This is a genomic window from Streptomyces sp. NPDC051662 (assembly GCF_040681655.1).
Lineage (GTDB): Bacteria > Actinomycetota > Actinomycetes > Streptomycetales > Streptomycetaceae > Streptomyces.
On the sequence record NZ_JBFAZD010000013.1, the window covers coordinates 115,343 to 172,389 of the forward strand.

General features: G+C 71.2%; 51 protein-coding genes and 1 pseudogene (2 of these 52 running past the window's edge). 22 read left to right on the top strand and 30 right to left on the bottom strand.

Annotated features, from left to right (window positions below; all coding sequences use genetic code 11):
- The 4 genes from mutA to AB0M67_RS22680 all read left to right on the top strand — a co-directional run.
- Window positions 1–861, top strand: partial view of a methylmalonyl-CoA mutase small subunit gene (gene mutA / locus AB0M67_RS22665; protein ID WP_365748043.1) — the end only. It extends 1,032 nt beyond the left edge of the window; only the last 861 of its 1,893 coding nucleotides appear in the window; the start codon falls outside the window, past its left edge; it ends in the stop codon at window positions 859–861.
- On the top strand, window positions 861–3,125 hold the full coding sequence (gene scpA, locus AB0M67_RS22670; protein ID WP_365748045.1) for a methylmalonyl-CoA mutase: 2,265 nt from the start codon (window positions 861–863) through the stop codon (window positions 3,123–3,125). The genes mutA and scpA overlap by 1 nt, the downstream gene beginning before the upstream one ends.
- A 4-nt stretch (window positions 3,126–3,129) precedes the next feature.
- Window positions 3,130–4,125 carry a methylmalonyl Co-A mutase-associated GTPase MeaB gene (gene meaB / locus AB0M67_RS22675; protein ID WP_365748047.1) on the top strand — a complete coding sequence of 332 codons (996 nt, stop codon included), beginning with the start codon at window positions 3,130–3,132 and terminating at the stop codon, window positions 4,123–4,125.
- Window positions 4,126–4,227: 102 nt separating this feature from the next.
- Entirely contained in the window at window positions 4,228–5,292 is a 1,065-nt protein-coding gene (locus tag AB0M67_RS22680; protein WP_365748049.1) for an enoyl-CoA hydratase/isomerase family protein, read from the top strand.
- A 57-nt stretch (window positions 5,293–5,349) separates the two neighbouring features.
- Here AB0M67_RS22680 and AB0M67_RS22685 read toward each other — a convergent pair whose 3' ends face one another.
- Window positions 5,350–6,078 (bottom strand): TVP38/TMEM64 family protein, encoded by a 729-nt coding sequence (locus AB0M67_RS22685; protein WP_365748051.1) that lies wholly within the window; start codon window positions 6,076–6,078, stop codon window positions 5,350–5,352.
- Window positions 6,079–6,166: 88 nt separating this feature from the next.
- Here AB0M67_RS22685 and AB0M67_RS22690 point away from each other — a divergent pair, with 88 nt between their 5' ends.
- The 3 genes from AB0M67_RS22690 (at window position 6,167) to AB0M67_RS22700 (ending at window position 8,555) form a co-directional block, all read left to right on the top strand.
- Window positions 6,167–6,352: a hypothetical protein gene (locus tag AB0M67_RS22690; protein WP_365748053.1), complete on the top strand. Its 186-nt coding sequence runs from the start codon at window positions 6,167–6,169 to the stop codon at window positions 6,350–6,352.
- 97 nt (window positions 6,353–6,449) lie between these two features.
- The gene (tuf, locus tag AB0M67_RS22695; protein ID WP_365748055.1) at window positions 6,450–7,619 is read left to right on the top strand and encodes an elongation factor Tu; all 1,170 of its coding nucleotides are present in this window, start codon (window positions 6,450–6,452) and stop codon (window positions 7,617–7,619) included.
- A 90-nt stretch (window positions 7,620–7,709) separates the two neighbouring features.
- Window positions 7,710–8,555, top strand: coding sequence for a fused MFS/spermidine synthase (locus tag AB0M67_RS22700; RefSeq protein ID WP_365748057.1), 846 nt, complete (start codon window positions 7,710–7,712; stop codon window positions 8,553–8,555).
- Here AB0M67_RS22700 and AB0M67_RS22705 read toward each other — a convergent pair.
- Together AB0M67_RS22705 and AB0M67_RS22710 are read right to left on the bottom strand one after the other, a co-directional pair.
- Window positions 8,517–9,890, bottom strand: a complete 1,374-nt coding sequence (locus tag AB0M67_RS22705) for an MFS transporter (protein WP_365748059.1) — start codon at window positions 9,888–9,890, stop codon at window positions 8,517–8,519. The two genes, AB0M67_RS22700 and AB0M67_RS22705, sit on opposite strands and share 39 nt — an antisense overlap.
- Window positions 9,891–9,946: 56 nt before the next feature.
- Window positions 9,947–11,101, bottom strand: a complete 1,155-nt coding sequence (locus AB0M67_RS22710; RefSeq protein WP_365748061.1) for a hypothetical protein — start codon at window positions 11,099–11,101, stop codon at window positions 9,947–9,949.
- 95 nt (window positions 11,102–11,196) lie between these two features.
- Between AB0M67_RS22710 and AB0M67_RS22715 the strand changes: the two genes are divergently transcribed.
- A complete protein-coding gene (locus tag AB0M67_RS22715; protein ID WP_365748063.1) occupies window positions 11,197–11,649 on the top strand; it encodes a DUF4442 domain-containing protein in 453 nt (150 codons plus the stop codon).
- 146 nt (window positions 11,650–11,795) lie between these two features.
- A complete protein-coding gene (locus tag AB0M67_RS22720; protein ID WP_365748065.1) occupies window positions 11,796–12,449 on the top strand; it encodes a DedA family protein in 654 nt (217 codons plus the stop codon).
- Window positions 12,450–12,513: 64 nt separating this feature from the next.
- Here the strand turns inward: AB0M67_RS22720 and AB0M67_RS22725 are convergent, their stop codons facing one another.
- Entirely contained in the window at window positions 12,514–13,047 is a 534-nt protein-coding gene (locus AB0M67_RS22725; RefSeq protein WP_365748066.1) for a gamma carbonic anhydrase family protein, read from the bottom strand.
- A gap of 160 nt (window positions 13,048–13,207) precedes the next feature.
- Here AB0M67_RS22725 and AB0M67_RS22730 point away from each other — a divergent pair, with 160 nt between their 5' ends.
- Window positions 13,208–14,434: a cytochrome P450 gene (locus AB0M67_RS22730; RefSeq protein WP_365748068.1), complete on the top strand. Its 1,227-nt coding sequence runs from the start codon at window positions 13,208–13,210 to the stop codon at window positions 14,432–14,434.
- A gap of 72 nt (window positions 14,435–14,506) precedes the next feature.
- On the opposite strand, the gene AB0M67_RS22735 is transcribed toward AB0M67_RS22730, so the two are convergent.
- From AB0M67_RS22735 to AB0M67_RS22755, 5 genes are all read right to left on the bottom strand, one after another.
- Window positions 14,507–15,787, bottom strand: coding sequence for a cytochrome P450 (locus AB0M67_RS22735; protein WP_365748070.1), 1,281 nt, complete (start codon window positions 15,785–15,787; stop codon window positions 14,507–14,509).
- Window positions 15,784–16,398, bottom strand: a complete 615-nt coding sequence (locus AB0M67_RS22740; protein WP_365748071.1) for an ATP/GTP-binding protein — start codon at window positions 16,396–16,398, stop codon at window positions 15,784–15,786. The genes AB0M67_RS22735 and AB0M67_RS22740 overlap by 4 nt, the downstream gene beginning before the upstream one ends.
- On the bottom strand, window positions 16,379–16,738 hold the full coding sequence (locus tag AB0M67_RS22745; RefSeq protein ID WP_365748073.1) for a DUF742 domain-containing protein: 360 nt from the start codon (window positions 16,736–16,738) through the stop codon (window positions 16,379–16,381). Before AB0M67_RS22745 ends, AB0M67_RS22740 begins: the two co-directional genes overlap by 20 nt.
- Window positions 16,735–17,154, bottom strand: a complete 420-nt coding sequence (locus AB0M67_RS22750) for a roadblock/LC7 domain-containing protein (protein WP_351401052.1) — start codon at window positions 17,152–17,154, stop codon at window positions 16,735–16,737. Before AB0M67_RS22750 ends, AB0M67_RS22745 begins: the two co-directional genes overlap by 4 nt.
- Window positions 17,155–17,272: 118 nt before the next feature.
- Window positions 17,273–19,108: an ATP-binding protein gene (locus tag AB0M67_RS22755; protein WP_365748075.1), complete on the bottom strand. Its 1,836-nt coding sequence runs from the start codon at window positions 19,106–19,108 to the stop codon at window positions 17,273–17,275.
- Window positions 19,109–19,715: 607 nt separating this feature from the next.
- Here AB0M67_RS22755 and AB0M67_RS22760 point away from each other — a divergent pair.
- From AB0M67_RS22760 to AB0M67_RS22770, 3 genes are all read left to right on the top strand, one after another.
- Complete coding sequence (locus AB0M67_RS22760; RefSeq protein ID WP_365748077.1) at window positions 19,716–20,288, top strand: XRE family transcriptional regulator; 573 nt, start codon at window positions 19,716–19,718, stop codon at window positions 20,286–20,288.
- A gap of 45 nt (window positions 20,289–20,333) precedes the next feature.
- Window positions 20,334–20,888 (top strand): YbaK/EbsC family protein, encoded by a 555-nt coding sequence (locus tag AB0M67_RS22765; RefSeq protein WP_365748079.1) that lies wholly within the window; start codon window positions 20,334–20,336, stop codon window positions 20,886–20,888.
- Between the two features lie 138 nt (window positions 20,889–21,026).
- Window positions 21,027–22,238: a helix-turn-helix transcriptional regulator gene (locus AB0M67_RS22770; protein ID WP_365748080.1), complete on the top strand. Its 1,212-nt coding sequence runs from the start codon at window positions 21,027–21,029 to the stop codon at window positions 22,236–22,238.
- Window positions 22,239–23,039: 801 nt separating this feature from the next.
- Here AB0M67_RS22770 and AB0M67_RS22775 read toward each other — a convergent pair.
- From AB0M67_RS22775 to AB0M67_RS22800, 6 genes are all read right to left on the bottom strand, one after another.
- The gene (locus AB0M67_RS22775) at window positions 23,040–23,447 is read right to left on the bottom strand and encodes a CoA-binding protein (RefSeq protein WP_365748082.1); all 408 of its coding nucleotides are present in this window, start codon (window positions 23,445–23,447) and stop codon (window positions 23,040–23,042) included.
- A gap of 51 nt (window positions 23,448–23,498) precedes the next feature.
- A complete protein-coding gene (locus AB0M67_RS22780; RefSeq protein ID WP_365748084.1) occupies window positions 23,499–24,110 on the bottom strand; it encodes a response regulator transcription factor in 612 nt (203 codons plus the stop codon).
- Window positions 24,111–24,157: 47 nt separating this feature from the next.
- On the bottom strand, window positions 24,158–25,396 hold the full coding sequence (locus AB0M67_RS22785) for a histidine kinase (protein WP_365748085.1): 1,239 nt from the start codon (window positions 25,394–25,396) through the stop codon (window positions 24,158–24,160).
- A 148-nt stretch (window positions 25,397–25,544) separates the two neighbouring features.
- The gene (locus AB0M67_RS22790; protein ID WP_365748086.1) at window positions 25,545–27,911 is read right to left on the bottom strand and encodes a TOMM precursor leader peptide-binding protein; all 2,367 of its coding nucleotides are present in this window, start codon (window positions 27,909–27,911) and stop codon (window positions 25,545–25,547) included.
- Window positions 27,908–28,084: a hypothetical protein gene (locus AB0M67_RS22795; protein WP_365748087.1), complete on the bottom strand. Its 177-nt coding sequence runs from the start codon at window positions 28,082–28,084 to the stop codon at window positions 27,908–27,910. The genes AB0M67_RS22790 and AB0M67_RS22795 overlap by 4 nt, the downstream gene beginning before the upstream one ends.
- A gap of 228 nt (window positions 28,085–28,312) precedes the next feature.
- On the bottom strand, window positions 28,313–29,296 hold the full coding sequence (locus tag AB0M67_RS22800; RefSeq protein WP_365748089.1) for a winged helix-turn-helix domain-containing protein: 984 nt from the start codon (window positions 29,294–29,296) through the stop codon (window positions 28,313–28,315).
- Between the two features lie 289 nt (window positions 29,297–29,585).
- On the opposite strand from AB0M67_RS22800, the gene AB0M67_RS22805 reads away from it, so the two are divergent.
- Window positions 29,586–29,987 carry a cold shock domain-containing protein gene (locus AB0M67_RS22805; RefSeq protein ID WP_365748091.1) on the top strand — a complete coding sequence of 134 codons (402 nt, stop codon included), beginning with the start codon at window positions 29,586–29,588 and terminating at the stop codon, window positions 29,985–29,987.
- Window positions 29,988–30,139: 152 nt separating this feature from the next.
- On the opposite strand, the gene AB0M67_RS22810 is transcribed toward AB0M67_RS22805, so the two are convergent.
- Together AB0M67_RS22810 and AB0M67_RS22815 are read right to left on the bottom strand one after the other, a co-directional pair.
- Window positions 30,140–30,937, bottom strand: coding sequence for an ABC transporter permease (locus AB0M67_RS22810; protein ID WP_365748093.1), 798 nt, complete (start codon window positions 30,935–30,937; stop codon window positions 30,140–30,142).
- Window positions 30,934–31,902 (bottom strand): ABC transporter ATP-binding protein, encoded by a 969-nt coding sequence (locus tag AB0M67_RS22815; RefSeq protein WP_365748095.1) that lies wholly within the window; start codon window positions 31,900–31,902, stop codon window positions 30,934–30,936. The genes AB0M67_RS22810 and AB0M67_RS22815 overlap by 4 nt, the downstream gene beginning before the upstream one ends.
- Window positions 31,903–31,989: 87 nt before the next feature.
- On the opposite strand from AB0M67_RS22815, the gene AB0M67_RS22820 reads away from it, so the two are divergent.
- The 5 genes from AB0M67_RS22820 to AB0M67_RS22840 all read left to right on the top strand — a co-directional run bounded on the left by AB0M67_RS22820 (window position 31,990) and on the right by AB0M67_RS22840 (window position 38,675).
- Complete coding sequence (locus AB0M67_RS22820) at window positions 31,990–32,400, top strand: GntR family transcriptional regulator (RefSeq protein ID WP_365748097.1); 411 nt, start codon at window positions 31,990–31,992, stop codon at window positions 32,398–32,400.
- Window positions 32,401–32,557: 157 nt separating this feature from the next.
- Entirely contained in the window at window positions 32,558–33,661 is a 1,104-nt protein-coding gene (locus AB0M67_RS22825; RefSeq protein ID WP_365748098.1) for a DUF5808 domain-containing protein, read from the top strand.
- A 32-nt stretch (window positions 33,662–33,693) separates the two neighbouring features.
- Window positions 33,694–34,314 carry a YigZ family protein gene (locus AB0M67_RS22830; RefSeq protein WP_365748100.1) on the top strand — a complete coding sequence of 207 codons (621 nt, stop codon included), beginning with the start codon at window positions 33,694–33,696 and terminating at the stop codon, window positions 34,312–34,314.
- A gap of 144 nt (window positions 34,315–34,458) precedes the next feature.
- The gene (locus AB0M67_RS22835; RefSeq protein ID WP_365748102.1) at window positions 34,459–35,625 is read left to right on the top strand and encodes an exonuclease SbcCD subunit D; all 1,167 of its coding nucleotides are present in this window, start codon (window positions 34,459–34,461) and stop codon (window positions 35,623–35,625) included.
- Window positions 35,622–38,675, top strand: coding sequence for an SMC family ATPase (locus AB0M67_RS22840; RefSeq protein WP_365748104.1), 3,054 nt, complete (start codon window positions 35,622–35,624; stop codon window positions 38,673–38,675). Before AB0M67_RS22835 ends, AB0M67_RS22840 begins: the two co-directional genes overlap by 4 nt.
- A gap of 128 nt (window positions 38,676–38,803) precedes the next feature.
- Here the strand turns inward: AB0M67_RS22840 and AB0M67_RS22845 are convergent, their stop codons facing one another.
- From AB0M67_RS22845 to AB0M67_RS22860, 4 genes are all read right to left on the bottom strand, one after another.
- Window positions 38,804–40,486 (bottom strand): DUF885 domain-containing protein, encoded by a 1,683-nt coding sequence (locus AB0M67_RS22845; protein ID WP_365748105.1) that lies wholly within the window; start codon window positions 40,484–40,486, stop codon window positions 38,804–38,806.
- Window positions 40,487–40,902: 416 nt separating this feature from the next.
- On the bottom strand, window positions 40,903–42,312 hold the full coding sequence (locus tag AB0M67_RS22850) for a GNAT family N-acetyltransferase (RefSeq protein WP_365748107.1): 1,410 nt from the start codon (window positions 42,310–42,312) through the stop codon (window positions 40,903–40,905).
- Window positions 42,313–42,543: 231 nt separating this feature from the next.
- A complete protein-coding gene (locus tag AB0M67_RS22855; RefSeq protein WP_365748108.1) occupies window positions 42,544–44,169 on the bottom strand; it encodes an alkaline phosphatase D family protein in 1,626 nt (541 codons plus the stop codon).
- A 100-nt stretch (window positions 44,170–44,269) separates the two neighbouring features.
- Window positions 44,270–45,799: a PLP-dependent aminotransferase family protein gene (locus tag AB0M67_RS22860; protein WP_365748110.1), complete on the bottom strand. Its 1,530-nt coding sequence runs from the start codon at window positions 45,797–45,799 to the stop codon at window positions 44,270–44,272.
- A gap of 47 nt (window positions 45,800–45,846) precedes the next feature.
- Between AB0M67_RS22860 and AB0M67_RS22865 the strand changes: the two genes are divergently transcribed.
- The 3 genes from AB0M67_RS22865 (at window position 45,847) to AB0M67_RS22875 (ending at window position 48,754) form a co-directional block, all read left to right on the top strand.
- Complete coding sequence (locus AB0M67_RS22865) at window positions 45,847–46,782, top strand: DMT family transporter (RefSeq protein ID WP_365748112.1); 936 nt, start codon at window positions 45,847–45,849, stop codon at window positions 46,780–46,782.
- A 54-nt stretch (window positions 46,783–46,836) separates the two neighbouring features.
- Complete coding sequence (gene sigJ / locus AB0M67_RS22870; protein ID WP_365748114.1) at window positions 46,837–47,733, top strand: RNA polymerase sigma factor SigJ; 897 nt, start codon at window positions 46,837–46,839, stop codon at window positions 47,731–47,733.
- A gap of 256 nt (window positions 47,734–47,989) precedes the next feature.
- On the top strand, window positions 47,990–48,754 hold the full coding sequence (locus tag AB0M67_RS22875) for a GntR family transcriptional regulator (protein WP_365748116.1): 765 nt from the start codon (window positions 47,990–47,992) through the stop codon (window positions 48,752–48,754).
- Between the two features lie 36 nt (window positions 48,755–48,790).
- Here AB0M67_RS22875 and AB0M67_RS22880 read toward each other — a convergent pair whose 3' ends face one another.
- The 9 genes and pseudogenes from AB0M67_RS22880 to bioD all read right to left on the bottom strand — a co-directional run.
- Window positions 48,791–49,948, bottom strand: coding sequence for an ROK family transcriptional regulator (locus AB0M67_RS22880; protein WP_365748118.1), 1,158 nt, complete (start codon window positions 49,946–49,948; stop codon window positions 48,791–48,793).
- Between the two features lie 104 nt (window positions 49,949–50,052).
- Complete coding sequence (locus AB0M67_RS22885; RefSeq protein WP_365748119.1) at window positions 50,053–50,544, bottom strand: DUF6328 family protein; 492 nt, start codon at window positions 50,542–50,544, stop codon at window positions 50,053–50,055.
- Window positions 50,545–50,894: 350 nt separating this feature from the next.
- Window positions 50,895–51,377: pseudogene (gene mug / locus AB0M67_RS22890) on the bottom strand (G/U mismatch-specific DNA glycosylase); the annotation flags it as partial.
- Window positions 51,378–51,384: 7 nt separating this feature from the next.
- Window positions 51,385–52,818 carry an adenylosuccinate lyase gene (purB, locus tag AB0M67_RS22895; protein WP_365748121.1) on the bottom strand — a complete coding sequence of 478 codons (1,434 nt, stop codon included), beginning with the start codon at window positions 52,816–52,818 and terminating at the stop codon, window positions 51,385–51,387.
- A gap of 59 nt (window positions 52,819–52,877) precedes the next feature.
- Complete coding sequence (locus tag AB0M67_RS22900) at window positions 52,878–53,759, bottom strand: SGNH/GDSL hydrolase family protein (RefSeq protein ID WP_365748123.1); 882 nt, start codon at window positions 53,757–53,759, stop codon at window positions 52,878–52,880.
- A 131-nt stretch (window positions 53,760–53,890) separates the two neighbouring features.
- Window positions 53,891–54,904 (bottom strand): hemolysin family protein, encoded by a 1,014-nt coding sequence (locus AB0M67_RS22905; RefSeq protein WP_365748258.1) that lies wholly within the window; start codon window positions 54,902–54,904, stop codon window positions 53,891–53,893.
- Window positions 54,904–56,238 (bottom strand): hemolysin family protein, encoded by a 1,335-nt coding sequence (locus AB0M67_RS22910; RefSeq protein WP_365748125.1) that lies wholly within the window; start codon window positions 56,236–56,238, stop codon window positions 54,904–54,906. Before AB0M67_RS22910 ends, AB0M67_RS22905 begins: the two co-directional genes overlap by 1 nt.
- A gap of 116 nt (window positions 56,239–56,354) precedes the next feature.
- On the bottom strand, window positions 56,355–56,789 hold the full coding sequence (locus AB0M67_RS22915) for a GNAT family N-acetyltransferase (RefSeq protein ID WP_365748127.1): 435 nt from the start codon (window positions 56,787–56,789) through the stop codon (window positions 56,355–56,357).
- Between the two features lie 93 nt (window positions 56,790–56,882).
- A protein-coding gene (gene bioD / locus AB0M67_RS22920; protein WP_365748129.1) for a dethiobiotin synthase crosses the window boundary here: on the bottom strand, window positions 56,883–57,047 show its end. It continues 594 nt past the right edge of the window; the window shows 165 of its 759 coding nt (coding positions 595–759); its start codon lies beyond the right edge, outside the window — the gene reads right to left on this strand; its stop codon occupies window positions 56,883–56,885.

Here is a 57,047-nt window from a genome sequence, read left to right on the forward strand (position 1 = left end):
GGCGGCGCCGACGCCGTGACCGTACTGCCCTTCGACCACGCACTCGGACTGCCCGACGCCTTCGCCCGCAGGATCGCCCGTAACACCTCCACGATCCTGCTGGAGGAATCCCACCTGGGACGGGTCATCGACCCCGCGGGCGGCTCCTGGTACGTGGAGCGGCTCACCGACGATCTCGCCCACGCCGCCTGGGCGTGGTTCCAGGAGATCGAACGCGCCGGCGGTCAGCGCGCCGCGCTCCACGACGGACTGATCGCCGAGCGGCTCGCGGCCACCTGGCGGGAGCGCTCGGGCAGGCTGGCCAAGCGGCGCGAACCCATCACCGGCGTCAGTGAGTTCCCCCAGCTCTCCCAGCCCCCGGTGGAACGCGCCCCGGCGCCCGCGCCGCCGGGAGGCGGACTGCCGGTGGTACGCCGCGACGAGGCGTACGAGACGCTTCGCGCCCGCTCCGACGCGCATCTCGCCGCCACCGGCGCCCGGCCCCGTGTCTTTCTGGCCGCCCTCGGACCGGCCGCCGCGCACACCGCGCGCGCCACCTTCGCCACCAGCCTCTTCCAGGCGGGCGGAATCGAGCCGGTCCACGACCCGGTGACGGTCGACGCGGAAACCGCCGCCGACGCCTTCACCCGCAGCGGGGCCGCCGTCGCCTGTATCTGCTCCAGCGACGCGCTCTATGCCGAGGGTGCCGCGCCCGTCGCGGCGGCGCTCAAGGCGGCCGGCGCGCTCCAGGTGTTCCTCGCCGGCCGCCCCGGCGAACAACGTGAGACCTATGTACGGGCCGGAGTCGACGAGTTCGTCGTCGCGGGCGGCGACGCGATCGCCGTCCTGACCTCCGTCCTCGACCGGATGGGAGTGGCGTGATGGGGATCCCGGACTTCTCCGAGATTCAGCTCGGCCCCGGCGACAGCGCCGGGACCACCGAGGACCAGTGGCGTACGGCCGTCAAGGAGCACACCGGCAGGACCGACCACGAACTGTTCTGGGACACCCCCGAGGGCATCGCCGTCAAACCGCTGTACACCGCGCGGGATCTGGCGGGGCTCGACTTCCTCGGCACCTACCCCGGCATCGCGCCGTATCTGCGCGGCCCGTATCCGACGATGTATGTCAACCAGCCCTGGACCATTCGGCAGTACGCCGGGTTCTCCACCGCCGAGGAGTCCAACGCCTTCTACCGGCGCAACCTCGCCGCCGGGCAGAAGGGCCTCTCGGTCGCCTTCGATCTGCCGACCCACCGCGGCTACGACAGCGATCACCCCCGGGTGACCGGCGATGTCGGCATGGCGGGTGTGGCCATCGACTCGATCTACGACATGCGCCAGTTGTTCGACGGCATCCCGCTCGACAGGATGAGCGTGTCGATGACGATGAACGGCGCGGTCCTGCCCGTACTCGCGCTCTACATCGTGGCCGCCGAGGAGCAGGGCGTACCGCCCGAGAAGCTGGCCGGGACCATCCAGAACGACATCCTCAAAGAGTTCATGGTCCGCAACACCTATATCTACCCGCCGAAACCGTCGATGCGGATCATCTCCGACATCTTCGCGTACACCTCGCAGAAGATGCCGCGCTACAACTCCATCTCCATCTCCGGCTACCACATCCAGGAAGCGGGGGCGACGGCCGATCTGGAGCTGGCGTACACCCTTGCCGACGGCGTGGAGTATCTGCGCGCCGGGCTCGGCGCCGGACTCGACGTGGACGCGTTCGCGCCACGGCTCTCCTTCTTCTGGGCCATCGGCATGAACTTCTTCATGGAGATCGCCAAACTGCGCGCGGCCCGGCTCCTCTGGGCCAGGCTGGTCAAGAAGTTCGATCCCCAGAACGCCAAGTCGCTCTCCCTGCGCACCCATTCACAGACCTCCGGCTGGTCGCTCACCGCGCAGGACGTCTTCAACAACGTCACCCGCACCTGTGTCGAGGCGATGGCCGCCACACAGGGCCACACCCAGTCGCTGCACACCAACGCGCTGGACGAGGCCCTCGCCCTGCCCACCGACTTCTCGGCCCGGATCGCCCGCAACACCCAGCTGCTGCTTCAGCAGGAGTCCGGGACCTGCCGGGTGACCGACCCGTGGGGCGGCAGCGCGTATGTCGAGAAGCTGACCTACGACCTCGCCAGGCGCGCCTGGCAGCACATCGAGGAGGTCGAGGCGGCCGGCGGGATGGCGCAGGCCATTGACGCCGGAATCCCCAAGCTCCGGGTCGAGGAGGCCGCGGCCCGTACCCAGGCGCGGATCGACTCGGGCCGTCAGCCCGTCATCGGCGTCAACAAGTACCGGGTGGAGACCGACGAGCAGATCGATGTGCTCAAGGTCGACAACTCCTCCGTACGCACCCAGCAGATCGAGAAGCTCCGGCGGCTGCGCGCCGAACGCGACGAGTCCGTCTGCCAGGACGCGCTGCGCGCGCTCACCGCCGCCGCCGAGGCCGGCTCGCGCCCCGGACTCGACGGCAATCTGCTCGGCCTCGCGGTGAACGCGGCCCGCGCCAAGGCCACCGTCGGTGAGATCTCCGACGCCCTGGAGAAGGTGTACGGGCGTCACTCCGGCCAGATCCGTACCATCGCCGGTGTGTACCGGAACGAGGCAGGTACCTCCCCGGCGGTCGAGCGCACCCGCGCCGCCGTCGAGGACTTCGAACGGGCCGAAGGACGCAGGCCGCGCATCCTGGTCGCCAAGATGGGCCAGGACGGCCATGACCGCGGCCAGAAGGTGATCGCCACGGCCTTCGCCGACCTGGGCTTCGATGTCGATGTCGGCCCGCTGTTCCAGACCCCCGCCGAGGTGGCGCGGCAGGCCGTCGAGGCCGACGCGCATATCGTCGGCGTCTCGTCGCTCGCCGCCGGGCACCTCACGCTCGTACCGGCGCTGCGCGAACAGCTCGCCGAGGAGGGCCGCGAGGACATCATGATCGTGGTGGGCGGGGTGATCCCGCCCCAGGACATCGAGGAGCTGCACCGGGCCGGGGCCGCCGCGGTCTTCCCGCCCGGCACGGTGATCCCGGACGCCGCGCGCGATCTGCTGACCGCGCTCGCGGCCTCGCTGGGGCACGAGGCCCCTGCCGGGAACGCTCCTGCCGACAAGGCTGCTTCCGGCGACGCCGCTTCCGGCGCAGAGCGGTGAGCGCGTGCCCCCACGGATCGACATCGACAGCTACGTCAAGGGCGTTCTGGACGGCTCCCGTTCGTATATCGCCCGTGCCGTCACCCTCGTGGAGTCCACCAGGCCCGACCACCGCAGGCTCGCCCAGCAGCTGCTGACCGAGCTGCTGCCGCACTCCGGGAGGGCCCGCAGGATCGGTATCAGCGGGGTCCCCGGCGTCGGCAAGTCCACCTTCATCGACGCGATGGGGACCCTGCTCACGGGCCTCGGCCACCGGGTCGCGGTGCTCGCCGTCGACCCGTCCTCCAGCAGGACGGGCGGCTCCATCCTGGGCGACAAGACCCGGATGGAACGGCTCGCCGTGGACCCCGCCGCGTTCGTACGGCCCTCGCCGACCGCGGGCACGCTGGGCGGGGTGGCCAAGGCGACCCGCGAGACCATCATCGTCATGGAGGCCGCCGGCTACGACGTGGTGCTCGTCGAGACGGTGGGGGTCGGCCAGTCCGAGACCACCGTCGCCAACATGGTCGACTCCTTCCTGCTGCTCAGCCTGGCGCGCACCGGGGACCAGCTCCAGGGCATCAAGAAGGGCGTCCTCGAACTGGCCGACGTCATCGCGGTCAACAAGGCCGACGGCCCCCACGAACGCGACGCGCGCTCCGCCGCCCGGGAACTCGCGGGCGCGCTACGGCTGATGCACCCGGCGGACGCCGCCTGGACGCCACCGGTGCTCAGTTGCAGCGCGCGGGAGGGCAGCGGCCTCGACACCGTATGGGAACGGCTCGAACAGCACCGCGCGGTGCTCGGCGCCGACGGCCGGCTGGACCGCAAGCGCCGGGACCAGCAGGTCGACTGGACGTGGGCGATGGTCCGCGACCACCTCCTGGACCGGCTGCGTGAACACCCGGGCGTACGGGAACTGGCGCCCGCGCTGGAGCGGGAGGTACGGGACGGGACACTGACCGCGACGCTCGCCGCGGACCGGATCATCGAGGCGCTGGCGGCTCCCACCCGTAGCTGATCCCTCCCGACGGACCGGTGGAGAGCCCCCGGAACAGCGTGTCCATACTGGACGGGCGCGGTCCCACGGACGTGTCCGCCCAGGGAAGGAATCAGCGAGAGCATGGCCCACGACGAACCCGTACTGACCGCCCGCGCGGGCCGTACGGCCCATCTCATCCTCAACCGGCCCCGCGCGCTCAACGCTCTCACCCACCCCATGGTGCGGACGATCGACGAGGCGCTGGCCGTGTGGGAGGGCGACGACGACGTCACGGCCGTGGTCATCTCCGGCGCCGGTGACCGAGGGCTCTGCGCCGGTGGCGACATCCGTGTGATCCACGAGGACACCCGCACCGGCGCGGGCGTCTCGCCCGCCTTCTGGCGCGACGAGTACCGGCTCAACGTCCGGATCGCCCGCTACCCCAAGCCGTATGTCGCGCTGATGGACGGCATCGTGATGGGCGGCGGTGTCGGCGTCTCCGCGCACGGCAGCGTACGGATCGTCACCGAACGGTCGGCCGTCGCCATGCCCGAGACCGCGATCGGGCTGGTCCCCGATGTCGGCGGCACCTATCTGCTCTCCCGGGCGCCCGGTGAGCTGGGCACCCATCTCGCCCTCACCGGGCAGACGTTCGGCGCGGCCGACGCCCTGCTGTGCGGGCTCGCGGATCACTTCGTACCCTCCGACCGGCTGGGTGCTCTGCGCGCCGCGCTCGCGGGGCCCGAGGTGCGGGAGGCGGCGGACGTACGGGAGACCGTGCGCCGGTATGCGACGACCGCGCCGGAGGGGCGGCTCGACACGGACCGCGAGTGGATCGACGACTGCTACCCGGCCGGCTCGGTGGAGGAGATCATCGACCGTCTGCGCGGCAACGGGGCACCGGCGGCGAAGGACGCCGCGGAGACGCTCCTCACCCGGTCGCCCACCGCTCTGAAGGCCACCCTCGTCGCGGTACGCCGGGCCCGCCGGACCGCCACGCTTGAGCAGGTGATCGACCAGGAGTACCGCGCCTCGTGCGCGGCGCTGACCTTCCCCGATCTCCAGGAGGGCATCCGGGCCCGGGTCATCGACAAGGACCGCAGACCACGCTGGTCGCCGAAGGAGCTGGCGGAGGTCACGGACGCCGACGTGGCGCGGTTCTCCGCACCGCCGCCCGGTGGCGACCTGGGGCTCGGCGCGCCGTGATGGTCCGCGTTCCGATGGTCCGTGACCCGGCGGTCCGCGTCCCGGCGTGAGCTGAGATCAGCGGCGGCCGAGGCGGTGGCGCTGACGCCAGGCGACGATCGCCGCGGCCACCCCGGTGACCACGATGAAGCCGGTCGCGATCAGGAACATCGGCGAGGTCGGAGACGATGCCTCGCTGCCCGCGATCACATACGCCGCCGTGTTGGGGATCGTTCCGATCCCGGTCGCCAGCAGGAACGACGACCATCGCATACGTGAGACGGCGGCGCAGTAGGTGCCCAGGGCGAACGGCACCCCGGGAAAGAGCCGGAGCGCCATCATCGACCGGAAGCCGTGCTCGCTCAGCTGTCCGTCGGCCGCCACCAGCCAGCGGCCCCGCAGCAGTGGCCGCAGCGCCCCCTGACCGAGGATACGGACCAGCCCGAAGGAGACCGCGCCGGCCAGTACCGACCCCACGATCGCGGCGAGCAGCCCCCACGCCGAGCCGAAGAGCGCGCCGGCGGCGAGGCTGAGCAGGGGACGGGGTACGAACGCGACGGCGCACAGCCCGTATGACACGGCGAACAGCACCACCGCCGTCGCGCCGCTGAACTGCGGCGGCCAGCCGTCGGCGAGGAACTTCTGCGGCTCGTACAGCAGCACCGCCACACCCGCCGCGGCGAGTACGACGACGAGCAGGGCGAACCGCGACCAGGGCGAGAGCAGCAGCCGGAGACAGCGGACGGCGAGGCCCGGCGAAGGCTCGGGGGCCGGCTTCGGGACCGGCCTGGGGGCGGTGTCGAGCATATTCGGGGATGCTAGCCGACCCACATGAACTCCCGTGGCGGGGAAAACCATTCGACGTGAACAGTGGGTATGAGCCAGGATCGGCGACATGTTCCGGCACGCCTTCCCCGCAGCGCCGTCCGCAGTCGCGGACGCGCCGAAGGCTGCCGGTTTCCCCGCCGGTCTCTCCCTCGCGTACGCGGCCGACGCGGCGGTGCTCACCGCGACCGCGCCCCCCGCGGCGGCGGCCGCGGCAGCGGCACCCGCGGCGCCCCTCGGCGGCGCCCGAAGCTGACCCTTCCCGGATCGTCCGGCGGACCCCGCAGGGGGAGGGTCGGCAAGGCCCGGGGGTCCCTCTCAGCTTCGAGTTCCTGGAAGGAACCACGCGAACCATGCCCAAGACGGCATACGTGCGCACCAAGCCGCATCTGAACATCGGCACCATGGGCCACGTCGACCACGGAAAGACCACCCTGACCGCCGCCATCACCAAAGTCCTCAGCGACCGGGGGACCGGCACATTCGTGCCGTTCGACCGGATCGACCGGGCCCCGGAGGAGGCCGCCCGGGGGATCACCATCAACATCTCGCACGTCGAGTACGAGACCGACACCCGGCACTACGCGCATGTCGACATGCCGGGCCACGCCGACTACATCAAGAACATGGTGACCGGTGCCGCCCAGCTCGACGGGGCGATCCTCGTCGTCTCCGCACTCGACGGGATCATGCCGCAGACCGCCGAGCATGTGCTGCTCGCCCGCCAGGTCGGCGTCAACCACATCGTCGTCGCCCTCAACAAGGCCGACGCGGGCGACGACGAGCTGACCGACCTGGTCGAGCTGGAGGTGCGTGAGCTGCTCACCGAGCACGGCTACGGAGGCGACGCGGCGCCCGTCGTCCGGGTCTCCGGGCTGCGCGCGCTGGAGGGCGACCCGCGCTGGGTGGCGGCCGTGGAGGCGCTGCTCGACGCGGTCGACACCTATGTGCCGATGCCCATCAGGTACACGGACGCGCCGTTCCTGCTCCCGGTGGAGAACGTCCTCACCATCACCGGGCGCGGCACGGTCGTCACCGGTGCCATCGAGCGCGGCACGGTGCGTGTCGGCGACCGGGTGGAAGTGCTCGGCGCCGGAATCGAGACGGTCGTCACCGGGCTGGAGACCTTCGGCAAGCCGATGGAGTCCGCCGAGGCCGGGGACAATGTCGCGCTGCTTCTGCGCGGTACGCAGCGCGACGCGGTCCGCCGCGGCCATGTGGTGGCGGCGCCGGGCAGTGTCGTGCCGAGCAGGCGCTTCACCGCGCGGGTGTATGTCCTCTCCGCCCGCGAGGGCGGGCGGACGACCCCGGTCACCAGTGGCTACCGGCCGCAGTTCTATATCCGTACGGCGGATGTGGTCGGTGACATCGACCTGGGCGAGGCGGCCGTCGCGCGCCCCGGGGACACGGTCAGCCTGACCGTGGAGCTGGGCCGTGACGTCCCGCTGGAGGCGGGGCTCGGCTTCGCGATCCGTGAGGGCGGCCGTACGGTCGGCGCCGGCACGGTCACGTCCCTGCTCTGACCCCGTCCGCGAGGCCGCACCCGGCCGGTGCTCTCATGGTCCGCGCCCGCCGCCCCGTACCCCGGGGCGGCGGGCGCGCACAATGGAACCGTGAACGAAGCGATCCCCGTCATGCGCGCCGTGGACAGCGGCACCGCCAAGCTGCTGCCCGACATGGACCGGGAGCGTGCCTGGCTGCTGACGGTCGACGGCGCGCCCCAGTCCTATGTCGATCTCGACGAGCCGACCCATCTGGAGTTCGAGTACGTACGGCGCCTGGCCCATGTCGTCGACCGGGCGGGCGACGAGGGCGCTCCGCTCACCGTGCTCCACCTCGGCGGCGGGGCCTGCACCCTGCCCCGCTATGTGGCCGCCACCCGGCCCGGCTCCACGCAGTGTGTGGTGGAGGCGGACGAGGCTCTGCTGGCGCTGGTCGCGGAGACGCTGCCGATACCGGACGGCACCGGCATCACCGTGCACGGCGCGGACGCGCGCCACTGGCTCGAAGCCGCGCGGGACCGCTCCGTGGACGTGCTCGTCGGTGATGTCTTCGGCGGCTCGCGGGTGCCCGCCCATCTCACCTCCGTCGAGTACGCGCGCGAGGCCGCGCGGGTGCTGCGTGCGGACGGGGTCTACGCCGCGAACCTCGCCGACGGGGCGCCCTTCGGCTTCCTCCGCTCCCAACTGGCCACCTTCGCCACGGTTTTCGAGGAACTGGCGCTGATCGCGGAGCCCGCCGTGCTCCGCGGCCGTCGCTTCGGCAACGCCGTGCTGGTCGCCTCGCACTCGGAGATCGACATGGCCGCCCTGGCCCGCCGTACCGCGGCCGACGCCTTCCCCGCCCGGGTCGAACACGGCGCGTCGCTGCGGAAGTTCATCGGGGACGCGGCGCCGGTACGGGACAGCGGCGCCGTGCCGTCACCCCGCCCGCCCGACGGTGCCTTCAGCATCGGCTGACACGGCGGCGTTCTCCGCGTTCTCCGTGGTCTCGGTGGTCTCGGTGGATTCCGTGGTCTTCCGTGTCCCCGCCTCCGGGGTGGGGGCGCGGCGCGTCAGCCGGCGTACGTCCGGCACGGTCAGGACCGCGGCCGTCAGCACGACGACCAGCGCCGAGCAGCCCCACAGCGCGTTGGTGCGCCCGAAGGCGCTCTCCACCGGTCCCGCGAGCGCGGTGGCCACCGGAATCATCCCGACCGAGCCGAGCATGTCGTACGCGGAGACCCGGGAGAGCTTCTCCTCGGCGATCTCCTGATGCAGCGCGGTCATCCACGACACCCCGAAGACCTCGACCGCGAGCCCCGTCAGGAACATCACCAGCGCCAGCCCCGCGCCCGGCAGCGGTATCGCGAGCCCGGCGGACGGCAGGGCGAGGGGAAAGACGCAGAGCGTGCCCGCGAGCAGCAGCCGGCGCGGCTTCCAGCGCATCATCACCAGCGCGCCGCCCACGGTGCCCGCGCCGAAGGCGGCGAGCGCCAGACCCCAGGGACCCGCCCCGCCGAGTTCGTCGCGGGCGACCAGCGGCCCGTACACCGACTCGGCCGCCACGACGACCGCGTTGACCACCGCGAACTGGACGACGATCGTCCAGAGCCAGGGGCGGCCGATGAACTCCCGCCAGCCGTCGCGCAGATCGGCGACCATCCCGTCGCCCGGCTCGCGCGGTGGCACATGGCTGACATCGAGGAAGGCGCGCAGCGCCCCGGCCACCAGGAAGGCGGCGGCGTCGACGGCCAGCACCCAGCCGGGGCCGATCACCGCGATGAGCGCCCCGCCCAGCGCGGCGCCGCCGATCCCGGCGCCATGCATCGACATCCGGTAGAGCGCGAAGGCCCGGCCCGCTTGTTCGCCGCTGACACTGGACATCAGCATGCCCTCGGAGGCCGGGCTGAAGAAGGCGTGGCCCGTACCGCCGAGCGCGGCCAGCGCCATCATCTGCCACAGCCGCGCGTCGCCCGTCAGTACCAGGGCGGCGAAGGTGGCCTGGGAGACGCAGTTGACGGCGTTGGCGGCGACCATCACCCGGTGCCGTGGCAGCCGGTCCGCCAGGGCGCCGCCGACCAGCAGGAAGAGAACGAGCGGAATCGTACGGGCCGCGGCCACCAGCCCCACGTCGCCCGCGTCGCCGCCCAATTCGAGCACCGCGAACGCCGAGGCGATCAGCGCGCCCTGGCTGCCCAGATTGGTGGCGATCGCCGCGGCGGTCAGCAGCGTGTAGTTACGACCGGCCCACGGGGGACGGTGAGGGCGACGGGGCCGTCGCGGGCCGGTGCCGGTGTCGGCGGGAGAGGTCACCCGGGGACTATCCCCGTGGTCGGTACCCCGTGCCAACCGATTTTGTCACGTTCCGGTCAGGAGGCCCCGGCCAGCCGGACAGTGCTCATGATCTTCTTGATCGTCGCGTCCGGGATCTCGTCCGGCACGCCCTTGTTGGCGTAGAGGACCCAGGTCGAGAAGTCGCCCTTGGCGTTGGCGAAGGTGAAGGCGACCGACTTGCCGTCGGTGTCGCACTTGTTCTTCTTGGCGAGTCCCGTGACCGTCGCCGTCGCGAAGTGCCCCTTGAGCCCGGACGCGGTGGTGAACGCCTCGGCCTCGCTGACCTTCATCTTCTCCTTGAGCGACGCCTCGGACTCCTCCTGGGCGTACGGGGCCCAGACCCAGGTGCCCGCCTCGGTCCGCGCGGCCGACGCCGTGTCCTCGGCGCCCCTGCCGCCCTTGGTACCGGTGCCCCCGAGGCTGCTGTCCTCCGTCCTGCCGTCCTTGTCGGAGTCCTGGGAGCACCACTTGGACTTGTAGAAGGCGGGAGCCGAGAACGTGACGAGGGGGGAGCCGTCGCCCTTCTTCGCGTCCTCGAAGCCGGATATCACACCCGGCTTCTGGACCTCCCAGTCGGCCGGAACGTCGAACCGCGTCCCGTGCTTCGGGTTGGTCACGACCTTCCAGCCGGGGATGGTCGGCTCGGCGGCGGAGCCGTCCCGGGGGTTGTCGACGGACGGGGCGGCGGACGGCTCACCGGACGTGGACGCGGAGGAGGACGCCTTGGCGTCGTCCGCGGCGTTGTCGCTCTTCTTGTCGTCCCCGCCCAGCACGAAGAACGCGGTGCCCGCGGCGGCGATCACGACCACCGCGGCGGCGACGACGGCGACGACCGTCGTGTTCTTCCTCTTGCCCGGTCCGGGACCTGGCGGACCGGACTGACCCGCTGCGGCGTACTGCTGCGGCACGGTCGGCTGCTGGTACGGGTTGGGCTGCTGGTATCCCTGCTGCGGATAGCCGGGCTGCTGCGGGTAACCGGGCTGCGGCGGATACCCCGGCTGCTCCTGTCCGGGCTGCTGCGGCGGATACCCCGGCTGCTCCTGTCCGGGCTGCTGCGGCGGGTGGCCCGGCTGCTGGTACCCCGGCTGCTGATAGGGGTTCGGCTGCTGGTACCCCGGCTGCTGGTACGGATTGGGATTCTGGTCCTGCGGGTTCTGCTCGCCCCCGGGCGGCTGCTGTCCTGGCCACATGGCGGCTAACGATAGAGGGGTGCCCCGGACGGCTGCCACGTCCGTCCCGTCAGGGGATGGTGAAGCTCTGCTACTCGCAGGTAACATCGCATGCCATGACCACAGATCAGCTGTCCGTCGGTGAGATGCTCGCCGCCACCGTTCCCATGGTCAGGACCCTGGGACTGGAGTTTTCGGAGACCACGGCGGAGCGGGCCGTCCTGCGGCTGCCCGACCAGCCCGACTACCACAACCACCTCGGCGGACCGCACGCCGGAGCGATGTTCACCCTCGCCGAGTCGGCCAGCGGCGCCGTCGTGCTCGCCGCCTTCGGCGACCAGCTCCCGCGCGCGGTCCCGCTCGCCGTCACGGCGGAGATCGGCTACCGGAAGCTCGCCAAGGGGATCGTCACGGCCACCGCCACGCTGGGCCGCCCCGTGGCGGACGTCGTCGCGGAGCTGGACGCCGGAGAGCGGCCGGAATTCCCGGTGACCGTCACCCTCACCCGCGAGGACGGAGCGGTCACCGGAGAGATGACCGTCGTCTGGACCCTCCGGCCCAATTCCTGACCTCCGCGTTGCCGGCCTCCGGGGCCCGGCCTCCGGGTCCTGGCCTCCGTCCGCGTTCCTGACCTCACCCGCCCACCAGGTAGGCTGCCCGGCGTGCGCCTGGCCAGGCGCACGCCGGGCAGCGGAACCAACGAGAGGAACCGGCGGTGCACGTCCAGGAGTGGCTGGAGACCGTCCCCGCGGTCAGCGTCTATCTCCTGGTGGGGGTGGTCATCGGGCTCGAAAGCCTGGGTATCCCGCTGCCGGGTGAGATCGTCCTCGTCAGCTCGGCGCTGCTCGCCTCCCAGCACGGCGACATCAATCCGTACATCCTCGGCGCCTGCGCCACCGCCGGGGCGATCATCGGTGACTCGATCGGCTACGCCATCGGCCGCAAGGGCGGCAGACCGCTGCTCGCCCGGCTCGGCGGGAAGTTCCCCAAGCACTTCGGCGAGGCCCAGATCGCCATGGCGGAGCGGTCGTTCCAGAAGTGGGGCATGTGGGCGGTCTTCTTCGGCCGTTTCGTCGCCCTGCTGCGGATCTTCGCCGGGCCGCTCGCGGGCGTGCTGCGCATGCCGTACTGGAAGTTCCTGATCGCCAATGTGCTGGGCGGCATCCTCTGGGCGGGCGGTACGACCGCCGTCATCTACTCGGTGGGTGTGGTCGCCGAGGCGTGGCTCAAGCGCTTCTCCTGGCTCGGTCTGCTGCTCGCGGTGCTGATCGGGATCGCGTCCATGCTCGTCCTCAGGAACCGCGCCAAGAAGGCCGGTGAGCCGAAGCCGTCGGCGGGCGATCCGGAACCCGTACCCGCCGCGGAGTAGGGACTGTGCGTGCCCGGGAGCGGACCGCCCGGCAGCGGTCCGCCCGGGAGCGGACCCCCGGGCGTCATCCGTTCTCGTGCGTCTCGCGGTGGGCCTTCGCCAGCTCCAGATAGCCCGCCGCGTTCAGCCTGATCCCCGCCCGCTCCTCCTCGGTCAGCTCGCGCTTGACCTTGGCGGGCACCCCCGCGACCAGCGAGCCCGGCGGCACCCGCATGCCCTGCGGTACGAGCGACTGCGCCGCGACCAGTGACCCCGCGCCGATACGCGCGCCATTGAGGATCGTCGCGCCCATGCCGATCAGCACATCGTCCTCGACCGTGCAGCCGTGCAGCACCGCGTTGTGACCGACCGAGACGCGCTCGCCGACCGTGAGCGGGAAACCGGGATCGCAGTGCAGGGTGCAGTTGTCCTGGATATTGCTGTCGGCGCCCACCACGATCGGCCCGCAGTCGGCCCTGAGCACGGTGTGGTACCAGATGCTCGCACCCGCCGCCACGGTGACATCGCCGACCACCACGGACGTCGGCGCGGTGAACGCGGCGGCGTCGACGCCGGGGAACTTCCCGCCCACGCCGGTGATCAGTGCCCGTTCCGTCATGACGTCTCCTCCGTGTCGACCGGAGATACACGGTAAGCGATCACTCCTGACACAGGGACCTCAGGTCGGGTGAGGAGATGACTGTTTCTGGTGACGGTTGATCAATAACCTTTGTTGAGACGCCCGTTATCGATCGGGCTGGTATCGAACGAGGAGCTCCATGGCCACCGCACATCAGGTCCCCGACATCCTGTCGCCCGAGTTCGCCGAGAATCCGTATCCGGCCTACAGCGTGATGCGGGAGAGCGCGCCGCTCATCTGGCACGAGGCCACGAAGAGCTACATCATCTCGCGCTACGAGGACGTCGAGCGCGTCTTCAAGGACAAGGAGTCGGAGTTCACCACCGACAACTACGACTGGCAGATCGAGCCCGTGCACGGCAAAACGATCCTCCAGCTGAGCGGCCGGGAGCACGCGGTACGCCGGGCGCTGGTCGCCCCGGCCTTCCGCGGCAGCGATCTGCGGGACAAGTTCCTGCCGGTCATCGACCGCAACTCCCGTGAACTGATCGATGCCTTCCGGCACACCGGATCCGCCGATCTGGTCACGGACTACGCCACCCGCTTCCCCGTCAATGTCATCGCCGACATGCTGGGCCTCGACAAGGCCGACCACGCCCGGTTCCACGGCTGGTACACCGCGGTCATCGCCTTCTTGGGCAATCTCTCCGGCGACCCGGAGGTCGCGGCGGCCGGTGAGCGTACCCGCGCCGAGTTCGCCGCGTACATGCTGCCGATCATCCAACACCGGCGCGACAACCTCGGGGACGATCTCCTCTCCACGCTCTGCGCCGCCGAGGTCGACGGCGTACGGATGAGCGACGAGGACATCAAGGCGTTCTGCAGCCTGCTGCTCGCGGCCGGCGGCGAGACCACCGACAAGGCGATCGCCAGCGTCTTCGCGAATCTGCTGCTCCACCCCGACCAGCTGGCGGCCGTACAGCAGGACCGGACGCTGATCGACCGGGCCTTCGCGGAGACGCTCCGGTTCACCCCGCCGGTGCATATGATCATGCGGCAGGCCGCCAAGGACGTCGAGGTCAGTGGCGGGACCATCCCGACGGGAGCCACGGTCACCTGTCTGATCGGCGCCGCCAACCGTGATGGCTCGCGCTACCAGGAGCCGGACCGCTTCACCATCTTCCGGGACGATCTGACCACGACGACCGCGTTCTCCGCGGCGGCCGACCATCTGGCCTTCGCGCTCGGCCGGCACTTCTGCGTCGGCGCCCTGCTGGCGAAGGCGGAGGTGGAGACAGGCATCAACCAACTGCTCGACGCCATGCCGGACATCCGTCTCGCCGACGGGTTCGACCCGGTCGAGCAGGGCGTGTTCACGCGCGGACCGCAGACACTGCCCGTGCGTTTCACCCCGGTGAAGGGCTGACGGCATCCGCCGGGCCCGGGTTTCCGGGCCCGGCGGCCGTACGCCGGCGGCTGACCGGCGGGTACGGCGCCGCTACTGCACGACCGGGGTGAAGCTCACCGGCAGCGCGGCCAGCCCCCGCATCCAGATGGACGGCCGCCACTTCAGCTCGTACGGCTCGACCGCGAGCACCACGTCCGGCAGCCGTTCGAGCAGCGTCTCGACCGCGGTGCGCGCGATGACATCGGCCAGCAGCGGGGCCGGATAGGGGCAGCGGTGCTCACCGTTGCTGAACGACAGATGCGCGGAGTTCTCCGGGCCGATATGGCCCTCCGGCCAGATCTGCGGATCGGTGTTGGCCGCGGCGAGCCCCAGGACCAGACAGTCGCCCGCCTTGATGTGCCGGCCGCCGAGCTGGGTGTCGCGCACCGCCCACCGGCCGATGAAGTTCTGCGTCGGCGTGTCCAGCCACAGCACCTCGTTCAGCGCCTGCCCGACACTGAGCCGGCCGCCCGACACGTTCAGCGCGAACCGGTCGTCGGTCAGCAGCAGTCGCAGCGTGTTGCAGATCCAGTTGGCGGTCGGCTGCTGCGCGGCGGCGATGACGGTGATCAGGTCGACGACCATCTCCTCGTCCGACAGCCCGGCCGGGTGGCTCAGCATCCGGGAGGTGATGTCGGACCCCGGGTTGTCCCGCTTGTCCTTGACCAGCCGCTGCATCCGCTCCATCACCCGCACATAGGCGGCGACCGGGTCGTCACCCTCGGCGGCGTCCAGCGAGATCCGCAGATCGCGGACCAGATCATCGGTGTCGACGCCATCGGCCGGCATTCCGCAGAGCCGGACCACGGCCCGCATCGGCAGCGCGTGCGCGAACGCGCTCATCAGCTCGGCCTGCCCGCTGCCGGCGAAGGCGTCGATGAGCCCCTCGGCGATCTCCCGGCAGGTATGGGCCAGTTCGAACTGGTCGACGGCCTCCAGCGCCTCGGTGATCACACCGGCCCTGCGCTGGTGCTCCGGTCCCTCGGCGAACATCACCGACGGCTGATAGCCGACGAAGGGCATCAGCGGCCAGTCGGGCGGGATCGACGGCCACTGGTTCCAGCGCCGTGAGTCCCGGGCGAACAGCTCGTCATGGTTGGTGACATACGAGACCTCGGTATAGCCGAGCACCAGCCAGGCGGGGATGCCCCCGTCGAGCACGACGGGCGCGATCGCGCCGTGCTCCCTGCGCAGGGTGCGGTACAGCTGCGACGGGGTCTGCTGGTACTCCAGGCCGCTCAGCGCGACAGCTCCCTCCTGCGCGCCGGCGTGCGCGGGGCACCCGGGTGGCGGGACGGCGTGGTCGAGGGAGGGGTCTGCGGGGTCGGTCATGGGGTCATCTCCCGGGCCATCGCCAGTTCGTAGAGGTGGTCCACGAGGGTGATCAGTACGTTCTTGCCGGACGAACGCACCCGCGCGTCGCAGTCGATCAGCGGGACATGATCGGGCAGCGAGAGCGCCTGCCGGATCTCCGCCAGTGAGAACGCCGAGACATCGTCGTCGAACCGGTTGACCGCGACCACGAACGGTGTCCTGTGGTGCTCCAGCCGGTCGATCGCGTACCAGGACTCGCTCATCCGCCGGGTGTCGACCAGCACGACCGCGCCCAGTGTGCCCGAGAAGAGCCGGTCCCAGAGGAACCAGAATCTCTCCTGTCCCGGCGCCCCGAACAGATAGAGCACCATACGGTCGTTGAGGCTGATCCGGCCGAAGTCGAAGGCCACGGTCGTGGTGGTCTTGGTGGTCAGCCCGGCCGTCTCGTCGACACCGACCCCGGCCTGTGTCATGACCTCTTCGGTGTTGAGCGGCCGGATCTCGCTCACCGAGCGTACGAGCGTGGTCTTGCCGACCCCGAATCCGCCCACGATGACGATCTTGAGACCGGTCTCGGCGGCGTCGGCCAGCGGGGTACGGGCCGGCAGCTCAGAGGTTACGGAGTCCATGGAGCACCTCCTTGAGAAGGGCGGAGTCGGGCAGCTCCGCGGAGCGTGCCGCACGGGGATGCCGGGCGGTGATCCGGCCCGTCGCGAGGAGATCACCGAGGAGGATCCGTACCACCGTCACCGGTAGCCGCAGCTCCGCAGAGATCTCGACGACCGCTGTGGGATGACGGCACAGTTCCAGGATCCGGACATGCTCCGACTGCATCCCCGGCGTCGGTTCGCACTCGCTGACGATCAGGGTGACCAGATCGAACGAGTCGTCGTCGACCCGGCTGCGGCCACCGGTGACGGTGTACAGCCGGTCGGGATCCCCGGTGTCGACGGGCCGGCGGGGGGTCATGACGGAGAACTCTCCTGGACCGACGCACGCGGCTCGGCCCGCAGATGCTCACCGATCTGCTCGACCAGCTCGGTCATCTGATGGCCCACCACGCCCGGATCGGCGCCGTCCTCGGCCACGACCGCGAGATGCGCTCCGTCACCGGCCTCGACGATGAACAGCAGCCCGCCGTGGAATTCCGTCATCGAGTGCCGTACGCCGCCGGTGCCGTTGCCGAACTCCACCGAGGCACCCTGGGCGAGCGCCTGGATACCGGAACAGATGGCCGCCAGCTGATCGGCCTGGTCGAGGGTGAGGTGACGGCTCCAGCAGAGCTTCAGCCCGTCACGGGAGAGCACCAGCGCGTGCCGGGTGCCGGGGGTGCGTTCCAACAGGCTCTCAAGGAGCCAGGTCAGGCTGTTGTCAGTGGTCTGCATGGTGTGCGTGGGGCGGGTGATACCGGGCTGACCGGTCACCCGCCCGTGTCTCCAATCTCGCGTTCCGGTGGGGGAAGGGCGCCAAGACCCCGGGCGCCGTACGGGGAGAGGGCGGCTCTTATTCGGCCGGGGTCCCGGACGTACCGTCAGGTTCCCTCGTACCGCCGGTTCCGGACGCGCCCTGGGTGCCGTTGGCACCAGACGGGCCCTTCGACGGGCGGCGCGCACGGTGGAAGGCGCCGAACTGCGAGCCCGCGTCGCGGCCCGGCCGGGCGCCGTCGCTCTCCGACTCCGACTCCGGCTGCGGCCGGCCTCGGTCGGCGGCGGCCATGGTGCGGCCGGGCGGGCGGACCGGCAGACCGTTGGGCGTCGCCACGCGGGGGCCGTCCCCCGGCGAGGACGGGGAGGGCGGGACGGAAGGGTCCGACGGGTTCGACGGGTTCGACGGCTTCGACGCGGAGGGCGGTACGGGGGAGACCGAAGGGGCGGACGAGTGGGACGGGGCCGACTGGGCCGCCGTGCCTCGTGGGGCCGGGGTGACCGGCGGGTCGGCGAGAACCGTCGCCTCCGGGGCCGGGCGTCGCAGGGAGTGCTCCGGTGCCATACCGCGCTGCTGGGCCATGAGCTGCGGCGGGAAGAGCACCACGACGCCCGTACCGCCACGGGACGAGGGCCGGTAGTTGACACTGATGTGGTACTTCGCGGCCAGCCTGCCGACCACGGCGAGCCCGAGCCGGGTGCCCTGGAGCATCGCCAGGTCGGTGACCCGTCCCGAGACGGACTCCTCGGCGCGCCGCATCGCGGCGGCGGCCATCTTCAGACCGCTGTCCTCGATGGTCACCACGATTCCCGCGGTGCGCTCCTCGACATAGACATGGACCTCGTCGATCGGCGGGGAGAAGTTCGCCGCGTTGTCCATGAGTTCGGCGAGGAGATGCATCACGGGCTCGGCGGCGAACCCGGCGATCGCCGCGCTGCTCGAACAGTGCAGCCTGACCCGCTGGTACGCGGCGATCCGGCCCACCGCGCCGCGCAGGATGCTCTCCATGGCGATCGGCTTGTTCCAGGCGCGGCTCGGGCGCCCGCCCATCAGCAGGGCCAGCCGGTCGGTGAGCAGTCCGAGCTGTGAGGTGTTGTGGTCGAGCTTGAGGAGGTCCCCGAAGACCTCTTCTCCGTAACGGTCCTGCATCTCGCGCAGATCCGCGAGCATGCTCACGGCCTTCGCCTGCACCCGGCTCAGCGCCTTGGCGCTGGCCGCCTGCGCCGCCGCGGCCCGTCGCTCGCTGGTGGCGAAGTTCCTGACCACGGTGTCCAGCAGGATCCGCAGCCGTGGATCGGTGGGCGGCTCGATGGTGCCGAGTACGGTGTCCGCGGAGCCGCCGGAGCGCAGCCCGCCCAGCGCGTCGGGAAGCGTCTTGGCGGTGAGCAGATCCAACTCGTCGGCGGCCCGCGTCAGCTGGGCGACGGCCCGCTCGCTTTCGGCGGTCGCGTCGGCGGCGCGCCGTGCGGAGTCGGCGATCTCGTTCGTGAACATCTCAAGCAGGCGCCGGAGTTGGGGATCGGACGGCGCCGGGGTGGACTCCAGGGTCTCGTCGGCGCCCGCGCCGTCCCGGACTCTCTTGACCACCGCGGGCAGCGCGACATTCAGCAAATGCGCCGAGTCCGCGCCGAGTTGGGTCAGTCGCGACTGCGCCGCCCGTGTCTCGTTCTCGGCGGTGGCCGTGGTGCGTCGACGGCCGCGCAGCAGCAGCGCGGCGGTGACGGTCGTGGCCGCCAGGCACGCCCAGGCGACGGCGACGGTGGCGGCCACCCAGCCACGGGCCGCCGACGGCGCCGTCGCGGCCACGGCGCCTCCCGCCGCGGCGGACACCACCAGCAGGGCCAGGGGTACGGCGAGCGGCAGAGTCCGTGCCCTGCGTATGCGGCGCGGGCGGGGGGCGACAGGCACTGACATTCCGCGGTCCCTCGGGTGCTTGAGTGCGGGGGATAAAGACCGGCCGACCAGCGCGCTTCGGCCGCACGGGCGGGATCTGACACCGATGGGGACGGTGATCTTCCGCACCACATGTGGCGCTCATGCTAACCACGCGGCGCGCTTGTGGAACACACAGAACGCCCGGAGCCCACTCAACGGAGGAGTTCGTCCCGAAGTCACCCACCGGCCAGGGTGGGCATGGTAAATAGAACGAATCGCTGAAGCCTCTGTCATATGCGCCAACATCGCGTCCGCTGTGCCCGAAGTGGGTATGCCGATGTCCGTTCGGCGCTCCGGACGGCTGTCGACGGCCCGTTGAGGCCCGGTGTGGTCAACTGTTTTCAGCCAACCGTACGGTCACATTGGCCACGTTGAGCCCCACGGGAAGTCCTCGGGATACCACACCTTAGGGGTGAGCCTCACCGTACGTCGCGCCCGACCTACTCGATGTCCCGCAGAACCGTTTCCACCAGCGCGAGCGATACGCGATCGTAGGGGACCTCGCAGTACAGTGCGATGAACGATGGGGTGCATCACGCCATAGTGCAGTCCGTTGAACTATCTCATTGAATATATTGGATGGAACGTGTCGGACCTCGATCAGCTCACCCAGTCGCTCGCCCGCAATCTCAGACGCTGGCGTGGTGAACGGGGCTTCACCCTCGACGCCCTGGCGGCCAGGGCGGGGGTCAGCCGTGGAATGATCATCCAGATCGAGCAGGCCCGTACCAATCCCAGCGTCGGCACCACCGTCAAGCTGGCCGACGCGCTCGGTGTCTCGATCACCACCCTCCTCGACTACGAGCAGGGCCCACAGGTCAGGATCGTGCCGGCGGACCAGGCCGTACGGATGTGGTCCACACCCGCGGGCAGCCACACCACGCTGCTCGTCGGTACCGAGGCCCGCGGACCACTCGAACTGTGGCGATGGGTCCTGCTGCCGGGGGAGGCCAGCTCCTCCGACCCGCATCCGCCGGGCACCACCGAACTGCTCCATGTGACCGCCGGGGAACTGACGCTGGTCGTCGACGGCGAACCGCACACCGTACCCGAGGGCGCGTCGGCGGCCTTCGAGGCGAATGTGCCGCACGTCTATCGCAACGAAGGTGCCGGGACCGTCGAGATGATCATGTCCGTGTCGATCCCGCCCGTACGCTGAGACGCCCGGTCCGTGGTGACGGGGCGGCTTGTTAGCGTGGCGTCCATGCGCGCTCCCCTGGGAAACTTCGACAATGCCAGACCCGCCCCTGACTGCCTCGAAGAACTGACACCGCCCGTCGCCGACGCCGTACGCGCCTGGCGCGGCGACGTCCCCGCCGAACAGCTGGTGTACGTCGACACCGACCCGGCGATCGCGGACACGGCGGTCTTCGCCGAGCACCACGGCCCCGGACTGCTGGACCGGTCCGCGAACTGCGTGGTCGTGGCGGGCAAACGGGGCGGCGAGTCGACGCTCGCGGCGTGTGTCGTGCTCTCCCGCACCCGCGTCGACGTCAATGGCGTGGTCCGCCGGCAACTGGGCGCGCGCAAAGCCTCGTTCGCCGCGATGGACACCGCTGTGGGCGAGACCGGCATGGAGTACGGAGGCATCACCCCGATCGGCCTGCCCGCGTCCTGGCCGCTGCTGGTGGACTCCGCGGTGCTCGACACCGAATGGGTCCTGATCGGCAGCGGCCGGCGCCGCGGCAAGCTGATCGTGCCGGGCAAGGTCTTCGGCGGCCTGCCGGGCGCGGTGGTGCTGGAGGGTTTGGGCGTCTGACCGCGTCGGGGGACTGTACGGGCCGACCGTACGGGCCCTCACGGGGGGTACGACGAGGCCCTGGCAACTCATCCGTGAGACGCCGGGGCCCTTTTGTGCTGCTGGCACGGGGCCCCCGCGTCGGCGTACCGTCGAGGGGTGAATGAGCACCTTGGGGTCAAGCTTCGGCGGGCGCGGAAACTGGCCGGGTTGACGCAGGAAGGTCTGTCCGAGCGTGCGGATGTGTCAGTCGACGTCATCCGTCAGCTGGAACAGAGGCGGAAGGGATCCGCGAGGCTTCCCACCCTGCACGCCCTGTCGAAGGGGCTCGGTGTAGAGCTGACGTCGCTGTTGGGCGATCCGCCGGGCGTGCCGTCCAACGGAGAAGGTGACCCACCGCAGATGGTGGCCCTCAGACGCGCCATCATGCCCCCGCTGTACGCCCCCGCCCCGGAACCCTCGGGTGTGGAGACACTGACCGTGGAACTCTTGCGTGCTGAGATCGCCGACGCGTGGACGCTCTACCACGACGCGGAGTTCGGCCGGCTGATGGAGATCCTGCCCGGGGTGATCGCGGACGCACGGCAGACGGCGAGCGCCGGCACCGGCGAAGAGCGCGCTGGAGGTCAAGCGGCGCTGGGGAAGGCGCTGCAACTAGGTGGCCACCTGTCGATCCGTATGGGAAAGACCGACCTGGCGCTGTCGAGCCTGGAACGCGCCATAGCCGCTGCGGACGCGTCCTCCGACCCTCTGTTGGGGCCGATGATCGCAAACAGTGTGGCATGGGCGTATCAGCGACAGAACAGGCTGGATGACGCTATTGCCGTGGCTCTCCACGCGGCTGATCGGGTCAAGAGCACCCGCTTCGACGATGCCGAGGGCGTGAAGGTGTGGGGAGGACTGACGATGTCGGCCGCCACGAGTTACGCCCGGAGCCGCGACTACGAACGCGCCGACGCGATGATGCGCGCTGCTGAGAAGGAAGCGGTGCGGGTCGGCAGGATGCCGACGTCGGAGGACAGCCGGATGGTGAGCGTCTTCAGTAAATCGTCGGTGCGAATTGAGCGTGTACGTCTGGCAGTGCAGTTCGGGCACCCCGAGGAAGCGCTGAAGCTGGCCAAGGGGATGCGCCTGTCGAAGGACACGCCTCCTTCGTGGCGTACGTGGCTCCTTCTTGACGTCGCACGCGCGCACACCGACGTCGGTAACGCGGAAGGCGCGGTGAAGGCGCTGGAGTCGCTGCGTCGCTTCGCGCCTACATGGATGCGGCACCACACCCTTGCTGTATCAATCGTCGAAGAGCTGTGGGAGTTGCCGAACCGCCCGACAGGTCTCCGTCCCATCGCCGAGTTCCTGGGTGTCGCTGCCTAGCGTGGCAAAACTAGGCCGTTGCGTCCCTGTGTCGCAGCCACAGGTAGGGCAATGCTCGTCGCAGCCGACCGTTTTGACGGCGGGTCGACGCACGTGTCCCGGCGCCGTGTGCCACACGGTCCGGGACTTGGCAGACGCTGCGAGGAGCGAGACGTGGATCACGTCAGCCACCAAAAGGTGGGCGCGGAACTTGAGTTGACGGGACCTGTTCTGACGCACGCGCTACTCATAGAGGGCAGTGTCCAGCGGGCGTACAACGCCTTCCTCCAGCACGCACAGGCGTGCGCCCCGTGCAGGGCCCTCGGTGTGGACTGTGACGAGGCCGCAGGGCTCCGGACGTCCTGGCGAAGCGCCAAGGATCGGGCGACCCCATGATGTGGATGCGCGTGTACCGAGCGAACGTCGTCACCGGGGAACGGACCGTGGTCAAGGCGCTCCGCACGGTGAAGCCGACGGAGACGCCTGATCCGACGTCGACCTTTCCCCGGTGCGGGTGCCCCCTCCACCGGAAGGACGGAGGGGCGTCCCATGGCACCTGAGACGATCATCCGGCCCGTTCTGTGGACACAGTGAAGCAGCCGGACAAGGCGGCGTACATGACGCTCGTCAGGTGCTGCGCGGGCGTGTGGCTGCTGATCGTGGCACTCGTCGCGATGGTCCTGGCCACCGCCGCGTGGCTGGTCAGGGACTGACACACAGGACTCCGCACTTCCCGCCCCCGGGGGCAGGGCCGGCGCGTGTCACGCCCGTCCGCTCTGCCCCGCGCGAGCCCCCGCGCGGGACGCGACTCGTCCCGTGGGGTCAGTCGAGCAGCGGGATCTCGATCGCGGGGCAGCGGTCCATGACCATGTCGAGGCCCGCCGCGCGGGTGCGGTCGTAGGCCTGTTCGTCGATCACGCCGAGCTGGAACCAGACGGCCTTCGCCCCGATCGCCGTCGCCTCGTCCGCGACCGCGCCCGCCAGCTCGCTGTTGACGAAGACGTCCACGACATCGACAGGGAAGGGGATGTCGGCCAGCGAGGCGTAGCCCTGCTCACCGTGGACCGGCTCGGCCTTGGGATGGACCGGCACGACGCGCTTGCCGTAGCGCTGGAGCACCGCCGCGACGCCGTAGGCCGCGCGGGACTGGTTGTTGGACAGTCCGACCACGGCCCAGGTGTCGCCGCTCTGCGTCAGGATCTTACGGATGCTCTCCGTGTCTGCGTACATGTCCTGAACAACGGCCCACCGCGCCTGGTCATTCCGCCGGACAGACAGGGCCTAGAGCAGCCAGTCCGCTTCCTGCGCGATCCTGATGGCGTCCACCCGGTTCCGTGCGTTGAGCTTGGCCACGATCGTCGTCAGATAGTTGCGTACGGTGCCCGGGGACAGATGCAGCTCCCGGGCGATCTCCTGGGCCTCCGACCCCTCCGCCGCCCTCCGCAGCACCTCTGTCTCCCGCTCGGTCAGCGGCGACTCGGCGCCGTCCCAGGCCGAGAGCGCCAGCTGCGCGTCGATCACCCGGTGGCCGGCGACCACTCGCCGGACCGCCGTGGCCAGTTCCTGGGGCGGCGCGTCCTTGAGCAGATAGCCGGAGACCTGTGCCGACAGCGCGCGCCGGAGCGTTCCCGGCCTGCCCAGGCTGGTGAGGATCAGCGTCCGGCACTCGGGCAGCGACTCCCGCAGCCGGGCAGCCGCCGTCAGTCCGTCGATCCCCGGCAGATCGATATCGATGATCGCGATATCGGGGCGGTGCTCCAGCGCGGCCGGCAGGATATGGTCACCGCGCTCCAGCTCACAGACGACCTTGAGGTCGCTCTCCAGGTTCAGCAGAGCCACCAGCGCTCCACGGACCATGTTCATGTCTTCGGCCAGCAGAATGCGGATGGCCATGAGTGGGGTCCCCTCCTCGGATCCAACCGGGCACGTGGCGCCCATGCCTAGGCCGCGGAGTCCTGAGCGTAGATGTCGTCGTCCACATCGGGCACTCCTCTGATCAGATGGGCGGGCGCCTCGGCCATCAGCCGGAAGGTCCCGTCCGCGCCCCGTGCGATGGAGAGCCGGCCCGACACGGCACGCAGCCGTGTCTCCAGGTTCCCCAGGCCACTGCCGCTGTGCGGCGAGGAGTCGCGGTACGCCGGATCGACACCGTCGTTGGACACGGACAGCCGCACCAGCCCGCCTTCCTGAATGGCCTCGATGTCGCAGACACAGGCGCGTGAGTGCCGCAGCAGATTGGTGATCGCCTCGCGCAGCACCGCGGCGAGTACGGTGTCGACCGGCTGAGTGATCTTCCCGAGCCGGATGGTGGCCCGTACCTTCACATCCGCGGCGGAGAGCAGCGACTGCGCCGAGCCCAGCTCCTGTTCCAGCGAGAGCCCGCGCAGCCCGCTGGCGACCGTACGCACATCGGCGAGCGACTGCCGTGAGATCGCCAGGACTTCGCTGATCTCGTCCATCGCGCGCCGTGGATGCGTCGGGACCAGCCGGTGGATCAGCTCGCTCTTCAGGGTGATCGCGGAGAGGCTGTAGCCCAGCAGATCGTGCAAGTCCCGTGCGAACCGCAGCCGTTCCTGCGTGACCGCCATACGGGTCAGCTCGACCCGGGTGTCGTGCAGCGCGCGGACCAGCTCGGCCATCCGGGAGAGCCCGTACACCACCAGTCCGGTCAGCAGGGTCGACTGGCACAGATAGAAGGCCTCGCGCAGGGGGAGACGTTCCATGATCGGGGGGATGAGCATGCTGATCCCCACCGCTCCATAGGCGAACCAGGCCCGCCTGCCGGGCAGGAGCAGCAGCAGGGACCCCGCGAGAAAACCGGCCATCGCCCCCCACTGGGAGTGAAAGGCCGCGATCGGCAGATAGGTGAGGAGCGCCTGCGTGCCGAGCGTCACCCACTTCTGCCAGGTGGGGGCCCGGCGGGCCGTGGCGCTTGAGTGTCTCAGCTGGAGCAGGAAGATGAGCACCATCCCGACGAGGGACGAGGTCAGGGCGAAGGTGCTGTGATCCACTCCTACGAGATTGACGACGGTGACGCTCAGATAGCCGAGAAGAGCGATCGTCAGGATGACGCGGGCCAGCTGAGGAGCCGGCAGGTCCGGTGGGGTGGTGGGGCCGCGCGTCGCCCCGTTTTTCTCCCCCGGCCGGACATTCTCGGTGCATCCGTCGCGACTTCGCATGATCGTGTGTCTTCGCAGCCTTCCCTGTCGAACCTCCTTGCTACGTGAAGAGCGTAAGTGATCGACGTGAAGGATGTGCCGAGATCAGGCGGTGCCGGGACGAAATCGCCGCTCCGTTACGCGGACTTTACGCGTCCGCTCATGGGAGTCAGACGAAAAGTGGTATGGGGTTCAGCCGATCGTAAGGGGTGGGTTCGGCGCATCTCCCCAGCTCCACCGGTGTGTTGTACAGCCGGCCGGGCGCGAAGCGCGGCCAGAAGGGCCGAAGTCCCGGCACGATCACCTTCACCACGGGGAGACCCAGATCGGGTCGGGTCTGGTCGAGTACGAGCAGCTCCATTCCGTGCGAGCGCGTCAACTCCGTGATGGCGCCGATGTCTTCCAGCAGATCATCGGTCGGGGTGTAGGGCCAGTCGCGCGGTCCGCGGGCCGGAGCGTCCCGATCCGCCCGCAGATAGGGGCGGTTGGCCACCGTGGAGTGGAGCCACCAGTCCAGCGGTTCGGGATCGCTGACGCGGTAGCCACCGCCTTCGGGTGTCACCTCGCCGACGAGGGGGAGCAGTTGACCCATTTCCGTCAGGGCCCTGCGCAGCGCGAGCCGAGGGTCGAAGTGCGCGCCGAAGCCGAAGACGATGTCCTCGGCGGGCTTGTCCGTACGCCGGGACAGGGCCGCGATCACCGGGATGCCCAAGTCCGAGGTGAGGTCCAGGGCCCACACCTCGCGGCGCACCGTACGGTAGCCCTCGCGCAGCCGCTCGATGTACGGCTCCCCGAAGGCGTCGAGATCGACACCCGGCTGCCGGGTCCGGTTGTACCACCACAGCGCCACCGCGTCCCGCTCCACCAGCTCAAGGAACCCCTGGACCAGGGCGTCTTCGGGGCTGCCGCCGGCCGCGTTGCCGTTGGAGTCGGCCGACAGACCGTCCGGCGCCTCCTCCTCGCCGAAGTACAGCATGGAGGTGGGCAGCAGCCGTTGGGTCCGCCCGGTCAGCGACCACACCGGGGTCCAGTCCGTGGGGCGGCGCGCGTCGAACGGCGGTGGTACGTAGTGCAGCCGGGAGCCGCCCGCGTTCCACCGCTCCCTGTCCCTGAGCTGCCGATCGGCGAACAGCTGGCAGGAGTTGGGGTGGATCGCCGCCTCGCCCAGGGCGTGGAGGGAGTCATGGATCACCGGTTCGTCCCCCTGCCGGGTCCCGCTGTAGCGCTCCACCGCCTCACCCAACGCGCTCGTACGGGCCTCCTCGTCCGTGAGCCCCTTTCCGCCGCTGAGGGAGCGCAGCCCGGCCCGCAGCCCCGCCAGGGTCCCGCTGCGCATGGCCAGATTCCGGCCGGAGAGAAAGGCGCTGACGAACTCCGGACTCCCCGGGGCGCGCCGGATCTCCCTGATGATTCCGGTGACGGGATCCACCAGAGATCCGTAGCGCTCCCACATCCGCGTGGGTGTCAGCGCCCGGTGGCCATTGAGGTCCTGTACGGCCTTGGGCCGCGACACCGGCGCGAACGGACCGCCCACCCGCCGGGCGACCAGGCCGGGATCCCCGCAGACCGCGCACTGCGGCAGCCGGGCCACGGGATGGGCCGTGGTGCGCAGCCCCAGAGTGTCCAGTGTGTTCACGGAGCCGTGGGAGGAGGACCGTACCCCCGCCAGCCACTTGGCGGCCTCCAGCACGGCGAGTTGCACGGCGATGGCCCTGCCCGCCGCCAGTGTGGCGTGCGGTCGTCGCGGCGGGCCGTCCAGGCCCAGCGCGCGCTGGAGGGGGCGCTCGGAGTGGCGGTGACCGCGCAGCCGGGTCGCCAGACAGTGCCAGCACGGACCCTCACCGGGGCGGAAGACCGGTCCGATCCAGGGCGTGGCGGAGCCCAGGGCCACCAGCAGCCAGGGCGTCCCCGCCGCGCGGTGCCCGGCGTCGACCTCGCGCAGCGCAGGGGAGAGATAGTCGTCGCACAGGACGAGCGAGAGATCCGCCTCGGTGTCCGGCGGCGCGAGCGTCAGCCCCGAAGCGCGGCACGCGGCGCCGACCTCGTCCAGGTCGACATCGGTCAGGGCCACCGGGCGTACCGACGTCCGGGCGAGCGTGTCCAGCGTATGTGCGCCGTCCAGCCCGGCCAGATCCCAGTAGGCCTCGGCGGCCGGGTCGGGGCAGGGGGGTGCGGTCGGGCTCGCCGCCGCCGTGGAGCTCTCCACCGCCGTGGCACTCTCCGTCCTGGCCGGGCTGTCCGGTGCGGCCGGGCGCAGCCGCAGCAGTCCCGCCGCGTCGAGGGCCCGCAGCGAGGCGGCGGCCTCCTCGGCGGTCAGCGCGGGGGCCGCGTCACGCAGCACCCCGTCAGGACTGCGGGTGCCGTCGAGCAGGGGTACCAGCACCTCGCTGTGGTCCCCGTACAGCGCGGTGACCCCGCGCTCGGACACCAGATAGGCAGCCTCTCCCGGGACGACCGTCGCGCGCAGATGGCTCTTGAAGCCGAGTCGCGCCCCGTCGCCGGTGGACCGCCGGCCGTTCCCCCCTGCCTCGGTCATGCCTGGTGCGGCTCGTGCCCGTTGAACGCGGGGGCGACGGGAGAGGCGTTGATGCAGATGCTCAGCAGCGCGACGCCGTCCTCGGGCATCGAGTCGAGGTCCTCGATGACGAGATGACGCCCGCCGGCCGCCGGTCCGTCCGACCCGAGGAGGGAGGTGATGGCGTTGCTCATAACGATCGTTCCCCTTTCATACTGTCATTTGTCGTGCTGTCAGGTGGCGCGCGGTCAGTCGGCGCGTTGCCATGTGCGTGACCGGTGGCGATTCTCGCGGAATCGATTCTGCGCACAGCGATATGACGGGTAGACAGTTCACGATTCACTGCCGGGGCATGAAGTTTTCACGTCCGGCCCGGCCGTCCGACGACCGCCGGGGCATGTGGAGATGACATGCGGATCGATCTACTGTCGTGCCGTTCTGGGACGCGGTGGTTCCTTCACGGCGGCCGGACGCGTATCGGGACGGGCCGTGGCAGGGGTCTTGCGCAGCCGGCCGCCCAGCAGCGCCATTCCGAGCGGTGTGACCGAATGGAGCGCGCTGTTCCGCACTCGCCGGGTGGTGATCAGCCCGGACTCCCGCAGTACGGAGGCGTGTTGGCTCGCGCTGCCGGGGGAGACGCCGAGCCGCGCGGCGAGCTGGCTGGTGGTGCAGGTGTTGGTCAGCGCGCGCAGGGCGGCGGCGCGAGTCTGCCCGACGAGCGCGCTGAGCGCCTGTCCACCGGTGACCTCCGGGGCATCCGGGACCGCGAACAGACCGGAGACATCCGGCGGTACGGAGAAGACCAACGCGGACTGATCGCTGTCCCGTTCGGCGGCGATGACCCGGCCGACCAGCCCCGGCAGGAACGCCGACGGGTTGAGCAGCAGGCCCTGGCCCCTGAGATGGACGTCACGGTCCGGGCCGTTGTGTATCTCAAGTACCGGTGGGTTCCAGATGATCCGGGGGTGCAGTGTGCCGAGCAACTGCTCGACCCCGCCCGTCATGGCGATGCGTCCATGGGTGTCGCACTCGCTGTCGAGCCGTTCCAGAACGCGGTCCCAGTACGGGGCGACACCGGCCCGCCACATGTCCACGGCCAGCCGGGTCGCGTCCGTACGGGTCAGGGAGAGCGCGGCGAGCGCCGAGGTGTCCGCGTCCGGCGAGGAGTCGAGCAGGAACAGCAGATCGTCCGGTGCCTTGAGGGCCCGGAGCAGTGGGACGAGCGGCCGGTTGAGGGAGGAGGTCTCGCGCAGTCGGCCGAGTGTGTCGGCTCGCCATCGCGCGTAGTCGGGGTTGCGGCAGTGCGTGAGCACACCGAGCGCGAAGACCCCCTCGGCGACGGGGCCGAGTGTGCTCTGCAGCCGGGTTCGAGCGAGATCTGCCGCGGTGAAGTGGATCCTCTGCATGTAACGCCCCCGTAAGCAAGTGGTGAATCCGTGGCGCCGGCAGTGCGGCCGACCGTATGCTCGCCGATGCGCGCCAGGCCCGGCGTGTGTCCAGGGCCTGGGGCGAACCGGGACCCGCAATCGACGTTGCCATGGGGTGAGCTGCGCAGACAGTGTCGGCGTCCTCGAACCGCCATGGCCGATTCATTGCCCGGATCATGAATTCTTCAGGGGTGGCGCCGCGGCGCCAGACGTACGATCCTGGTCGAGCTAGATCAGGGCAGGTTGTGGTGGTCGTGGAGGTGTGGTTGTGCTGAAAACGGGGAAGATCCAGCGGTTCGACGAGACGCGTGGGTACGGATTCATCAACCCGGACGAGGGGGGTGAGGACGTGTTCATGCACGCGAACGATCTGCTGGACGAGAAGTACCTCTACCAGGCGGGCAGGGACGTCGAGTTCTTCGTCGAAATGGGAGAGAAGGGCCCGAAGGCCTCGGAGATCCGTCTGATCCACCAGCCTTCGCGACGTCGGCTCGAACATCTGGGAGGGGACGGCGGGGAGACCGAGGACGAGCCGGGCGCCGATGGGTTCCGGAGCGAACTGACCGACGTACTCCTCGACGCCGACGGATCTCTGACGGCTGATCAGATCAAGCGGATCCGTACCCGGATCGTCGAGCTGGCCCGTGCGCACGGCTGGATCAGCGACTGACCGGTGTGCGGAGCTCCGCGCGGGGAAACGGGCAGCTGGAGCTTGAGCAACGCGGGTGCCCCGGCATGCGGTCCGGGGCACCCGCCCATTGCGTGTACGGGCGATCGCCGGGGAAGGGTGTCCGGCATCGCTCCGTACCCGCGGTCCGGCGGTCAGACCACGTCCCGTCGCATGGGTACCAGTACGGCGACGGCCGCCGCGACGAGAGCGTAACCCGCCAGCAGCAGTCCGCCGCCCACCGGGGACAGCAATGACACCGGACTCGTGGCCAGTTCGTCCGCCAGGACATCAGCGAGATAGGTGAAACCGGTGAGCGAGGCCGTCGCGCCACCAGGCAGCAGCGGGTAGAGCAGATTGACCCCGGGGATCATCATCAGGATCAGTTCGCCCAGATAGAGATAGCCGATCACCACCGCGAGAGCGACGAGCTGATTGCGGATCAGCGCGCCCATCGCCACCCCGAGCAGGGTGTGGACGGCCATCGTCAGCGCCATCCTGAGCAGGAGCTCGATCACCGTGCCGGTGGCCAGCCCGGGGCTGACCCCGCGGACGGCGAGCGCCGCGAAGAACCCCGCGCCCGCGCTGCCGGTCTGCACCAGCCCGTACACCAGACCGGCCGCTCCGAAGGTGACCAGCTTGGCGGTGAGCACCTGCCGGCGCCGCGGGGCGAAGAGGAAGGTGAAGGTGACCGTACGGTGCCGGTACTCCGACGTCATGGCCGCCGTGCCCAGCGCCGCCGGGACGAAGACCGTGAAGCCCAGCATCCCGAAGACCGACAGGACACCCTCCTCCGTCTCCAGGCCCGGCATGGGCGGCGAGAAATTCTCCGGTCCGACGGCGGTCAGCAGCCCGACCATGCCACCGCCCAGGACGACGGCGGTCAGCAGCGCCCACAGCCACCCGCGCGTGGCGAGCAGCCGGTGGAACTCCGCCTCGATCAACGCGCTCATCGGGCATCCCCCTCGGTGTGCGAGGTCAGTTCGAGGAACAACCGCTCCAGGCTCGTGTCCTCCGTGAGCAGTTCATGCACCCGCAGCCCCGCGGCCGACGCCAGATCGGCGATCTGCGCGGTCGCGAGTCCATGCACCCGCAGCGCGCCGTCACGCCCCGTCTCGACGTTCCGAGCCGCCGCCAACCCATGCGGCGTGCCCCGAAGCAGCACCTTCTTGAGCGCCTCGGCGTCGGGGGAGCGGACCAGTACGGTCGAGGGGCTGAGCCGCTCCAGCTCCCGCAGCGGCCCCGCCGCGACCAGCCTGCCGCGCCGGATCATCACGATGTCGTCCACGATCTGCTGGACCTCGCTGAGCACATGGCTCGACACCAGTACGGTGCGCCCCTCGTCGGCGAGTTCGCGCAGGAAGCGGCGCAGCCACGCGATGCCCTCGGGGTCGAGGCCATTGCTCGGCTCGTCGAGCAGCAGCACCCGAGGATCGCCCAGCAGCGCGGTCGCGAGACCGAGCCGCTGCTTCATCCCGGTGGAGAAGGTACGGGTCTTGCGGTGCGCGGCGTGCGCGAGGCCGAGCCGGTCGAGCAACTCCTCGACGCGGCCGGCCGGATGGCGGCCCATGGTGCGGTAGATCCGCAGATGGTCCCGCGCCGAGTGATGGGGGTGGAAGGCCGAGGCGTCGAGCACCGCCCCGACGACCTCGGAGGGCCGGCGCAGCTCCCCGTACCGCTTGCCGCCGACCGTGGCGGTGCCCGCGGTCGGGCGGACCAGTCCGAGGATCATGCGCATGGTCGTGGTCTTGCCGGCTCCGTTGGGCCCGAGGAAGCCGGTGATGGCGCCGGGCTCCACGGAGAAGCTGAGCCCGTCCACCGCGGCGACCGGCCCGAACCGCTTGGTCAGGCCGGTCACTTCGATCCGGTGGCTCGGGTGGTCGACCGGCTCCGCGCCGGAATTCCGCGTTGACGCCATGGGATCCATCCCTCCCTCTTGGGACCCGGTGCCAGGTCCTTCCATGGAAATCTGTTCTAGTAGTTGTACATCAGATAGAGTGAGCTTGTGCGACTAGTGCTCGATCTCGACAGCGAGGCCCCGATCTATCAGCAGATCCGGGACCGGGTGGTGGAGGCCATCGCGGATGGCGTTCTGGCGCCCGGTGCGTCCCTGCCCTCCACCAGACAGCTCGCCGTCGACCTGGCGATCAACTTCCACACCGTGAACAAGGCGTACGACCTGCTGCGGCGCGAGGGCATCATCCGCGTCAACCGCAGGAGCGGAGCGGTGGTCCACCCGGATGTGCGGAGGGCGACGGCGGAACTGCGGGTGGGGGCCGACTGGGAGCGGCGGCTGCGCACGCTCCTGGCTGAGGCGGTGGTACGAGGCAGTACCGACGAGGAGGTCATGGCGTATGTACGGGCGGCCCTGGAGGGGTTCGCCCAACGGAACGAGGAGGGCGGTGGGGAGCGGTGAAGAAGTCCTGGCGGCTTCGGCCGCGCTCCGGCGTGCCCCGGCGTGGAGCGGCGTGCCCCGGCGTGAACCCGTGGTCCGGCGTGGTCCGGCGTCGTCCGGCGCCTCGGGGCCGTACCTCGCCCGGCCGCGCCCCGTCGCTCACGAGAGATTGGATCGGGTGAACACCGTGCTTGTCAGCCTGCTCGTCAACTCCGGCATCCCGCTGGTCCTGGGGGCCACCCTCTACGCCGCGCCGAGCCCGGCGCTCAACGCCCACGCGGTTCCCTTCGGCGTACGGGTGCCGCCCGACAAGGCGGACGCCCCCGAAGTGAGCGAACAACGCCGGCGCTACCGCGCTCTGTTGCTGCCGGCCACCCTCGTTGTCACCGTGGCCGCCCTCGTCATCGGCGCCGTGCTGGACACCGTCGCGGTCGGCGGCGTCGCGGCGCTCGTGCTCTGTGTGATCGCCGCCGCGCTGTGGCTGAGCGCGCACCGCGCCCTCGCCCGCGCGAAGGAGCGGGGCGACTGGTACAAGCACGTACGACAGGGCGTGGTGACGGACACCTCCCTGCGCACCGATCCCGTACGGCTCCCCTGGGTATGGACGATCCCCTCGCTCATGGTGATCCTCGTGACCGCCGTCGCCGGTGCGATCGTCCATCCGCGGCTGCCCGAGACGATGGCGCTGCCGGAGCGCACGTCGAGCGGGACCGTGTACCGGGAGATCACCACCACCTTCTGGACCGTGTTCAGCCCGGTCTTCGCGCAGATCCTGCTGACCGCCGTGGTCATCGGGACCCTCGCCGCCGTCCTGCGCGCCCGCGCCGACCTGGATGTCTCGCGGCCCCGGAGCAGCGCCGCCCGGCACCGCCGCTACCTCGGTCTCACGGCACGCTGTCTGCTGGGTATCGCCGCGCTGCTGAACCTCATGCTGCTCGGGCTGTCCGGGATGATGTGGAGCGACAACCGCACCGGCGCCGTGCTGTCCCTGGTCATCGGCGGGCCGCTGCTCGCGTCCGTCGCCGCGACCGTGCCGCTCATCCGCAACGGCCCGGGTGGCTTCGACGGCTCGGACGAGGGCACCGGTCTGGTGCCGCGAGACGACGACCGCCACTGGTACGGCGTCGGCACCGTCTACGTCAACGCCGACGATCCCGCCGTCCTCGTGCCCCGGCGCGTGGGGATCGGCTGGACCGTCAATCTGGGCAATCTCCGGTTCCTGATCATCTCCGCGGCGGTGCTCGCGATCGCCGCGGGGGCGACCGTCGTGTGCGCGGTGTGATCACCCCCTAGAGGGCCGCATAGGGTGGGGGGATGCAGGAGCAGTACCGGACCGTCGCCCGCGCGGGCGTCCACGAGACCGAGATCAACCGGTCGCGCTTCATCTGCGCGCTGGCGCCCGTGGCGACGGAGGAGGAGGCGCGGGAGTTCGTCGCGCGGATCCGCGAGGAGCACCCGACGGCCACGCACAACTGCTTCGCGTATGTGATCGGCGCCGACGCCTCCGTACAGAAGGCCAGTGACGACGGTGAGCCGGGCGGTACGGCGGGGGCGCCGATGCTCCAGATGCTGACGCGACGCGAGGTGCGCTACACCGCCGCGGTCGTGACCCGCTACTACGGCGGGGTCAAACTCGGCGCGGGCGGTCTGATCAGGGCCTACGGGGGAGTGGTCGGCGAGGCCCTGGACGCCGTCGGGACCCTCACCCGGCAGCGCTTCCGACTGGCGACCGTCACCGTCGACCACCAGCGCGCGGGCCGGCTGGAGAACGATCTGCGAGCGACCGGGCGTGCGGTGCGTGATGTGAGGTACGCCGAGGCGGTGACGATCGAGATCGGCCTGCCGGACTCGGAGATACCGGCGTTCCGGGCGTGGTTGGCCGATACGACGGCAGGGACCGCCGTGCTGGAGCTGGGCGGGGAGACCTTTGCCTGACGTGTGCGACGTACGTGACGTACGTGACGTACGTGACGTACGTGACGTGCGAGACATGAGCGCGGTACGCGACCCCGACGATGTACGTGACGTGTGCGGTGTGCCTGATATGCCCCACATCCGCCGCCCCATGGAGGGCCGGTCTTGAGGATTCTGCACACGTCGGACTGGCATCTCGGACGGTCGTTCCACCGTGTGAGCATGCTCGACGCCCAGGCCGCGTTCCTCGACCATCTCGTGGCCACGGCCCGGGACCGTGCCGTGGACGCGGTCGTCGTCGCAGGCGATGTCTACGACCGGGCCGTACCCCCGCTCAGCGCGGTGGAGTTGTTCGACCGGGCCCTGCACCGTCTCGCCGATGCCGGCGTACCGACCGTGATGATCTCCGGGAACCATGACTCGGCCCGCCGGCTCGGCGTCCTCGCGGGCCTGGTCGAGCGCGCCGGGATCCATCTGCGGACCGACCCGGCCGGCTGCGCCACCCCCGTCCTGCTGGAGGACGCGCACGGCGAGGTGGCCTTCTACGGCCTGCCCTATCTCGAACCGGCCCTGGTACGGGACGAGTTCAAGGTCGCCCACGCCCACCACGAGACGGTGCTCGGCGCCGCGATGGAGCGAGTACGGACGGATCTCGCGGGACGTGCCGCAGGCACCCGCTCGGTCGTCCTCGCGCACGCGTTCGTCGCGGGCGGCGCGCCCAGCGACAGCGAACGGGACATCACTGTCGGCGGTGTGGCGGCCGTGCCCACCGGAATCTTCGACGGTGTCGACTATGTCGCCCTGGGACATCTGCACGGCGCCCAGACCCTTACCGAACGCGTCCGCTACGCGGGCTCGCCGCTCGCGTACTCCTTCTCGGAGACCACGCACCGCAAGACGATGTGGCTGGTGGAGCTGGGGCAGCGGGGCGAGATCGAGGCGGAGCGGATCGACTGTCCTGTGCCACGCGCCCTGGCCAGGATCCGGGGCACGCTCGACGAACTGCTCGATGAACCCCGGTTCGCCCGCCATGAGTTGTCCTGGGTCGAGGCGACCCTGACCGATCCGGTACGTCCCGCCGAGCCCATGGCCCGGCTCACCGGGCGCTTCCCGTACACACTCAGCCTTGTCTTCGATCCGGAGCGGGGCGACGACGACCCGCTCTCCTCCTATGCCCAGCGCCTCGCGGGCCGTACCGACCAGCAGATCGCGGAGGACTTCATCGCGCACGTACGGGGTGGATCCGGGCCCGACGAACCCGAACGCGGCCTGCTGCGGGCCGCGTTCGAGGATGTGCGGGTCGAGTCGGCGGTACGCGAGGAGACCCCGTGAGGCTGCACCGGCTGACCATCACCGCCTTCGGGCCCTTCGCCACCACCGAGGAAGTGGACTTCGACGCGCTCTGCGCCGCCGGGCTCTTTCTGCTGCACGGCCCGACCGGCGCCGGGAAGACCTCGGTACTCGACGCGGTCTGCTACGCGCTGTACGGCGCCGTGCCGGGCGCCCGCCAGAGCCCCGGGGCCACTCTCCGCAGTGATCACGCGCCCGTCGGAACCCCCACCGAGATCGGCCTCGATCTGACCGTGGGCGGCCGTCGGCTGGAGATCGTCCGGCGGCCCGCGCAGCTCCGGCCGAAGAAGCGGACGAAGGGGTTCACCACCGAGAAGGCGCAGAGTTGGCTGCGCGAGTACGACGCGGAGAGCGGTACATGGCGGGCGCTGAGCCGCTCCCACCAGGAGATCGGCGAGGAGATCGGCCAACTGCTCGGGATGAGCAGGGATCAGTTCTGCCAGGTGGTGCTGTTGCCACAGGGCGACTTCGCCCGCTTTCTGCGCGCGGACGCGGAGGCGCGCGGCAAACTCCTCGGCAAGCTCTTCGACACCCGCAGGTTCGCCGCGGTCGAGGAGCGCCTCGCCGAACTGCGGCGCGCCGCCGAGCACCGGGTACGCGCGGGTGACGACCGGCTTCTCGCTGTCGCGCAGCGCCTCGCCCAGGAGGCGGGCGACCGTACGGCGTCCCCGTCCGGCAGCCGTACGGCGTCCTCCTCCGGCGACCGTACGACGCCGCCGCTGCCCGAACTCCGGCCGGGCGACGCCGGGTTCGCCCCGGCCGTCCTGGAGTGGGCGGCGGTCGTCCGCGGCGGCGCCCATGAGTGGTCCGACATCACGGAATCCGCCCTGTCCGCCGCAGAGAGCCGCGCCATGGCCGCCCGGCGCGCGCTGGACGCCCAGCGGGAACTGGCCGCGCTTCAGGAGCGGTCCGCGCAGACGCGGCGCCGCGCCGAGGCGCTGGAGGAACAGCGCCCCGAGCACGATCGGGTGCGGGCCCGGCTGGAGCGTTCCCACCAGGCGGAGCTGGTCGCACCGGCGCTCTCGCTGCGCGCCGACGCGGAACGGGCGCACCGCGCCGCCACCGCCGAGTACGAGCACGCCCGCACCCTGCTGCCCGCCGGTCTCACGGACGCCGGAGCGGAACAACTCGCCGCGTTGGAAGGGAACGTACGCCAGGAGCTGGGCGCGCTCGACGCCGCCCGGCGCGCCGAGCACCGGGACACCGAGATCACCGCCGAGCGCGCCGACCTGGACCGGCAGGCGCGGGCCGACGACGAGGTCCTTCAGGAAGCGGCCGACTGGCTGGCCGGGTGGGAGTACCGGCGCGGCGTCCTCCAGGACCGGGTCGAGGCCGCGCAGGAGGCGGCGACCCACGCGGAACAGCTCGCCGGGCAGCTCGACCCCGCGCGTCAGAGGCTCGAAGCGGCCCGGCGGCGCGACAGCCTCGAAGCGGCGAGCTCGGAGGCCGGGCAACTGCTCAACTCGGCCAGGGAACACACCAATACGGCACATGAGCACTGGCTCGACCTGCGCGGCCGACGGCTGGCCGGCATGGCCGCCGAGCTGGCCGCCCGGCTCGTCGACGGCGAGCCCTGTGCGGTCTGCGGCTCCGCCGAGCACCCCGGCCCCGCGCCGGCCACCGACGGCCATGTCGACCCCGCCGCGGAGGAGGCCGCGCTGGCGGCGTACCGGCGCGCCGACGAGGCCCGTGGGCGCGCCGAGCGCGAACACGCGGCGATACGGGAACGGCACGCGGCGGCCGGCGCCGCGGCCGGTGAGTCGAGCGTCGCGGAACTCGCCACGCTCACCGAGCGGTTGGACCGGGAACACACCGAGGCCCGCCGGGTCGCCGCGGGTACACACGCGGCCCGCGAGGCCCTGGGCCGCGCCGAGCGCGAGTACGAGGGCCGGTTCACCGCGCAGCGCGAGGCCGAGCGACGCGTCGCCGCCCGTACCTCGCGACGCGACGCCCTCGAACGCGAACAGAGCACGCTGCGGGCCGAGTTGAGCCGCGCCCGGGGAGCCGCGGACAGCGTCGCCGAGCGCGCCGCGCAGCTGGCGGACCGGGCCGGCCGGCTCGCCGGGGCCGCCGAGGCGGTACGCGCCGTCGAGACCACCGCGCTCCGGCTCAAGGAGGCCGACGGCCGGGTGGCCGGCGCCGCCTTCCGGGCCGGTTTCGACACCCCGGAGGCCGCCGCGGACGCCCTGCTCACCGACATCGACCGGCGGACGCTCCAGCACCGGCTGGACGACTGGCGGGCCGAGGCCGCCGCGGTCGCCGACCGGCTCGCGGAACCGGAGACCCGGGCCACCGCGGCTCATCCGCCCGCCAGGACGGAGGCCGCGGCAGCCGCCCACAACGCCGCCGAACGCGCCCTGCGCGACGCGTCGTCCGCCGCCACCACCGCCCGGGGCCGCCGCGCCGAGCTGGGCAGACTCTCCCGGCTTGCCGAGGCCGAGGTACGCGCACTCGGCCCGGTGCGCGAGGAGTACGACAGGGTGGCCCGTCTCGCCGGTCTCACCGCGGGCACCTCCACCGACAACGAACGCAGGATGCGCCTGGAGTCCTACGTCCTGGCCGCCCGCCTCGAACAGGTCGCGGCGGCGGCCACCGTACGGCTCCAGCGCATGTCCTCAGGCCGCTACGCCCTGGTCCACTCCGACGCCAGAACGGGCGGCCAGCGGCGCTCCGGGCTCGGGCTCCAGGTCATCGACGCCTGGACCGGCAGCGCGCGCGACACCTCGACACTCTCCGGCGGCGAGACCTTCTTCGCGTCCCTCGCTCTCGCGCTCGGCCTCGCGGACGTCGTCACCGACGAGGCGGGCGGCGTACGGCTGGACACCCTCTTCATCGACGAGGGCTTCGGCAGCCTGGACGATCAGACACTGGACGAGGTCCTGGACGTCCTGGACTCGCTCCGGGAGCGCGACCGGAGCGTCGGCATCGTCAGCCATGTCGCCGATCTGCGCCGCCGTATCCCCACCCAACTGGAGATCGTCAAGGACCGCCACGGCTCGGCGATCCGACAGGGGACCCGGGTGTCTCCCTGAGGAGAGAGCCGCGTGGACAACGGCCGCCACGTCCACCATGGCCGGGCTCATGCCTCTCGGCTGAGCCCGGCCACCCCGTGGCGACATGTAGCCACCCCGTGGCCACTCCGTACCGGAAGGGGGCGGGGTCAGAGCTTCGACAGCTCGTCCACCAGATCGTCGAGGCCCAGCGAGCCCTGCGACAGCGCCGCCATGTGCCACGCCTTCGCGTCGAACGCGTCGCCGTGCGCCCGGCGGGCGTTCTCCCTGCCGAGCAGCCAGGCACGCTCGCCCAGCTTGTAGCCGATCGCCTGGGCGGGCATCGACAGATAGCGGATCAGCTCGCTCTCCACGAAGTCCGCGGGACGGCCGCTGTGATTCCCGAAGAACTCCTGCGCCAGCTCAGGGGTCCAGCGCTCGCCCGGGTGGAACGGCGAGTCCGCCGGGATCTCCAGCTCCAGATGCATACCGATGTCCACGATCACCCGGCAGGCGCGCATCATCTGCGCGTCCAGGTAACCGAGCCTGCGCTCCGCGTCGGGCAGGAAGCCCAGCTCGTCCATGAGCCGCTCCGCGTAGAGCGCCCAGCCCTCCGCGTTGGCGCTGACCTGGCCGACCGAGGCCTGGTAGCGGGAGAGCTGATCGGCGACATGGGTCCACTGCGCGATCTGCAGATGATGGCCGGGAACGCCCTCGTGGTACCAGGTCGACACCAGGTCGTACACCGGGAAGCGCGTCTCGCCCATGGTCGGCAGCCAGGTGCGGCCCGGGCGGGAGAAGTCCTCGGAGGGACCGGTGTAGTACGGGGCCGCCGCGCCGCCCGGCGGGGCGATCCGGGACTCCACGCGCCGTACCCGCTCGGCGAGTTCGAAGTGGGTGCCGTCGAGCGCGTCGATCGCCTCGTCCATCAGCTCCTGGAGCCAGACCCTGACCTCTTCGACCCCCTCGATGTGCTTCCCGTGCTCGTCGAGATGGGCGAGCGCCTCCCAGGGGCCCGCGCCCGGCAGGATCTTCTCGGCCTCGGTCGTCATCTCGGCGCGCAGCCGGTGGTATTCGGACCAGCCGTACGCGTACGCCTCGTCCAGATCCAGATCGGTGCCGTTGAAGTACCGCGACCAGCGGGCGTAGCGCTCACGGCCCACGGTGTCAGGGGCGCCCTCGACGGCGGGCGCGTACACCTCGCGCATCCAGTCCCGCAGCTCGGCGAGGGAGGCGGTGGCGGTGCGCGCGGCGGCGTCCAGTTCGGTACGGAGGGCGTCGGGACCGGCGGAGACGAACTCCTCGAACCAGCCGTGCTCCTCGCCCACCCACTCCGTCAGCTGGCCGATGAAGGTCGCGGTGGCCCGGGGACCGCCCGGCAGCTTGCGCTCCAGGCCCAGAGTGAGCGACTCCCGGTATCCGGCCAGCGCGGCGGGCACGGCCCGCAGCCGCTCGGCGATCGCCGACCAGTCCTCGTCCGTCTCCGCCGGGGTCAGCGGGAACGCGTCGCGGAGATGGTGCACGGGCGAGTGGATGTTGCTGACCAGCCGCAGCCCCTCCTCGGCGTCATGGACGGCGAGTTCGGCCGTCAGACGCTCACGCAGCAGCCGGCCGCAGCGCCGCTCGGCATCGCTGTCCGCGCCCGGCAGCGTTTCGGCCACATCGAGCCGGGCGAGCGTCGCCCGGCCGAGATCGGCGAGTGCTTGCTGTCCGGCCGGGGAGAAGTCGGGCAGGCGACGGGAGCTCTCCGCGACGCCCAGATAGGTTCCGGTGATCGGATCGAGTTCGATGAGTGCGTCGACGTAGGCGTCGGCGACCTGGCGGGGCAGCGCGCTGCCGGAGGTGTCTGACATGCGGACATCCTCGCCGAGGGAGAACTTCCGCGTCACATCCCTGTTTCCGGCGGATCGGTCGGAATGGCCGATGACGGCGACATCGGTGGACCGCCACTCGCCGGAGATCAACGTGGTCCCGGCACCGGCGGCCGAGCGCGTGTCCGGCGGCGCGGCAGGGCCCGGACAGTCGCCCGGCCCGGAGAGACGGATCAGCGCCCATGGCGGGGAGCAGCGCCATGGAACCGCGCCCGTGCCATGGGAAAGGTCCGGATCCGCGCCACGAACGGGCCGATCGGCCGCCGGAGGCGCGGTCAGGAGCAAGAGGAGAGCGGGGCCTCCCGGCCTCGGCCGATTTTGGCCGGATCACGACGTAGCCGACGCCCCGGAACCGCCCCGGACCCGCGCCGCCGGAGCGCCCGATTCCGGCCGGGCCCTCAGCGTTCGGCCTGCTCGTGGCCGAACATCTCCGAATCGCCGTACGGAGGCAGCCCCCGCGCCGTCGTCGGCTCCAGCCGGGCCGTGATGACCAGCGTTCCCTCGTCGATCTGGTAGTCGAGCGGCAGACCGAGATCCCGCATGGTCGCCACCATGCCCGTGTTGGACGCCTGTGTGACGGCGTACACGCTGTCGCAGCGGGCCTCGACGGCGAGTGCCACGAGCCTGCCCAGCAGCTCGGATCCGATCCCGCGCCGCTGCCAGGCGTCCTCCACGATCAGCGCCACCTCGGTCTCGTCGCCGTCCCAGAGCAGATGGCCGAGGGCGACGAGCCGGCCGGACTCGGTCTCGACCGCGAGCGTACGTCCGAAGCGCGGGCTGAGCAGATGGTTCAGATAGCGGTCGGCGTCCCCGACCGGGCCGTGGTAGCGCAGGCCCAGGGTCCGTTCCGAGCAGCGGGCGTGCATGGCGAGCGCGGCGTCGAGATCGCCGCGGTCGGCGCGGCGGACGGTGATTTCCTCGCCCTCGGGCAGGGTGAGGACGTCCTGGCCGCGGGGGATACGCGGACCGAGCCGGGCGTCCAGCTCGACCAGGGCGCGGGCCCGTGCGAACTCGGTCGGGGTGAAGGGCAGATAGGGGCGCTCGACGATGATGCTGCCGCCGTGCGGGTCGTGCAGCCGCATCTCCGTTCCGTCCAGTACCCCTTCGACGGGCGCGTTCTCGCCGGCGGAGCGGCCGGCGAGGGAACCGGCGGGCCGGGAGCGGATCGTGCAGCGGCCGAGCAACTGGCGCAGCGAGAGCGGCAGCTCGGCGGCGTCCAGCGCGGTACGGGTGGCGAGACCGAGCACCCGGGTCGGGGTGTCCACCAGATCGTGCGCGTCGGCGCGCTCGATCCAGGTACCGCTGCCGCCCGCGGCCGAGATCTCACGGGTGAGGTCCTTCGCCTGGAGCGCGGCCGGGGCGCGCAGCAGGAACTCGTCCACGGTGCCCTCGGCCAGCGGATGGGTCTGGAGGGTGAGGATGTCGACCCGCCGGGCGGCGAAGGCGGCGCACAGCGCGGCGAGACTCCCCGGCTCGTCCCGCACGGTGGTCCGGGTCCGCCAGAGGGTCGTCTCCACCGGCTCGGACGGGGCCGTGCTCTTCCGCGCGTCGGGCACCGAGGGGGCCGGGGCCCCGGGCGGCGGAGGGGCATGACCGTGCCGTCGTGCCCACCATGTGTGGAACATGGCCGTGGCGATCAGCGCCACGGCGGAGGCGACCAGCAGGAACGCGCCGTCGGGTCCATGGGCGATCATATTCGCGAGGGCGTCGGCGACGGCCACGGCGGTGAACAGGGCGGCCAGCTCAACAAGGTCACGCCGCCAGTGGTGCGGGCGGCGGACACTCTTCGCAGACGTCACATTGGTCATGACCTCACTCTGACGGAATGGTGTTGCGTGATCACGAACGGTTTGTGACTGACGGGTTAAGTGTGGATCTGTTCCTTTTGGCCTATCTTTGGTCAACTTTGGCGTGGAGCGATCGCTTCAGCGATGCAATATGGCCGGCGGCCGAGCAGCCGTCCGCCCCGCGCGTTCTCCGGGGCGGACGGACGGTAAGGGACGGCTGCCGGGAACCCCGGCAGCCGGAGCGATGGGCTCCTACTGGCCGACCTTCCCCGGCTGGAGCACCTTCGTGAACAGCACCGTGCCGCCCTCTTCCCGCAGCCGGACCGTCAGCTCACCGCTGGCGCCGTCGATGTCCACCTCGCCGAAGAGCGGCGGGACCTCCATCGGGGAGAGGTTCGAGCCCTGCGGCGCCTTGACGAAGGCCCGGTCGGGGCCGAACGTGTCGTCCAGCTTGCTGGCCGGGAACTGGCCCGCGGCGATCGGGCCCGAGACGAACTCCCAGAAGGGCGCGAAGTCCTTGAAGGCGGCCCGCTCCGGCGTGTAGTGCTGCGCCGAGGTGTGGTGCACGTCCGCCGTCAGCCACAGCGTGCCGGTGATCCGGTGGTGCTTGATGTACCGCAGCAACTCGGCGATCTGGAGTTCCCGGCCGAGCGGGGCGCCCGGGTCGCCCTGGGCGATCGCCTCGATGTTCGCCGAGCCGTCCGGCACGACCAGTCCGATCGGCATATCGGCGGCGATCACCTTCCACACCGCGCGCGACCGCGACAGCTCGCGCTTGAGCCACGCGAGCTGCTCGGCGCCCAGGATGCCCTGGGTGTCATCGGTCTGCCGGCCGGGCGAGTTGGCGTTGCGGTACGTCCGCATGTCCAGCACGAACACATCGAGCAGCGGACCGTGGTTCACCACGCGGTGGACGCGCCGGTCCTCCCCGCGCGCCGGCGCCGAGATCGGGAAGTACTCGTGGAACGCCTGCGTGGCGCGGGCGGCCAGCACGTCCACGCTCTTCTCGGTGTAGCGGACATCGTCCAGGATCTGGCCCGGGTACCAGTTGTTGCGCACCTCGTGGTCGTCCCACTGAGTGATCGAGGGGACCTCGGAGTTGAAGCGCCGTACGTTCTCGTCGAGCAGGTTGTAGCGGAAGTTCCCCCGGTACTCGTCCAGCGTCTCCGCGACCTTCGCCTTCTCCGGAGTGGTGATATTGCGCCAGACACGGCCGTCGGGAAGCGTGACACTCGGCAGGATCGGGCCGTCCGCGTAGATCGTGTCGCCGCTGCACAGGAAGAAGTCGGGGTTGAGCCGGCGCATCTCGTCGTACACCGTGAATCCGCCGATGTCCGGGTTGATGCCCCAGCCCTGCCCCGCGATATCGCCCGACCACAGGAAGCGCACACCCTGGCGGCGCCTCACCGGCGCGGTACGGAACGTGCCGTACACCGGCTCGCCGGTACGGCGGGGGTCGTGGGGGTCGGCCAGGGTCACCCGGTAGTGCACCCGCTCACCGGCCGGCAGGCCGCGCAGCGGGACCGTACCGGTGAAGTCGGTGCCGGGGCCGAGCAGCGGACCGTGCCAGGAGCGGGCGCGGCGGAACGATTCGGTGGCCGAGGTCTCCACGATCATGCGGGCGGGCCGGTCGGACCGTACCCACACCAGTCCGGACGAGGAGGTGACATCGCCGGCCTGTACACCCCAGGCGGCGCGCGGCCGGCCGGACAGCGCCTGGGCGGGGGCCGCGCCCGCGAGCGCGGCACCGGGCAGCGCCAGCACGGCGGAGGCGGCGAGCGAGCCGCGCAGCACACCGCGGCGGCCGGGACCTCTCGGGGTGTCCGCGGCCGGAGCGGAAGAGGGGGCGGGGGAGGTATTACGGGCGTCGTGCGACATCGATGCGTCTCCTGGACAGATGGTGCGTCGGGGTGTCATGCCATGCCTAATGCCCGGCGGCGGCCGGTGCGCGAACCCCGGGTGAACAACCGGACGTGCCCTACCCGTCCCGGGCGGCCTCGGCCAGCAGCCGCACGCCCCGCTCGATCCCGCCCGGCGTCAACTGCGCGTATCCGATGACCAGTCGTACCAGGCCGTCCGCCGGCCGCGCCGTCCCGTGGTCCGCCAGCGCACGCAGCGCGATACCCGCCTCCTCCGCCCGCCGCAGGAACCGCGGCTCGGGGCCGTGGCGCGCGGGCAGCCGGGCGATGACATGGAGCCCCGCGGCGATCCCGCTGACCTCCGTACCGGGGAAGTGCCTGGCGAGGGCCGCGACCAGCGCGTCCCGCCGCTCCCGGTAGGCGCGTTGGCAGCGGCGCAACTGACGGTCGTAACCGCCCCGTTCGATGAACTCCGCCAGCACCGCCTGGTCGAGCGAGGGATTGCCCAGATCCATGGTGCGCTTGCGCTCGACGAGTTCGTCCAGCAGCTCGCGCGGTGCCAGCAGCCAGCCGAGCCGCAGTCCGGGGGCCAGCGATTTGCTCACCGAGCCCGTATAGACCACGCGTTCCGGGTCCAGTCCCTGGAGCGCGCCGACCGGCGCCCTGTCGTACCGGAAGTCGCCGTCGTAGTCGTCCTCCAGAAGGAAACCGTCCACGGACCGCGCCCACTCCAGGAGTTCCGTACGGCGCCGCGGTGAGTACGCGATCCCCGAAGGGAACTGGTGGGAGGGGGTCGTCACCACGGCACGCACCCCCGAACGGGCCAGCGGCCCCGGAGCCAGCCCCTCCGCGTCCAGCGGCAGGGGGACGGTCCCGAGCCCGGACGAGGCGAATAGCGAGGCGTGTTCAGGACTGCCGGGATCCTCCATGCCGACGGTACGCAGCCCGCGCCCGCGCAGGACGAATCCGAGCAGCGTCGCCGCCTGGGCCACCCCGGAACAGACCACCAGCCGCTCGGGATCGGCCGCCACACCGCGCCGCCGGGCCAGCAGCGCGGCCAGCGTGGTACGGAGCGCCGGCAGTCCGCGCGGGTCGGGATAGCCCAGCGCGTGATGCGGCAGCCGCGCCAGTACGGACGCGTGCGCCGCCGCCCAGGCCGCGCGCGGGAAGAGGGAGAGATCAGGGGTGCCCGGACGGAAATCGGCCCGCGCCCCGGGCGAGCGCGGGGCGAGATCACGGACCTCGGGCGCGGCCGACCGCACCGCGTCGCTCACCCACGTACCCGCGCCGCGTCCGCTGCGCAGATAGCCCTCGGCCGTGAGCTGCTCGTACGCCTCCGTGACCAGCCCGCGCGACACCCCCAGATCGGCGGCCAGCTCACGGCTGGCGGGCAGCCGGGTCCCGGCGCCGAGCCGCCCGGACCGGACGGCCGCGCGCAGCGCGGACTGGAGCGCGCGGCCCCGGCCCCGGGCGGGCGCGGCGGCGGCCGTCGTCAGCAGCTCCCACGCCGCGGTCCCGCCCTCCCCAGAGGGCCCGGCCGAGGAGCCGGACGCCAAGGAGGCCGGTGGCTCGGTCGCTGGCTCGGCCGACGGCTCGGTCGATGAATCGGCCGATGAATCGGTCGGTGAATTGGTCCCCGATGACGCCATGGAAATGGACCTTAAACCGGACCGCGCGACTCCCTAGCGTCGGCCCCATGAAAGCGAACTCCGTCCAAGGGGCGCTCCTCGCCGCCCTCGCCTGCGTCCTCGTCGGCGCCTCCTTCACCGCCAACAGCCTCCTCGGCGCCTATCCGTACGCGGGCGGCCAGGCCCTGCGCTACGGGATCGCCTGCCTGCTGCTCCTGCCCCTGACCGGCCGCGGTGGCACGGCCGCCCTGCGCTCGCTGAGCCGCCGCCAGTGGGGGCGGCTCGCGGCGCTCGCGGCGATCGGCATGGTCGGGTTCAACCTCGCGATCCTGGCCGCGGAACGCACCGCGGAGCCCGCCGTCCCCGGCGTCTTCGTCGGATGCGCGCCGATCGTGGTCGCCGTACTGATCCCGCTGACGGCCCGCCGCCGGCCGGCCCGCCCGGCGGTGATCGGGGCGCTCCTGGTGGCGGCCGGCGCCTTCGCCGTCCAGGGATGGGGCCGTACGGACCCGGCCGGCATCGTCTGGTCGGTGGGCGCGCTCCTCGGTGAGGTCGGCTTCGCGGTCATCGCCGTACCGGTACTGCGACCGCTCGGCCCCCGGCTGCTGTCGGCCACGGTCTGCGGGATCGCGGCCGTGGAGTCCCTGATCATCGGACTCGTCCTCGACGGCGCCCACGTACTGCGCGTCCCGACCGGCCAGGAGAGCGCGGCGCTGCTCTGGCAGGCCGTGGTGGTGACCGTCGTCGGCTTCGTCTGCTGGTACATGGGCATACAGCGGATCGGCGCCGAACGCGCCACGCTCTTCTCGGGGTTGATCCCGGTCTCAGCGGCGCTCACCGCGCCCCTGGTGGGAACGGGGACCTACGGCGCGGCACAGGCGGCCGGGAGTCTGCTGGTGGGCGCGGGGGTGGCCGGCGGCTCGGGAGTCCTGGCGAAGCGGCGGCGGCCCAGGGACGTTGCCCGGGAGGGTGAACCGGCGCACCGTCAGCACTCCCGGCCCTGACGCGACGGCCAAATCGCCTGGACAGCCGGTACGCCCATCGGCTGGGATGGGAAGGTGGCGACCGACACCGCGAGCACCGACGAATTCGAAGCGCACCGGCCCGTACTGACCGGGGTCGCCTACCGCATGCTCGGTGGGGTCGCCGACGCCGAGGACGTGGTGCAGGAGGCATGGCTGCGCTGGAGCGCCGCCGAGCGCGCGGACATCCGCGAGCCGCGCGCGTATCTCGTACGGATCACCACGCGCCTCGCCATCGACCGGCTCCGGCAGGCGAAGGCGCGGCGCGAGTCCTATGTCGGCCCCTGGCTGCCCGAACCGATCGTCACCGACTTCGGACCCGAACTCCCCGACACGGCCGAGCGCGCCGTGCTCGCCGACTCGGTGTCCGTCGCCGTGCTGGTCGTCCTCGAATCCCTCTCACCACTGGAGCGCGCGGTGTTCGTGCTGCGCGAGGCGTTCGGCTTCCCGTTCGGCGAGATCGCCGTCACCCTGGAGCGCAGCGAGGCCGCCGTCAGACAACTGGCGGGCCGGGCCCGGCGCCATGTCGAGGAACGCAGGCCGCGCTACGACGTCGATCCGGCCGAACGCCGCGCCCTCACCGAGCGGTTCCTCGCCGCCGCGGGTGGCGGCGATCTCGACGCGCTGCTCGCCCTGCTGGCGCCCGACGTACGGCTGATCGGCGACAGCGGCGGCAAGGCCAAGGCGCCGCTGCGGATCATCGAGGGCGCCGACAAGGTGGGCCGGTTCATGTTCGCCGTCGCGGAGGGAGCGGCGCTGTTCGAGCTGCGGGCCATGGAGTTCAACGGCGCCCCCGCGGTGCTCGTCCTCGACGGCGGAGTACCCGATCTCGTCCTCCAGCTGGAGATCGGGGACGGCAAGGTGGAGCGCGTCTACATCGTGCGGAATCCGGACAAGCTCAGTGGCGCCGCCCTGGAGCGCCCCTCCGCGTAAGCCCTGCTCGTCGCTTCCGCCGACTCCCGGCGCCGGGTCCGATCCGGACGGCCGGGCCTGTGTCACGCGCGCCTCACCAGCGTACGAACGTACTGTGAACACCCTGCGTCGGAGAGTGACTTCTCTCCGTGACCGACGGAGGATTGGTCTTGACCAACAGGATGGCCCGTCCTATCGTCACTATTTAGTGCAGGAACCTTTAATAAACAAGGGCATGGAAAACCCGCCGGAGAGACGGCGATTGCGGAGGATCAGGGTGGGGACCACGCAGCTGGAAGCAGTGCCGGAGCCTAAGTACTGGCACCTCAAGACCGTGCTCGGCGAAGCGCTCGACTCCGACTTCGCGGTGGGGGAGGTCCTGCCCAACGAGCGTGATCTGGCCGCCCGTTTCGGAGTCGCCCGCGCCACGCTCAGGCAGGCGCTCGAACAGCTGGAGCTGGAAGGCCGGCTCCAGCGCCGCCGCGGGGTCGGCACGACCGTCGCCCCGCCGCGCGTGGGTGTCGATGTCTCCACCACCCAGCACGAATGGCCCGGCACCGTACAGGACGCCTGGCAGCCCGTCGACTGTGCCATGGCGCCCGCGCCCACCGCGGTGGCCCGGCTGCTGGAGACGGACGCCGGCGAAGAGGTCCACACCGTCCGCAGGGTCCGCTCCACCCATGGCCAGGCCGTCGCGGCCGAACTGCTCTACGTACCCGCCTCGTCGGTGCCCGAGCTGTCGGCCATCGAGTCGCCCGAGGGGCCCGTGCGTGCCCGCGCCGTCCTGCGTGAGCTCCAGCGCCTCGGCCTCGACGGCCAGGACCGCGCCGTGGAACTGGGCTCCGCGCGCGCGGACGACGCCAGGGAGCTGGACCGGCTGCCCGGCGCACCCGTCCTCGTCGTCACGACGCGCTATGTCGTGGCGGGCCGTAACGCCGCCGTATCGGTGGCCACATACCGCGCCGACACCTGCCGGCTCACGTTCGGGGACTCCGGTGACCTGGAGATCAGCGAGGAGCCGCAGGAGCGCCGCGCGTCCTGAGGCCCGTTCACCCAGCCCCTTCAAGCGGCCCGTCGCTCAGCGGCGGGCCGTCACCGTACCCTCCACCGCGAACAGTTGCTCCTCGACATGGTCGAGCGCCAGCCGCAGCGCGCCCGTGGCCACCGCCGCCTCGCCGAGCAGCGAGAGCGCCACGCGCGGCGGGCGCAGACAGAAGCGGGAGAGCGCGTCACGCAGCGGGTCCAGTACGCCGTCGAGCCCGGCGGCCCAGCCGCCGATCACCACCAGCTCCGGATCCAGCGCCAGCACCAGCGCCGCCACATCGTGCACCAGCCGCTCGGTGAACCGCTCGACCGCCTCCTGAGCCCGGACGTCCCCGCCCTTGGCATCGGCGAAGACCTTCGCCACCGCCTGCTCGTCGAGCGGATGCAGCGGCTCGTCCGTCGTCGACAGCAGCGCCTCCGGACTCGCGCCGCGCCCCAGCAGATGCAGCGCCCCGATCTCACCGGCCGCGCCACCGAAGCCGCGGTGCAGCCGGCCGCCGATCAGGGCGCCCGCCCCGGGGCTGAGCCCGGCCAGTACGAAGACGATGTCGTCGGAGTCGATGGCCGCGCCCTTCCACTGCTCGGCCACGGCCGCCGTGTTGGCGTCGTTCTCCACCAGCACCGGACAGCGGAACGAGCGCCGCAGCCGCTCGCCGAGCGGCAGCCCGGTCCACTGCGGCAGCGCGGTGCCCAGCCGTACGGTCCCGTCGGCCTCCACGATGCCGGGGCTGCCGACCCCGACCGCGCGCAGCGAACCGCGTGACACCCCGGTGCGGCGCAGCACATCGGCGACGACCAGCCGTACGCGTTCGAGGCGCTCGTCCGCGTCGGCCGTCTCCGAGACCACCCGTGAACCGGCGCCGATGATCCGGCCGTCCAGCCCGGAGATCAGCGCGGCCACCCGGTGCGGCCCGATCTCGATGCCCAGCAGATATCCGGCCTCGGCCCGGAACCGGAACCGGCGCGCCGGCCGGCCCTGCTTACGGGTCCCGCCCTCCGCCGGCGCGGACTCCACGACCAGGCCCGTTTCTATCAGGCCCTCCACCACGCCCTCGACCGTCGGCCGGGAGAGCCCCGTGATCCGGGTCAGATCCGTCAGCGTGAGATCACCGGAGTCCCGCAGGGAGTGCAGCACCACCGCGGAGTTGATCCGCCGCAGGAGCGAAGGGTCTCCACCGGTCAGCCGCCCCACGGTGTGTCCTCCAAGCTCGTGCGCGTGTAGGCGGATGGTACTCGGTGCCCGCCGGTGCTGCGAGTGGTGCGTCCCACCCGGGCCGGGGTGAGTGCCCGCCCGCGTCATGGGGCCGGGCGGCGTAGCGCCCTCGGGAGGACGAACCACAGGCCGGTGAACAGGGTGAGCGTCGCGGCCGTGATCGCGATGGCGGCGGTCAGCCCGAGGACGACATCCATGAGCAGGAGAACAACGCCGTTGAGCGCGAGGGCGAGGAAGACCAGCCCGACTTCGGCGAGCCGCGCGGACAGGGCGACGATCCGGATCTTGGCGCCCCGGTGGAACAGCCCGCGGTGCAGTGCGACCGGAGTCGCGAGCACCGCCGAGGAGACCACCGTGAGCAGCAACGTCACCACGTAGGTGCCGCGTTCGAGGTGGTCGAGGTGGAGAAACCGGTTCGTGAAGGCCACACCGAGAAGGAAAGCGAAGACGATCTGCACGCCGGTCTGCACGACCCGCAGTTCCTGCAGAAGTTCGAGCAGATTGCGGTCGGCCCGCTCCGCGGGCGTTTCCCAGCTCAACGGAGGCGGATCGCCACCCGGCGCGATATGAGACATGGTCCCATTGTTCTCCGGCCGCCCGGTCACATCACGCGGCGCACCGCGTCGCGTCCGAAAGGCCCTGGGTGTGACGCCCTGTGAGATCGGGGAACGGCCCGCTCGACCGGACGGGACCTACGCGGCCATCGAGGCCGCCCGCAGCCGCGCGAACTCCGCCGCCATCGTCCTAGGGCGTGTCTTCAAAGTCCCGCCTGCCCGGCGACGCCCGGCACGCACGCTCGCTGCGTTGTCGGGTCACCCCAGTACGTCCAGTACTGGGGAGACCCTCCGCCTTGCGATCGCACGCGCCGGACGCCGCCGGGCCCGCCCTCCGGGCGGACGGCGCTACTTTGAAGACACGCCCTAGCCGTCCAATGCGCGTTCAGGCCGCTCGGGTTGGGCAGGGCCCAGATCCTGGTGTCGCCCATCGTCCGCTCCTGCGGTCCGATGCGCGCCTTCTTGTCGTCGAACGCCGTCCGGTACGCCGTGATGCCCGCGACCGCCAGCCAGTTCGGCCGCAGCTGTGCCACCTTCACCGCGAGGAGCCGGCCGCCCTCGCGGAACTCCTCGTCGGTCAGTTCGTCGGCCCGTGCCGTGGCCCGCGCCGCCACATTGGTGATGCCCAGGCCGTATGTCAGCAGCTCGTCCTGCTCGGCGGGCCTCAGCTGTCGCGGGGTGAAGCCGGACAGGTGCAGCACCGGCCAGAACCGATTGCCGGGGCGGGCGAAGTGGTGGCCCGTGGCCGCGGACATCAGGCCCGGGTTGATGCCGCAGAACAGCACACGCAGACCGCCCGCGACCACGTCGGGGATGACGCGGTCCCGGGCGGCTTCGAGCTCCTCGGGCCTCATCCGGAGGTCACAGGATCGAGCCCGGCGTATAGCCCGCGGCCTCCGGGTGGCGCTTCACGATCTCCTCGACGCGGGACACCACCGTCGCGATCTGGTCCTCCGCCGCGCCCGTGAAGGAGAGCTTGTCCGCCATCAGCGCGTCCAGCGCGGGCCGGTCGAGCGGCATGCGGTCGTCCGCGGCCAGCCGGTCGAGGAGCTCATTGCGTTCGGCGCCCTGTTCGCGCATGGCGAGGGCCGAGGCCACGGCGTGCTCCTTGATGACCTCGTGCGCCGCCTCCCGGCCCACCCCGGCCCGTACGGCGCCCATCAGCACCTTGGTCGTGGCCAGGAACGGCAGATAGCGGTCCAGTTCACGCGCCACGACCGCGGGGAACGCGCCGAACTCGTCGAGGACCGTCAGGAAGGTCTCCAGCAGTCCGTCGAAGGCGAAGAACGCGTCCGGCAGCGCCACCCGGCGGACCACCGAGCAGGAGACGTCGCCCTCGTTCCACTGGTCGCCCGCCAGCTCGCCGGTCATCGACGCGTAGCCGCGCAGGATCACCATGAGGCCGTTGACCCGCTCGCAGGAGCGCGTGTTCATCTTGTGGGGCATCGCGGAGGAGCCGACCTGGCCGGGCTTGAAGCCCTCGGTGACCAGCTCGTGCCCGGCCATCAGCCGGATGGTCTTGGCGACCGAGGACGGCGCCGCCGCCAGCTGCACCAGCGCGGTCACCACGTCGTAGTCCAGGGAGCGGGGATACACCTGGCCGACGGAGGTGAAGGCCTGGGCGAAGCCCAGATGCCCGGCGATGCGGAGTTCCAGCTCGGCCAGTTTCGCGGTGTCCCCGCCCAGCAGATCGAGCATGTCCTGCGCGGTGCCGACCGGGCCCTTGATCCCGCGCAGCGGGTAGCGGCCGAGGAGATCGTCCAGGCGTCCGTACGCGACGAGCAGTTCGTCCGCGGCGGTCGCGAACCGCTTGCCGAGCGTCGTGGCCTGCGCGGCGACGTTGTGCGAGCGGCCGGCCATGACCAGCTCCCCGTACTCGCCCGCGAGCTTGCCGAGGCGGGCGAGCACCGCGACCGTACGGTCCCGCGTCAGCTCCAGGGACAGCCGGATCTGGAGCTGTTCGACGTTCTCCGTCAGATCGCGGGAGGTCATCCCCTTGTGCACCTGCTCATGGCCGGCGAGCGCGTTGAACTCCTCGATCCGCGCCTTCACATCGTGCCGGGTGACCTTCTCCCGCTCGGCGATCGACGCCAGATCGACCTGGTCGAGGACGCGCTCGTAGTCGGCGAGGGCGGACTCGGGCACCTCGATCCCCAGATCCCGCTGGGCCCGCAGCACGGCGAGCCAGAGCTGACGCTCCAGCCTCACCTTCTGCTCGGGCGACCACAGCACGGCCAGTTCCGTCGAGGCGTAGCGGCCGGCAAGGACATTGGGGATACGAGGCTTGGCAGTCACGTGAAGGGATTCTATAGGCGGTTTGTGCAGGTCGGCGCCGCGGGCGTTTTTGTGGCTTGCTACGGAAGCCCGCGCGCGCCGGAGCCGGGCTCCGGTATGTCGTGGGTCCCCGGTGTCCCGTACGTCGCTGCCCCGTGCGTCGTGTGCGTCTCGTGCGTCTCATGCGTCTTGTACGTCTCGTACGGCAGCAGCTCCGGCCGCTTCGCGGGCCGGCCGTCCCCGGAGGAGCGCCCCGTGACCCGACGCATGATCCACGGTCCGAGATGCCGCCGGGCGAACCGGAGGTCGCTCGTCCGCCGCGTGGGCCACCCCACGGGCACGGCCGGCGGCAGCTCCGCGCGCCAGTCGTCCTCCGCGGCCAGCCCCAGCGTCTGCCAGACGGCCTCGGTGACCCGGCGATGGCCCTCGCCGGTCAGATGCAGCCGGTCCGCGTCCCACAGCCGCTGATCACCGAGCGCCGGAGCCCCGTACAGATCGACGACCAGCGCGCCATGGCGCGCGGCCAGCTCGTCCACGAAGGAGAACAGCTCCTCCATCCGCGGCCGGAACCGCTCCATCACCGGGCCGTTCCGGCCGGGGCTGCGCATCAGCACCAGCTGTCCGCAGGCCGGGGCGAGCCGTTCCACCGCCTCGGCGAGCAGCCCGCGCACCCGTCCCATGTCGACCTTCGGCCGCAGGGTGTCATTGAGCCCGCCGACCAGCGTCACCAGATCCGGTTTCATCGCGGCGGCGACATCCACCTGCTCCGCGACGATCTGGCCGATGAGCTTTCCGCGTACCGCGAGATTCGCGTACCGGAACCCGGGGGTACGGGCCGCGAGCCGGCCGGCGAGCAGATCCGCCCAGCCGCGGTACGAGCCGTCGGGGAGGAGGTCGGACATGCCCTCGGTGAAGGAGTCACCGACCGCGACGAAACTGGTGTAGTTGGCATTCATCTCCATGGCGGAGCGATCGTACCGCTCGGTATGGACCGCGCTCCAAGGGGCCCCGGCGGGACGTTCGCGACGCGCCGCCCCGCACGCCCCCCGCGCTCCGCACACCCTCCGCACGCCCCCCCGGCGCCCCGCACGTCCTACGCGTGCCTGCCCACCAGCTCGCGCAGTACGTCCTCCATCGTCACCAGCCCTTCGAGCCTGCCCTCCTCGTCCTCGACCGCGGCCAGATGGGTTCGGCTGCGGCGCATCGCCGTCAGTACGTCGTCCATCGGCGTCGTGGCCCGTACCCGCGCGATCGTCCGCATCCCCTGGAGGGGGAACGGTTCGTCGCGCGGTCCGGCGTCCAGCGCGTCCTTCACATGGAGATAGCCGAGGATCCGCCGCGAGGTGTCCACCACCGGGAAGCGCGAGAACCCGGTCTCCACCGCCAGGCTCTCCAGCCCCTCCGGGGTGATCCCGAGCCGCGCGGTGACCACCCGCTCCAGGGGCATCACCACCTCGCGCACCGGCTTGCGTCCCAGCTCCAGCGCGTCGTGCAGCCGCTCGGCCGCCCGGTCGTCCAGCAGCCCCGCGTGGCCCGCGTCCGTGACCAGACGGGCCAGCTCGTCGTCGGAGAAGGTGGCGGTCACCTCGTCCCTCGTCTCCACCCGGAGCAGCCGCAGCAGCGCGTTGGCGAAGGCGTTGACCGTGAAGATCACCGGGCGCAGCGCCCGCGCCAGCGCGACCAGCGGCGGGCCGAGCAGCAGCGCCGCCCGCGCGGGACCGGCCAGGGCGACATTCTTCGGCACCATCTCGCCGAGCAGCATGTGCAGATAGGTGGCCACGGTGAGCGCGATCAGGAACGAGATCAGATGCACCAGGCCGCGCGGCACCCCCACCGCGCGGAAGACCGGCTCCAGCAGATGCGTGATGGCCGGCTCGGCGACGATACCGAGCACCAGCGTGCACAGCGTGATGCCCAGCTGCGCCGCCGCCAGCAGCGCCGACACATGCTCCAGACCCCAGATGACATGGCGCGCCCGCCGGTTGCCGGCCTCCGCCTCCGGCTCGATCTGGCTGCGGCGTACGGAGATCAGGGCGAACTCGGACGCGACGAAGAAGGCGTTGACGACCAGCGTCAGCAGACCGACGAACAGCTGGAGCGCGATGATCATCCCTCCTCCTCACCGTCCTCGGCAGGCGACGGGGGCGCGCGCAGCAGCAGCCGGGCCGCGCGCCGTCCCGTGGCGTCCACGACCTCCAGCTCCCAGCCGTCCAGTACGAGACGGTCGCCCTCGGCGGGGATTCGGCCCAGCTCCATGGCGACCAGACCGGCGAGCGTCTCGTAGGGCCCCTCCGGCATCCGCAGTCCGACGTTCCTCAGCTGGTCGGCCCGCGCCGCGCCGTCCGCCGACCAGAGCCCATGGCCCTCCGCGTCCTCGCCCAGCAGCGCCAGACCGGGGATCTCCTGCGGATCGTGCTCGTCGCGCACCTCGCCGACGACCTCCTCGACGATGTCCTCCAGCGTCACGACGCCCGCCGTCCCGCCGTACTCGTCGATCACGACGGCCATCGTGGCACCGCCCGACAGCCGGTCGAGCAGCTGGTCCACCGTCAGGGTCTCCGGCACCCGCAGCGGTTCGCGCAGCAGTCCGGCCACCGGCTGCCGGGGCCGCCGCTCGGCGGGGAGCGCCAGTACGTCCTTGATGTGCGCGGTGCCGACGACGGTGTCCAGACTGCCCCGGTAGACGGGAAAGCGCGAGAGGCCGGTGGCGCGGCTGGCGTTGGCGACATCCTCCGCCGTGGCACGCACATCGAGGGCCATCACCCGCACCCGTGGGGTCATCACGTTCTCGGCGGTCAGCGCGGACAGGCTGAGCGTCCGTACGAACAGCTCGGCGGTGTCCGCCTCCAGCGCGCCCTCCTTCGCGGAGTGCCGGGCCAGGGCGGCCAGCTCCTTGGGTCCGCGCGCGGAGGCCAGCTCCTCGGTGGGCTCAAGGCCGAACCCGCGCACGATCCGGTTGGCGGTGTTGTTGAGATGACCGATGAACGGACGGAAGACCGCGCTGAAATACCGCTGGGGGGTGGCCACCACCTTGGCGACGGCCAGCGGCGACGAGATCGCCCAGTTCTTCGGTACCAGCTCGCCGACGATCATCAGAAAGACGGTCGACAGGGCCGTACCGATCACCAGCGCCAGCGAGGAGGAGACGGCGGGGGACAGCCCCACGGCCTCGACCGGCCCGCGGATCAGTGCGGCGATGGACGGCTCGGAGACCATGCCCACCAGCAGATTGGTCACGGTGATCCCCAGCTGGGCGCCGGAGAGCTGGAAGGTGAGGCTCCGTGCGGCCTTCAGCGCACCCGCGGCCCCCCGCTCCCCGCGCGCGGCGGCCCGTTCCAGCTCTCCGCGCTCAACGGTGGTGAGGGAGAACTCCGCCGCTACGAAGGCCCCGCAGGCGAGCGACAGCAGCACCGCCACGACGAGCAGAAGCACCTCGGTCATCGATTCACCTCCGTCCCAGGATGGGTCAGCCCCAGGATCGGTCAGCGAGGGGAGGATCGCGCGACATCGGCCGTCCGGCAGCCGTCTGCCAGCGGATCAGCCGGCACCCAGCGGTTTCACGCCGCCGTCTCACCCAGCGGTTTCACCCAGCGGGTCCACTGCGGCTGAGGGGTGTAGCCGGACGCCCGCCAGGTGTGCCGCGCCAGTTCATTGCGGTCGAGCACCATCGCGTCGCCGCGCCTCCCGCCCAGCTGTACGAAGCGCTCCTCCGCCGCCGTCAGCAGCGCGCCGCCGATCCCCAGACGCCGCTGGTCCGGATGGACCGCGAGCCGGTACAGATGACAGCGCCAGCCGTCGAAGCCCGCGATCACCGTGCCCGCGATCGCGCCGTCGCGCTCCGCGAGGATCAGGGACTCGGGGTCGCGGGCCACGAGCCGCTCGATGCCGTCGCGGTCGTCCGTGATGCTGGTGCCCTCCGCGGCGTCCTTCCAGAAGGCCAGCACCGCGTCGAGGTCGGCCGGCGTCGCGGCCCGTATCCGGAAATCATCCATGCGGGCAATCCCACCATCGGCCGTACGTCCGGGGCGAACGGTTTCCGTCCCGTGGTCAGCGCGGCCGGAGGCTCCGACCCCGGCCGGACACCCTCACGGAGTCCCGGCCGCTTCCGCCGCCGCTCCGGACGGGCCCGTCGCCGCCGCCTCCCGCGTGAACGCCCTCGCGTCCCACCGTCCGTCCAGCCGGGGCGCCAGCCAGGACGCCGCGCGCTCCCGGAACTCCCCGGGAGCCAGCGCGCCCGCGCCCTCCGGCAC

Excerpts from the sequence above, each read along its gene's own strand:
- scpA (WP_365748045.1), top strand. The coding sequence starts at position 861 with ATGGGGATCCCGGACTTCTCCGAGATTCAGCTCGGCCCCGGCGACAGC.
- AB0M67_RS22680 (WP_365748049.1), top strand. The coding sequence starts at position 4,228 with ATGGCCCACGACGAACCCGTACTGACCGCCCGCGCGGGCCGTACGGCC.
- AB0M67_RS22685 (WP_365748051.1), bottom strand. The coding sequence starts at position 6,078 with ATGCTCGACACCGCCCCCAGGCCGGTCCCGAAGCCGGCCCCCGAGCCT.
- AB0M67_RS22690 (WP_365748053.1), top strand. The coding sequence starts at position 6,167 with ATGTTCCGGCACGCCTTCCCCGCAGCGCCGTCCGCAGTCGCGGACGCG.
- tuf (WP_365748055.1), top strand. The coding sequence starts at position 6,450 with ATGCCCAAGACGGCATACGTGCGCACCAAGCCGCATCTGAACATCGGC.
- AB0M67_RS22710 (WP_365748061.1), bottom strand. The coding sequence starts at position 11,101 with ATGTGGCCAGGACAGCAGCCGCCCGGGGGCGAGCAGAACCCGCAGGAC.
- AB0M67_RS22715 (WP_365748063.1), top strand. The coding sequence starts at position 11,197 with ATGACCACAGATCAGCTGTCCGTCGGTGAGATGCTCGCCGCCACCGTT.
- AB0M67_RS22725 (WP_365748066.1), bottom strand. The coding sequence starts at position 13,047 with ATGACGGAACGGGCACTGATCACCGGCGTGGGCGGGAAGTTCCCCGGC.
- AB0M67_RS22730 (WP_365748068.1), top strand. The coding sequence starts at position 13,208 with ATGGCCACCGCACATCAGGTCCCCGACATCCTGTCGCCCGAGTTCGCC.
- AB0M67_RS22735 (WP_365748070.1), bottom strand. The coding sequence starts at position 15,787 with ATGACCGACCCCGCAGACCCCTCCCTCGACCACGCCGTCCCGCCACCC.
- AB0M67_RS22740 (WP_365748071.1), bottom strand. The coding sequence starts at position 16,398 with ATGGACTCCGTAACCTCTGAGCTGCCGGCCCGTACCCCGCTGGCCGAC.
- AB0M67_RS22745 (WP_365748073.1), bottom strand. The coding sequence starts at position 16,738 with ATGACCCCCCGCCGGCCCGTCGACACCGGGGATCCCGACCGGCTGTAC.
- AB0M67_RS22750 (WP_351401052.1), bottom strand. The coding sequence starts at position 17,154 with ATGCAGACCACTGACAACAGCCTGACCTGGCTCCTTGAGAGCCTGTTG.
- AB0M67_RS22755 (WP_365748075.1), bottom strand. The coding sequence starts at position 19,108 with ATGTCAGTGCCTGTCGCCCCCCGCCCGCGCCGCATACGCAGGGCACGG.
- AB0M67_RS22765 (WP_365748079.1), top strand. The coding sequence starts at position 20,334 with ATGCGCGCTCCCCTGGGAAACTTCGACAATGCCAGACCCGCCCCTGAC.
- AB0M67_RS22775 (WP_365748082.1), bottom strand. The coding sequence starts at position 23,447 with ATGTACGCAGACACGGAGAGCATCCGTAAGATCCTGACGCAGAGCGGC.
- AB0M67_RS22780 (WP_365748084.1), bottom strand. The coding sequence starts at position 24,110 with ATGGCCATCCGCATTCTGCTGGCCGAAGACATGAACATGGTCCGTGGA.
- AB0M67_RS22785 (WP_365748085.1), bottom strand. The coding sequence starts at position 25,396 with ATGCGAAGTCGCGACGGATGCACCGAGAATGTCCGGCCGGGGGAGAAA.
- AB0M67_RS22790 (WP_365748086.1), bottom strand. The coding sequence starts at position 27,911 with ATGACCGAGGCAGGGGGGAACGGCCGGCGGTCCACCGGCGACGGGGCG.
- AB0M67_RS22795 (WP_365748087.1), bottom strand. The coding sequence starts at position 28,084 with ATGAGCAACGCCATCACCTCCCTCCTCGGGTCGGACGGACCGGCGGCC.
- AB0M67_RS22800 (WP_365748089.1), bottom strand. The coding sequence starts at position 29,296 with ATGCAGAGGATCCACTTCACCGCGGCAGATCTCGCTCGAACCCGGCTG.
- AB0M67_RS22810 (WP_365748093.1), bottom strand. The coding sequence starts at position 30,937 with ATGAGCGCGTTGATCGAGGCGGAGTTCCACCGGCTGCTCGCCACGCGC.
- AB0M67_RS22815 (WP_365748095.1), bottom strand. The coding sequence starts at position 31,902 with ATGGCGTCAACGCGGAATTCCGGCGCGGAGCCGGTCGACCACCCGAGC.
- AB0M67_RS22830 (WP_365748100.1), top strand. The coding sequence starts at position 33,694 with ATGCAGGAGCAGTACCGGACCGTCGCCCGCGCGGGCGTCCACGAGACC.
- AB0M67_RS22845 (WP_365748105.1), bottom strand. The coding sequence starts at position 40,486 with ATGTCAGACACCTCCGGCAGCGCGCTGCCCCGCCAGGTCGCCGACGCC.
- AB0M67_RS22850 (WP_365748107.1), bottom strand. The coding sequence starts at position 42,312 with ATGACCAATGTGACGTCTGCGAAGAGTGTCCGCCGCCCGCACCACTGG.
- AB0M67_RS22855 (WP_365748108.1), bottom strand. The coding sequence starts at position 44,169 with ATGTCGCACGACGCCCGTAATACCTCCCCCGCCCCCTCTTCCGCTCCG.
- AB0M67_RS22860 (WP_365748110.1), bottom strand. The coding sequence starts at position 45,799 with ATGGCGTCATCGGGGACCAATTCACCGACCGATTCATCGGCCGATTCA.
- AB0M67_RS22865 (WP_365748112.1), top strand. The coding sequence starts at position 45,847 with ATGAAAGCGAACTCCGTCCAAGGGGCGCTCCTCGCCGCCCTCGCCTGC.
- AB0M67_RS22885 (WP_365748119.1), bottom strand. The coding sequence starts at position 50,544 with ATGTCTCATATCGCGCCGGGTGGCGATCCGCCTCCGTTGAGCTGGGAA.
- AB0M67_RS22900 (WP_365748123.1), bottom strand. The coding sequence starts at position 53,759 with ATGGAGATGAATGCCAACTACACCAGTTTCGTCGCGGTCGGTGACTCC.
- AB0M67_RS22910 (WP_365748125.1), bottom strand. The coding sequence starts at position 56,238 with ATGACCGAGGTGCTTCTGCTCGTCGTGGCGGTGCTGCTGTCGCTCGCC.
- AB0M67_RS22915 (WP_365748127.1), bottom strand. The coding sequence starts at position 56,789 with ATGGATGATTTCCGGATACGGGCCGCGACGCCGGCCGACCTCGACGCG.